Origin of the sequence: Mucilaginibacter lappiensis, assembly GCF_900155965.1 — a bacterium.
Classification (GTDB): Bacteria; Bacteroidota; Bacteroidia; order Sphingobacteriales; family Sphingobacteriaceae; genus Mucilaginibacter; species Mucilaginibacter lappiensis.
Genome location: NZ_FTMG01000004.1, coordinates 288,358 through 346,028, shown reverse-complemented (window position 1 = coordinate 346,028; position 57,671 = coordinate 288,358). Strand labels below are relative to the sequence as shown.

Genomic DNA, 57,671 nt, shown 5'->3' with positions numbered 1-57,671 from the left:
TTTCAATGCCAAACCTGCGTAAGCAATCTTGACATGAGCGCCTGAATTTTCGTTCCAATCAGATGTTTGGTGATTCATAAACTTGTAAAAGTTGGTTAATGGCTGTTTTTAACTCACTGGGCTTGAATGGTTTGTGAATGGAAGCATCAACCTTAAAAGGCATCTTACTTACTTGTTCATTAAGATCATGAGCAGCTGAAAGCAATATTACAGGTATATCACGATAAAATCCGCTGATCTTTACGTTTTTCACAAATGACTGCCCATCAAAGTAAGGCATTTGAAGATCGGAAATAATTAACTCAGGCATGTTGCCATCTTCAAGCCATCCAAAGGCGTCAATCCCATTATTTTTAACAACTATATCATAGTCCTTTGAAAGGATAAAGTTGAGTAACTTTAAAATACTTAAATCGTCATCAACAATAAGTAGGGTTTTTTTCATTCCTGAAGATTTATAAAACCTGAATTAATTAAATTGTAAACATGTTTTAATAGTGAATGATCAGTGAGCGAGCTTTATTAATTTCTGATGGAAAGATTACTGTTATGATCAATAGAAACAATCAGGTTTACGTTGAAACAGTATCCAGGGTTTGTTATTATTGACGAAATACAAAAATCAGGCACTAATATTCAATTTTGGATACATATTCAATTACTATACCGAAAGTACGGAAATAATGTCCGCCCTGCTTTCAAGAGGCGCTTTTATTTATTAACACACCCATATTAAGCTTATAGAGGGCCATGTATGTACCAAGCCTATTTTAGGATAGGGATACCCTATTTACCCGGAAGTGGATAAAGTGAGGAATTTATTCCCTGTTAGGGAATAAATTTACTATGAGTTGAAATTACATGTAAGCAATAATTACGCTTTTGTATTAAAAGGAAAATGGCGCAACTGCTCAAGGTTTCTCAATAAGCGACAAAATATTGCCGGCCGGATCATTAAACCAGGCTATAGTTGGGCCACGATGATCGCCTTTCAGGATACCTTTTTCGTTGGTTTTAAAATTTTCATCATTGTAAATGATAAATTTTACGCCTAGGTTTGTTAATTCATCAACCATTTTTTCAATATTTTTTACAGTAAAATTAAGTATGGTGAAGGTGGCTGGCTGGTGGTTCGGCTTGGGATAAATTATAATGATATTCTCTTCATTTAATTGAAGATTCAACAGGTTAGGCATTTCTTTGTCGTCATAAACATGAAGGCCAAGGATTTTGCCATAAAACTCTTTTGCCTGTGGTAAATCATTTACTGAAAAACCGCTAAATGCATTATTAAATTCTAACATGATCTTTTGTTTTATTAATTAATAATTAAGCTTATAGATTTTTGTTTGCCCGGTTAAAATATTAATGGGGTAGGATCTCTGCATGACAACCATAGTCATTTAAAAAAACGATAAGTTTTTTGGATCCAATAACACCTTTATTGCACTCAATACGCAATATTTTATCGCAATCGTCCAGATCAAAGTTAGCGTTATAATGTGAAAAGCTTTATGTATCTGATTGACCAGCTTATCAGCGTAGCGGCGGGTATTTACATTGGTTTTAAAAACTTCAACATTCATATTTACCTTCTTTAAGTGCGATGGCCTCATTAAATAGAACCTTGCTTATAAATATGGTTCTATAATATAGATCTGATTAAAAGTTGTCTATAATTAATTATTGCTGCTTGCCGGCAGAATCTGCCATCCATTGAACGCCGAATTGATCTGTCAACATACCAAAATAGCTACCATCCCAGGGCGCTATATCAAACGGATAAATAACTGATCCTCCACCGGCTGCAAGTGCATTAAATAATGCCCTTGTTTCTTCTACGCCACCTCCATTAATGGTAAGGTGACAATTATTGCCGCGTTCTAAGCCTTCACCCATTTTACCAATAGCGTCTGTAGCCATCAATACATTACCCTTTCCAACTTCACCAATAGGTAACGATATATGCATTAGTTTGTCAAGGTCTTCTTCAGGAGTACGGTCTGCCTCTGGACTATCCTTAAAACGGATCAGCATGAAAAAATCACCGCCAAAAACTGACCTGTAGAAATTAAATGCCTCTTCTGTATTACCCGCAAAGTTCAGGTAAGGGTTGATAGTTGACATGGAATCGGCCATCCATTGAATACCAAACTGATCTACCAATTGTCCAAAATAACCACCCCATGGAGCTTTATCAAACGGGTATACAACTTTACCTCCAACGGCAAGTGCATTAAATAGTTTCTCCGTTTGTTCTGGTGTTTCGCCATTCATGCAGATATAAAAACTGTTGCTTTGAACTAAATCCTCAGCCATTTGACCTAAAACATCGGTACCCATCAGCATATTGCCTTGACCAATAGGCAGTGCTACATGCATTAATTTATCCTTATCGGCATCAGCTGTGCGTTCAGCTTCAAAAGTGTCTTTGTAGCGCATTACGACTGCAAACTCGCCTCCAAAAACCGTCTGGTAAAAGTTGAAAGCTTCTTCAGTATTGCCCGCGAAATTCAAATAAGGGTTAATTGTTATCATCTTGTGCTTAATTTAAGTATTTGTTGATCTGTAGATTATTTACAGATCAAATTTACCTTCATCAAACAGGAAGCGAAGGGGGGGAATACGACAATTAAAGGGCTAATTATGACATAATGCTAATCTCTGGCAATAAACCGATAAAGGTAAGGGGCTTTATGTGCTCCCCCTGTCCATTTTTTAGCTATCCGTTCCAGTATACCTAAACCGAGCATTTTACGCTGAAAAGCGGCACGGATCAGTTTTTTATTTAAAACAGTTTCGTAAAGGCGTTGCAAATCGCCCATGGTAAAGTCATCAGACAACAGATTAAAGCCAATGAGCTTATGATCGAGGTTGGCTTGCAGGGTTTGTAATGCTTTGTCAATTATTTGCCGATGATCCTGCATTAATGGAGGTAGTTTATCCAAACTGAACCAATCACAACTGTCAGATATACTATCTGGGGTAGGAATAGCTTTGGTAAAATCAACAAGAGCATAATAGCCAACCGATACAAAGCGCTTTAATAACCAATGATCTTCTGGGGGCGTGAAACCGCGGGCTTTCATAATAGTTTTAAGTGATGAGGCATCGTAACGACTTTTATCGCCAAATACATAAAACTGGTCAAGAAATATATTGGTTAGCCCTGTACGGCTAAACAAAACGCGACGCGCAGCTTCATTAACATCTTCCTCAGTGTGCACAAAGCCACCCGGAAGTGCATATAAGCTCGTATCCTTATAACTAAGGATCAGTACTTTAAGTTTATCATCGTGGAAGCCAAAAATAACCGTATCAATAGCTAAACCGGGTAAGTAGCCTTCGCCGGTAACATTCGTTTCCTGCTTTATAAACTCGTTGTTCATTTAAATATAGTAAAAAATCAGGAAGCAATTAACAAAAAAATTGATGTTTAATTAAATTTAATTTATTATTGTAACAAAATGATACAATAATTTAAATCTATTCATTTTAAGCCAATTAGCAATTATAACCAATATGAAAAAAACACTAATAGCAGTATGGCTGCTTACACAAATTATTACCGTAAAAGTGTTTGCCCAAACAGGCAACCAGGTAAGCACACAGAATGGGGTAGTAGAGGGTACAAGGGAAGCTGGATCATCCATTCTGATATTTAAGGGGATTCCCTATGCACAACCCCCGGTGGGTGATCTGCGATGGAAAGAACCCCAATCGGCTCAAAACTGGCAGGGCGTATTAAAGGCCGACCATTTTGGAAACAATCCAATGCAAAAGCCAATATTTGGTGATATGGGTTTCCGTTCGGGTGGGATGAGTGAAGATTGTTTGTACCTGAATGTTTGGACACCGGCTAAAACCGGTAAAGAGAAACTTCCGGTATTGGTTTATTTTTATGGTGGTGGATTGGCCGCTGGTGATGGATCTGAGCCACGCTATGACGGGGAAAGCATGGCTAAGAAAGGTATTGTGGCGCTCACCGTAAATTATAGGCTGGGTATATTTGGCTTTTTTGCCCATCCGGAACTAACCAAAGAATCGCCCAACCATTCTTCCGGTAACTACGGGTATCTTGATCAACATGCCGCTTTGTTATGGGTAAAAAAAAATATCGCGGCATTTGGTGGCGATCCTAAACGGGTTACGATTGCTGGTGAATCAGCGGGCTCTATTTCTGTGTCTGTACAAATGGCTTCTCCCTTATCAAAAGACCTGATAGCGGGTGCTATTGGCGAAAGCGGAGCGGGTATAAACCCAACACTTTACCCTATTCCATTGGCTGAGGGTGAACAAAGAGGTACAACCTTTGCCGCACGTTTAAAAGCCAATTCATTGGCTGAACTAAGAGCTTTACCAGCAAAGCAATTACTTGATTCTGTTTTTTCTGCAGGTGCATCCGCAACCTCAGCTACTATTGATGGTTATTTACTGCCAAAATCATTACCCGAAATTTTTGAAGCTGGTGAGCAGGCACATGTGCCTCTTTTGGTAGGGTGGAACTCTGCAGAAGTGCCTTATCAATTTGTGTTCAGGGGCGATGCACCAACTCTTGAAAATTACACTAAAGTATTAAAACAACTTTATGGCGATCGGGCCGAAGAAGTTTTAAAGTTATATCCCGCATCAACAAACGATGAGGTAATCCGTTCTGCAACGGCTTTGTCCAGTGATCGTTTTATAGTTTACAGTACCTGGAAATGGGCCGATCTGCAGGTAAAAACAGGCGGTAAGCCAGTTTATCGCTATGAATTTGCCCGCGTACGACCGGCTATGACAGCTCAAATGGGTAATGCGACACCCGGTCTTGCCGGTGGTGTTGTAAAAGGTGATGGCTCCAAAGCAGCCGCTCCTAAACCCTTGGCGGTAGGGGCTCCTCATGCTTCAGAAATTGAATATGCAATGGGAAATTTAGCCAGTAATAAGGTTTATGCCTGGACGCCCGATGACTACAAGGTATCAGCCACCATGGAAAACTATTTTGCCAATTTTATAAAAACGGGTAACCCGAATGGTAACGGTCAGCCTAAATGGGAAGCCATTAAGGATAATGACCATGTGAAATTTATGACTATTGATGTTGTAAGTCAGCTTAAAACCGAAGTGAACCGTACACGTTACCTGTTCCTGGATAAAGAATATATGAAGTAATTATTGATTAACTGATGCTTATAAATCCCGGTTACCTATTGGAGCCGGGATTTTATTTTTTGTACCGTTCTTTTTAAATAAGTTAGCGGTTAATATGAGCACTTTTGCCGATAGGATAATAGCCTTTAACCAGCAGCTTGATTTTACCGGAGCATTGCCTCCCGGTATTAGCATTATGAACCCGTTTAAAGAAAGCGGATCTGCCATGCAGGTTTCTACCCAGTTTTACCGTAAGTATTATAGTGACGACCATCCCCGGCATTTAATACTAGGTATTAATCCGGGAAGATTTGGCTCCGGTATGACGGGAGTATCATTTACCGATCCCAAAAGAATGATTGCTCAATGCCAGATCCCTTTTGAAGGCCCACTGACACATGAACCATCATCAGAGTATGTTTACGACATGATAGGTGCGTTTGGCGGCATACAGGAGTTTTATAAGCAGTTTTATATCCACTCTGTTTGTCCGTTGGGTTTTACTATTACCGGCAGTAACGGAAAAGAAACGAATTACAACTATTATGATACCCCTGCATTACAAAAGGCGGCATATCCGTTCATTATAGAAAATATACAGAAGCAACTAGATATAGGTTTTGAAACGGATGTTTGTTTTTGTTTTGGAACTGGAAAAAATGAAGCCTTTTTACGAAAGCTAAATGATGAGAAACGCTTTTTTAAAGAGATCATTGCGTTAGAACATCCCCGGTATATTATGCAGTATAAGGCAAAATCAAAACAAAATTATATTGATAAGTATATCCGTGAGTTTAATAAAGTTCTTTTGTAAATAGGAACTAATCACTTGGTAGTGATGTCGCGGTTATGATCATCCAATTCTTTTCCAGTAGCGTGATAGCCGCGTATAAAATCGGCTAGTTGTTTCAGCTCAAAGTCGGTAAGCTCGGTACCGCCGGAGTAATGGTAGCTATTGTCTGCACCATCCAAAGATATTGCACCTAGATATCCTTTATCAAAAGTTTTAGCGCTATCGATATCCCTATATAATTTATAGGTACCGGTATTTGCTGTACCCGATTCTGTCTTATTGGTATTTACCGGGTCAATGGCAATATTCATTGAAGTGCCATCTTGTTTATTGATCCCAATTGTAATGCCGCTGGTAATCATAGTGAATGATTTTTTAATTTATAGACAAAAGGTGTATAGAATTGTTTTGGGAAATTTTACTAAGGGAACTTATATCAAATAATGAGTTTCCAATATTGAGAGCCTCATAAAGCATTAAGTTACTGATAATTAATTCTTTATGAGGCTTTATTTAAATAATATATTATGGTTTACATATAAACCCACTATATGAGGATAAATTTATATAATTTACTGACTATCAATTATATAAATAAAAGTTAAGCATGAATTGTGTAAACCATGTAAACCCACTTTTGAAAAAAAAATGTCCGCCTGTTTAGGGATTATATTTTTGCTGAACTTATTTTGAAAACTTTACCTGGTTGATAGCGTACGATTTAAAAAATCAATTCAACTTCATTTTTTATGATAGACTTTTTAATGTTCATGTATATTTGAATGCCACTATAATTCATTTGAATAATATGATAAGTACTTACGATATGCTTTTACGGCTTTTAGTAGCCGCACTGTTAGGCAGTATAATTGGATGGGAGCGCGAACGCCGACAGTGGACAGCCGGTTTACGAACCCATATGATGGTTAGTCTTGGCTCGGCGCTCATCATGTTGGTTTCAACCTATGGTTTTAATGATGTTGTGGGTAAACCAGGTATCGAGCTTGATCCTTCACGGGTAGCTGCTCAGGTAGTGAGTGGCATTGGTTTTCTGGGCGCCGGCACTATATTTTTTCTGCGTAACGAGATTGTAAAAGGTTTGACCACAGCAGCGGGTCTTTGGACGGTAGCAGCAATTGGTTTGGCTGTTGGTGGTGGTTTATACATAGAAGCAGTGAGTACCACGTTTATTGCTTTGATTATTCTTGCCGTATTTAAGCCTTTTGAAAATAGATTTTTCAAGAAAAACAGGTATCGTAATATTAGAATGACCTTAGAACAAAAGCAGGTAGATTTTGAAGCGATAGAAGGAGTTTTGAAAATAAACAATATTCCTTTCAGGGAAATCAGTTTGCTTTCCGGAGATGGGAATGATGAGATCAAGATCACCATACAGAAACAATTTAATCAGCAAGAAACCGTAATGACAGTGATTGCTGAACTGAAAAAGATAAAAGGCGTAAATGGAGTTGATTTTTTAAGCTGATAACAAAAAAATGGATATACTAAGCTGTACTGAACCTGGACTTTTAACCTATCAAAAGACCGATAAACCTGTTTTAACTAAAGACCATTCTATTATTAAAATAAAACGTATTGGCATTTGTGGGACAGATCTGCATGCCTTTGAAGGAACTCAGCCCTATTTTACCTATCCTCGCATATTAGGACACGAGCTTTCCGGTGAATTAGTTGAGGTTGACAATGCTCCAGGTTTTGAAATCGGCGAGGCGGTGACTTTTATACCGTATTTCAATTGTGGTGTTTGTATCGCTTGCGTTAATAATAAACCCAATTGCTGTACCAGTATTAAAGTTTGCGGCGTGCATATTGACGGGGGCATGAGCGAATACTTATCAGTTCCTTCGTCATCACTGGTTCATGGAAACGGGTTGAGCTTTGATGAATTGGCATTGATAGAGCCATTGGCTATAGGTGCTCATGGTATCAGAAGGGCTAGTGTACAGCCAGATGAATTTGTGCTGGTGATTGGTGCCGGACCTATTGGTTTAGGAACCATGGAATTTGCCAGGATTGCCGGTGCAAAGGTGATTGCCTTAGATATTAATGAACAGCGTTTACAATTTTGTAAAGATAAATTGAAAGTTGCATATACCGTAAATGCTAAAGACAATAACGTAACGGAGCAATTAATGGAAATAACTCAAGGTAATATGCCTACTGTTATAATTGATGCAACGGGTAATCTCAAAGCTATCAATAATTCCTTCCAATATATGGCTCATGGGGCAAGGTATATACTTATTGGTTTGCAAAAAGGAGAAATTAACTTTAGTCACCCAGAGTTTCATAAACGCGAAGGCACATTAATGAGCAGCAGAAATGCTACAAGGGCAGATTTTGAACATGTGGTAAATTCCATGAAAAACGGATTGGTAGATCCACTGACCTACATTACGCACCGGGTTGAATTTAATGAGGTAAAAGATGAGTTTGCCGATTGGCTAAATCCTGAAATGGGCGTAATAAAAGCTATGGTATCTGTAAATGAAGCTTAATATCCTGAACTGTTCTGGATATTAAGCTTCATTATATTTTATTTAGTTATAGTAAAATCAACGCTTGCTTTTTCATCAGCAGAATTACAGCCAAGCACTAATTTGTATTTGCCCGGATATATTTTCCATTGATGGGAGGCCATATCCCATTTTTGCAGATCCTGTACAGGTATTTTTAGAGTAACCGATCCTTCACTATCTTTTGTCAGACTGATACGCTTAAAACTTTTTAATTCCTTAATGGGCATCCTATCAAGCTTTGGGTATTCAATATATGCCTGAACAACCTCGTCACCATTCATTTTGCCTGTGTTTTGTACTTTAACTGTTACGGATAATGTGTCTGTCTTTTTATAGAGAGTTTTAGGCTTACTCTCCAAAATGTAGGCAAATGAGGTATAGCTTAGACCAAAGCCAAACGGATATTGAACCGGACCGTCGTAATATCTATAGGTACGACCTTTCATATTGTAATTCTGATAGTCTGGTAGGTTGCTTATGTCTTTGTAAAATGTAAGCGGTAAATGGCCCGAAGGAGAAACATCGCCAAATACAATATCGGCCAGGGCGTTACCACCTTGTTCACCAGGATACCAGGCAAATATAACCGCATCAACATAAGGCTCAATAGCCGAAACATCTACATCACTACCTGCTGTAATCACAGCAATAATGGGTTTGGTTTTAACACCTTTTCTCAAAGCTTTTATAAATGCGATCTCGCTGGCAGGCAAGCTCAGGTCTTTTTTGTCGCCACCACTGTTTGATAAAAACGCATCACCCGCTTCGCCTTCTAATACTGGCGATAATCCGATCACCGCTATGGTAACATCAGCATTACCAGCGGCCCAAGTACCGCCAAAATGAGTAGTATCCTTGTAATCGCAACCCAGATCATATTCAACCCTTGTTGATTTACTAACCGCAGCGGTGATACCTTCCACAAAGTTTATTACCTTACTGCTTGTACCGTGATAGTTAGCCACCATGGCATCAAGAGATGCAGCATTTGGGCCCACAACCATAATACTGGATACATTGGCCTTAGTCAATGGTAAAATATTTTTATCGTTTTTAAGTAACACCATACTTTGCTGGGCTACTTTACGGGCAAGGGCTATATGCTGCGTATTATGAATACTATCTACACCATAACTATGATAAGGGTTGAGGTTCGGATCGTCATAAAAACCAAGTTTAAACTCGGTGCGTAAAATTGGGGTCAATGCCATATCCACATCCTTCTCCGTTAACAGTTTTTGTTGAATGGCTTTCATTCCATCATTTTGTAAAATAGATGAACAATCTAAATTTACACCGGCTTTCAAGGCAGCCGCGGCAACTTCGACAGCCGTTGGTAAAGTTTTATGGGTCAAATAAACATCATCAAGGGCGCCGCAATCGGTAACCACATGTCCTTTAAATCCCCATTCCTTGCGTAATATATCAGTAAGCAATACTTTGTTGATGGAATTGGGTACGCCGTTTACGCGGTTATAAGCGCTCATTACTGATTCTACGCCAGCATCTACCAGTTCATGGAAGGCGTATAAATAGGTTTCGCGCAAGTCCTTTTCATCCACCTTCGCATCAAATCGATCACGTTCCGCTTCAGGGCCGCTATGAACCGCGAAGTGTTTGGCGGTAGCAGAGGCTTTTAGGTAACGCGGATCATCTCCCTGCAAACCTTTAACAAAAGCTGAACCCATACGGCCGGTTAAAAATGGATCTTCGCCATAAGTTTCCTGTCCGCGGCCCCAGCGCGGATCGCGGAAGATATTAATATTAGGTGTCCAGAAGGTAAGCCCCATGTATTGTAAATGCCTGTCCTGTGCTATAGCGAGGTTATATTTGGCACGGGCCTCTGTCGATATAGCCGTTGATACATCCTTCAAAAGTTCGTCATTAAATGTTGCCGACATACCTATAGCCTGAGGAAATATAGTAGCTTCTCCGGCGCGGGCAACACCGTGCAGCGCCTCGTTCCACCAATTATATGCCGGTATACCTAAGCGGGGCACTGCCTGGCTGCGATAACCTAAAAGGGATATTTTTTCTTCTAGTGTAAGCTTGGATAAAAGATCTTTTACCCTTATCTCAATCGATTGCGAAACATCTTTATAAAAAAGTTTTTGTTGTGCCTGAGTAGCAATACTAATGAACAATATTGCCATCGTAACGGCTGACAATCTGATGAGGTTTTTTATGGTTGGAGCCATTTTTTTCTGATTACTTTTTAAGTTTAATATTAAGGTTAATTCCATATGTATGAGTAGGAGGTAAGCTTGCGCCTTCAATACCTGCATATTTAATATCGGGCGAGAAGCCCGATTCAGGGTCGATATTGTCCGAGTGTTTCATAATTGTCCAAAGATTACGACCCACTAAAGATACGGTTATACCTTCAATTGGAGAATTTCTTAAAACACCTTTTGAAAAAGTATATCCAAGGGTAACTTGTCGTAGCTTAATAAAGCTGCCATCCAGAACATTGAGTGCTGATATGTTTTGCGCCAACGCCTGATAATAGTTTTCCGCAGGTACGGATATTGTATTCTTGGCCCCCGTTAGTGTCACCCCGTCACCAACAACGCCACCTTCACGACCAACAAGCGTTAATTTGTTCAACCCCCGGTAAATGCTGTTATAATTAGTGGCAGATAGAATTTTGTTCCCATACCGGTAATCAATCAGGAAGGAAAGATTCAAGTTTTTATAGGTGAAATTATTATTAAAGCCACCATAAATTTTAGGTACGGCACTACCCATTGGTACTCGTGGGCCTGCCAGAGGTAACCCATTAGCATCAAATATGATTTGCCCGCTTGCATTGCGCAGATAATCATTTGCCATGATTTGTGGCCCAGGTAGTCCTTTAACTAATGCTGTAGTAGCATTCAGTGGCCGGTAAGTTCCAAAACTGATATTTGCTGATTGAGGAGTGCCATCGGTTTGGAGTATCTTGTTTTGTACATAGGTGAAATTAAAAGAGGGGGCCCATACAAAATTGGCTGTTTTAAAAGGGGTTCCGTTTAATTCAATCTCGATACCGTTATTTTGGGTTGACCCTGTACCAATGAACCGTGTGGTAAAGCCTGATGATATATCAAGATCACCCTTAATTATTTCATTTCGTGTTTTTCGATGAAAAAAAGCAGCATCTAAACCTAAGCGGCCATTCAAAAATTTAAGATCGATACCGACTTCGGTTTCGGTTAGGGTATAAGGTTTTAAAAATAAATTAGGCAGAGTATTAGAAAAACCAGCCGCAGGAACACCATTAACAGAATTATTAATGGTATAATATTGGGAGGTTATATAAGTGTCGGAAGGTTCCCCGCTGGTTTGAGCGTATGAAATGCGAAGTTTACCAAAATCAAGCGCTGGTATATGTGTAAGCTCCGAAAATATAAAGCTGGCCGATACTGATGGCGTAAATATGCCACGATGACCCGCAGGAAGGGTAGAGTAAGCATCAAACCTCCCTGTATTGTTGATCGTTAGGTATTTTTTGATAGAAAAATCTGCAGTATAATAGGCTGAATGTGTTTCGCTGCTTTTATAACTGTAACTACTGTTTTTTACCGTTAAGTTCTCATAACTATAAAAATAGGGGATAATGAAAGGACCTCCAAAAAGCTTGGTATATTCATAACTGTTTTTACGTAAGCTTGCCCCTCCAGATATATCAAAATTAAGCAGATTTTTGACGATGTCATGTTTCGCACCAATTAGTATATCTGTATTTAGCTCTGATCGTTGCGTTTCTGATTGTTCATCAATATCACCCGCCCCCCCAGGGCTATAAGCAGTACCTGTAGGTATGATCGTTAATCTTTTATCGTATAAAACATCATTACCAAGCCTTGCCTGTGCATACACCCAATTATTAAAATTGTACTTTGTTGCTATGGCTGCAATAAGTCGCTGCCGACTGATGTTATTGACAAATTTATATACAGCAAAGTAAGGGTTAGTGATAAAAGAATTGTTATTCCAGCGTAGCTCCGAACCATCGGCATTTGTTCCAGGCGCTAGCGCAGCCTGATTTTCGTTAGCAGCAAGGTATTGTATATTATTGGCATTCATCGGTCCATCGCTTAAATTTGGCTTAAGGTTTGATGATTCCTGAATATAGTTAGCTACAACGTTTAAGCTGAGTTTTGAAGATACATTTTGATTTGCGGTAAGATTTACGGTTTTGCGGGATAAACCACTATTACGAACAATAGAGTTATTACTAAGATTTGAGAGTGAAAGTCTGAATCCTCCATTGTCGCCTCCACCGCTAAAAGCAATGGTATTTGTTGCGGATGCCCCTGTTCGGTAAAACTTAGTGATATTATCATTTACAGCAGAGTATGGATAATATTTACCATCAAATTGAATGGTTGGTTTGCCATCAAGTTTTTCGCCCCAACCTAAATTACCTGTAGATATGGCACCATTTATATTTTGTGGTCTAACACCGTTTTCACCCTGTCCATAAACAGTTTGATAATCAAAGGTATTAACTGCTTTATCTAATTGATAATTACTATTTACTTCAACTCCAAAGCCTGCATTTTTTTTATTGCTTTTTGTTGTGATCAAAATAACACCATTGGCCGCTCTGGCGCCGTATAATGCAGAAGCGGATTGTCCTTTTAAAACTGTCAAACTCTCCACATCATCAGGGTTGATATTGCTAATACCATCACCAAAATCAGCACCTCCCCATTCATTAGCGGTACCTCTTTGAGTATTATCAATAGGTATACCATTGATGATGAATAGAGGTGACGCAGCGCCGAAACTAGTTACTCCTCTTAATAATATACGCGCAGATGAACCAGGTCCACCGCTTACACCACTAATACTTAAACCCGCAACCCGGCCTTCGAGCGAATAGGCAATATTAGTTTCTTTTGCTTTATCAAGCAAATCACCACTAATAGTGCTTACAGAATATCCAACCTTTTTCTCGTCTTTTTTTATACCTAGCGCGGTTACAACCACCTCATTAAGCACATTGCTAGCAGATAATTGTATAACACATGGAGTAGTTCCTGATACTCTTACTTCTTTTGTCTGATAACCCACATAACTTACCCTTAGGATAGAATGCTCCGGCGCTTCAAATGAGAAAAAACCATCTGTTCCGGTTGGGGTACCCGCTGTTGAACCCTTTACCATCACTGTGGCGCCAGCTAGTGGTTCGCCTTTTTCACCGGTCACATGACCACTTATCTTAGTTATATTAATAATCTCAGTGGTTGGGGCTATAACCACCAGGTGATTGGCCAGTTCGGTGTACGCAAAGCCAGAATTGAGTAAAATTTCATCTAATACTTTTATAACCTCTTCATCCTTTGCATCAATGGTTACCTTTTTCATTACCGGTACCTTGCGCTCACTATAAACAAAATGATAGCTGCTTTGATGTTCAATTATTGATAATAGCTTACGAAAATCGGCCGATTGCAGATTGATGCTTACACGTGTTTGGGCATGAGAACTTAAGATCAGAAAATTAAAGAATATGATTAAAGTACAAGTTAATTTCATTTATCAATAAGGACATTATAGTCAATATTTGCCTTTACACTGTCGTTGTGTTTTAAATTTACATAAAATTTAATAAGGAATAGATGGGTCTGCAGGCCCCGTACAGGTGGAGGTAATTATATAAAAAAAATGTAACAATTGTCGGTTTCCCGGAAATTTGTTACATCAGGCCTCGTTCTTTAAATATTAAGTAAACTTTAATTTCATAGGCAATCTAATAAATATAAATAGTTGAGTTTTTAATCTTATAATTAAAACTTTCAGTCATGCGTAATGCGTTAAGGGCCTGGCTTATAGTTTCCTTTTCAAAAACACCGCTAAAACGGTATTGCTTTAAGGCATCATTTTTAAATTTGATATCTACTCCATACCATCTTTCCATCCGATCAGCCAGAATAGGGAAACTTTCATCCCGGAAAATGAATTTATTTTGTGTCCATGAGGTTTCAACTATGGTGCTATCATCTTGTTGCAGACGGGTAAAGGTAGTAAGTACATATTGCATACCTGAACTGCTCTCAGCATGTTTAAGTTTGGCTGTACTTCGGTGCCTGGTTGTAAACAAACCGTTTTTTACAATGAGTTTTTCACTTGGTTTTAATATGATACGGTCAGAAGGCCTGTCGTCAAGCGTAACTTCTATAGTACCCCTAATAAGCGTAGTTTCACTTTGAGGGTCATTTGGGTAAGATTTTACATTGAAAGCGGTGCCCAATACCTTAATATTCATTTTTTCAGTATGAATAATAAACGGATGTTCATGATCTTTATGTACATCAAAAAAAGCTTCGCCACTTAGATAAACTTCGCGGGTTTTACCAGTGAATACAGCAGGGTATTTAAGTGTGCTTTGCGAGTTTAAAGTAATTAGTGTGCCATCGGTAAGTACAATAGTTGATTTTTCACGTTTAACGGTATTTTTATTTTGCCATGCATTAGGGGTAGTAGTAAGCAGGTTAATCCTTTTACTAACAAAGCGGGAATAAAAAAACCAGGAACAACCGGCAAGTAAAACAACGGCTGCAGCGGCGCGCCAAACATATGAATAAGATTTTTTTGAACCTGAAGTTAAAGACGAATCAACTTCCTGACTTTTGATTTTTGTTTTTATTTTTTGAAATGCCAGGGCATTATCCGCAAATTCGGTGTCATTACTATTCCAGTAAATATTAAGGAACTCGAAATCACGGCGATTTATTTCGTCGGAATTTAAGCAATGTTGAAGCTCTTCGCTTTCTTCAGAGCTGATTTCATTGGTTAATTTTTTACTAACCAGCTCTATAAATCTATCATTGCCCATTTTTGATATTTCGTGCTTTTTATAGGTGGACAACTATTTTTAATAAAATACCTACAAGTTTATAAAAAATAGTTGCCAAATACCAATAATCACACTTAATGCCTTGAATATATTGCTTGTATGTACTTTTGGATTATTAAGTTTATCATAATTACTTAGAACTATACTTAATTTTTTAATAGCCCTAAAAAGCTGTGTTTGTACGGTACGTGGCGATATATTTAAAATTTCGGCAACTTCTTTATATTTCATTCCATCCTCTTTGATCAGTCTGAACACGATACGACATTGCTGAGGAAGAGCAGTAATGGCTTTATCCATTCTGAAGATCAATTCTTTATTCTCGATTTCTCTTTGCGGATTGTAAGTATTTACAAATTCAACAGAATTAGTTTCTTCGATCTGTACCAGGTGGATGCTGGAGTATTTTTTAATGTGATTTAAGGATTGGTTTTTTACAGCTACAAACAGATAGGTTTCAGGGTTTAATATTTCGGTTAAGGTTTTTCGATTTAACCAGCATTTAACAAATACATCAGAGACAATCTCTTCCGCTATCTCCCGCTGATTAACGTACAGGATACAAAATTTGGTAAGTGAATTATTTAGTAAATGAAATAAAAGCTCAAAAGCTTTTTCATCATTATTGTTGCAAATGAGTTTCCACAAGTTTAGTGTATCAACCTTTCTGTCTTTCAAAACCCGGGAATTTTTAATTAATCACTTAAATTTAAATCTTAATATCGGTCTAACAATAATAAAACATTAATTACTAAAAAAGAAATTTTATTGGCAAAGTATCAATATTTATTAAAAAAATTTAAAAAGTGTAAGCAATACACCTATTATTGTTGTCAGTTATATTAAACTCCATTTAACATGAAAAAAACCTTTACGTTTCTTGTTCTAAGTTTTTTTAGCGCATCCCTAATAGCGCAAAAACATAATGTTTCTAAGCAGTATGTCCCTCCCGGAGATTCTTTGGTCGAACAAAAGTTAACGGAATGGCAGGATCTTAAATTCGGACTTTTTATGCATTGGGGAACTTATAGCCAATGGGGTGTGGTTGAAAGCTGGAGCATTTGTCCCGAAGATGAGGGCTGGACTCAACGTCGTGGCCCATACGGGGCTACCTATAATGGCTATAAAGCTGCTTATGAAAACTTGCAGACCACATTTAACCCGGTAAAGTTTAATCCCGAAAAATGGGTACAGGCAGCAAAGGATGCCGGTATGAAATACGTGATATTTACAACAAAGCACCACGATGGTTTTTGCATGTTTGATACTAAAGAAACTGATTATAAGATTACTAGTTCAAAAACGCCGTTTTCAACTAACCCAAGAAGCAATGTTACTAAAGAGGTATTCAACGCCTTTCGTAAAGAAAACTTCATGATAGGTGCTTATTTTTCAAAACCCGATTGGCATACGGAAAATTATTGGTGGCCCTATTTTCCACCAAAAGATAGAAATGTGAACTATGACCCCAAAAAATATCCCGAGCGCTGGCAGAAATTTAAAGACTTTACTTATAACCAGATCAGCGAGCTGATGACCGGATACGGAAAAGTAGATATTCTGTGGCTTGATGGGGGATGGGTGCGTCCTAAGAAAAGTATCGATAGTACAGTGGAATGGCAAAGGGGGATTCAATATGATCAGGATATTGATATGCCTAAAATTGCTGCAATGGGCAGGCAAAAACAACCTGGTCTTATCGTGGTCGACCGTACGGTATCAGGTCAATATGAAAATTATACAACCCCCGAGCAGGAAGTACCCGAAGTACCACTTAATCATCCCTGGGAAAGCTGTATTACTATGGGTAACTCCTGGAGCTATGTGCCTGGCGATCATTATAAATCGGTGCAGCAAATTGTACAATTACTGGTTAAAATAGTATCGCGTGGGGGCAACCTATTGATGAATATCGGCCCAGGTCCTGACGGTGATTGGGATCCTGTGGCCTATGAACGCTTAAAAGGTATAAGCTCCTGGATAAATATAAATGGAGAAGGCATTTACAATTCCAAATCGGTTGCTCCATATTCAACGGGGAATATTTTTTACACCAAGGCAAAAAATGATAAAGCTATATATGCTTTTATGTTATCAGATAAGGAGAAGGTAACACTGCCTGCAACCGTTTCGATCAAAGCTGGTAAGTCACGAAAAGTAATTTTGTTAGGAAGCAAACAGAACCTGAAATGGAAACAACAAAATAATGAAATAGTGATCAGCATCCCTGTGGTTTTACAACAAAATAGCGGTTTAAATGATGCCGCCTGTTTTAAACTGGAATATTAAATAATAGGATAAAAAACCACATTAAATTACCAAACAAATATAATTCTGCGTTCATTGCAGTGCTTAATTTTGAAACAATCACCCCACCTAATAATGAAAAAAAATTATCCTGCAGTCAGATCTGTATCTTTTAAATCCTCAATAGTAACATTGTTCATGTTTTATGCTGTTTTTCAAAGCATTACGGCAAATGCGCAAAATAAATATGAACTAAATGAAGGATGGAAATGTGCCCCAATAAGTAATGTAAAAGAAGCAGGAACAGATATTTCGCATACAACCTACAATACCAGCAAGTGGATGCCGGCCATTGTGCCAGGCACAGTATTAACCAGCCTGGTAGCAGCTCATAAAATGCCAGATCCATTTTACGGCATGAATAACGAACAGCTCCCAGACATTTACAGAACAGGTCGCGGTTATTATACTTATTGGTTTGTAAAAGATTTTAAAGAAGCGCAGGCTATTGGAGGCAATCAGGTTTATCTGAATTTTAGAGGGGTAAATTACAGCTGTGATGTGTTTTTAAATGGTCATAAATTAAATGATAAGCCACATACAGGTATGTTTTTACGCCAGTCATACAACATTACCAAATGGATGGCTAAAGACGGCAATAACCGGATAGCTGTTATTGTTTATCCTCCTGATGTAGTAGGCAACCCTAACGGAGGCCAGGGGGGGGACGGTACTATTGCCCGTAATGTGGGTATTCAATATACTGCCGGCTGGGATTGGATACAACCGATTAAAGATCGCAATACCGGTATCTGGGATAAAGTAACTATAGAAAAAACAGGAGCAGTAAGAATTAAAGATCCGTACATTATAACTCTGGTACCGGGAGTAAGGCAGTCGGAAGGCCCGCAGCAACCCGCTATTGTCCAGGTATCGGCAGACTTGCAAAATGCAAGCAACGTGCCTGTTACTGGTGAGCTAAAGTACACTTTGGATGGCAACATAGTATCAAAAAAAATTACGTTGAAAGCCAATTCAACACAAACGGTACAACTCAATGATTATGCTTTAAAAAATCCGAAACTCTGGTGGCCTAATGGGTATGGTGCACAGCATCTGTATCCCATGAATCTGCAGTTTATAACCGGTGCCAACCAGGTATCTGACCAGGATAATATAAAAGTAGGAGTAAGACAGATTACCACAGAGTGGAATGCCCGAACAGAGAGCAGGCAGATCAATATCAATGGTCAAAAAATATTTATCAAAGGTGGCAACTGGATAGTATCTGATGAGATGTTACGCTTTTCAGATGCCCGTTATGATGCCGAAGTTCGTTTCCATCGTGACATGAACCTTAACCTCATCAGGGTTTGGGGTGGAGCATTGATTGAGCGCCCAGAGTTTTACGAAGCGTGTGACCGGTATGGTATGTTGGTTTTTCAGGATATGTGGGGATCGGGTGATTGTAACGGTCGCTGGACAGATCAGATGAAATTGGATGATCAATGGACGCGCCGAAAATATCCTGACGATCATGGCTTATATCTTAAATCAATTGAAGACCAGGTAAAATTGGTACGTAATTATCCTTCACTGGCTATTTGGTGCGGTGGTAATGAGATTACGCCACCCGAGGATATGCTGATATCTTTGCGCGATAGTATCATGCCTAAGTTGGATAATACCCGTTGGTTTATTCCTTATTCTAATTCCGAAGAAATGTCACGTAACGTTCTGGGCGGTAATGGCGACGGGCCTTACGGTATTCAGCCTTTATCAACTTTTTGGGCACATAAAACCTATCCTTTTAATTCCGAAGTTGGTTCGGTGGGTGTAAGTGATTATGAATCGCTCAAAAGATTTATCCCGGCTAAAAATATGGTATTACCGGAATATGACGAGGCTACCGGTAAAACTAAAACCGATTCTGTTTGGGATTATCATAAATATATTGGTTACGATGGTTTTATTGATAAATATGGCAAACCTAAAGATGTAGAAGACTTTGCAACCAAAGCGCAATTGGTTAATTATGATCAGTACCGCGGTTTGATGGAGGGTTTCAGCTCGCATATGTGGGAGTGGTACACCGGTACCATTATATGGAAAACTCAGAACCCCTGGACAGCTATGCGAGGGCAGATGTATGATTATTACCTGGATCCTAACGCTTGCCTGTATGGCTTACACAACGGCAGCGAGCCTCTGCACATTATGTATGACCCAACCGATGGTATGGTGATGGTAGCTAACAATACTTTTAAAAGCCACACCAATATGATGCTGGTAGCTAAAGCCTACGATATGGATGGCAAAGAAAAAATGCTTACCCAGGTTTTTTCTGATGTGACGCCAACCACTGTTAAACGCTATTTTTCACTAAAGGGAGAAATGGATAAATTAGCAAAAGATAAAGGCGCATTCCTTTGCCTGCAATTATTAGATAAAGACAAAAAGACTCTCAGCGAAAATATTTACTGGTTGCCTGACGGAAACGGAAATTATTCTGGCTTACAAAACATGCCTAAAGGAAACTTGAATGCTTCGGCTAAATCCTTAAGTTCAGATAAGGTAGAAGTAACCTTAACTAACACTAGTAATGGCCCGTTGGTATTTTTTAACAGGCTGTCTTTAACAGATGTGGATACCAAACAACGGGTATTACCTGCTTTTTACAGCGATAATTATGTTACCGTGTTACCCGGCGAAGAAAAGAAAATCATCATTGATTATAAAAACACTGCCAAAAAGAATCTCGCTGTAACTATTAGTGGCTGGAATGTGGGTGAAAGAACAATATTTATAAATAAATAATAAACAGAGAAATGAAAATTATTTCAAAATATTTGTTGGCAGGGGCATCAATATTTACTTGTTTTAGTGCTGCGCTCGCACAGGAAACAGCAAGCCGCTTTCCACTGATACCTTACCCAACGCAATTGGTAGCCGGTAAAGGGACTTTTATTATCGGTAACAAAACCAGTATTGTAGCTGCTAAACAATTTACCGACGAAGCCAATCAACTTGATCTGTTATTGCTAAAAGGTTTAGGCAGAAAATTGCCTATAACCAAAAGCAATAAACCCGGTACTATTAATTTGGTTTATGATGCTTCGTTAACAGCCTCTGAAGCCTATAAGTTAACCGTTAGTAAACAGCAGGTGATCATTGCTGCTAAGGACGCAGCTGGTATATTTCACGGGATTGAAACTATTCGCCAATTGTTACCAGTTTCTGTCGAAAAGAACAAAGTAAGTAAAACTTTATTATTACCGGCCGTAACTATCCAGGATCAGCCTGCTTATGCCTGGCGTGGAATGCACCTGGATGTATCACGGCATTTTTTTTCGGTAGCCTATCTGAAAAAGTTTATAGACAGGATGGCGCTTTACAAAATGAACAAACTTCACCTGCATTTGACTGATGATCAAGGTTGGCGCATCGAGATCAAAAAATATCCAAAACTAACCGAAGAGGGTGCCTGGCGTACTTTTAATAACCAGGATTCGGCTTGTATGAAAAAAGCAAAGGACAACCCTGATTTTGTTATTGACAAAGAACACATTGTTCAGCGTAATGGTAAAACCATGTACGGTGGTTTTTATACCCAACAGGAAATGAAAGGTGTGGTAGCTTATGCCACCGCCCGTCATATCGACATCATCCCTGAAATTGATATGCCAGGTCATATGATGGCTGCTATTAACTCCTATCCTTTTTTAACCTGTAATGGTGAAAATTCCTGGGGCACGTTGTTCACCAAACCTATTTGCCCGGGATTGGAATCTACTTACGAATTTGCACAAAATGTATACAGCGAAATCATGGATATTTTTCCATCGCAGTACATCCATATTGGCGGTGATGAAGTCGATCGTACAGATTGGGGTAAATCTGCAGATTGTAAGGCATTAATGGAGCGTGAAGGGATCAAAGACCTACCTGCTTTGCAAAGTTACTTTATTAACCGCATGGAGAAATTCTTTAACTCCAAAGGTCGCAAGTTGATTGGTTGGGACGAGATCATTGAAGGTGGTATTAGTCCAACAGCTATAATTATGTACTGGCGCACTTGGGTGCCAGATGCCCCGGTAAAAGCGGTTAAAAATGGCAACACGGTTATCATGACCCCAGGGGAGCCTTTATATTTTGATAATCAACCCGATCAGTATTCAGTTGATAAGGTATATCATTTTAACCCTATTCCTAAGGTTTTAAATGCCGAAGAAGCCAAATCTATCATCGGTGCACAAGCCAATATCTGGACGGAAATGATACCTTCTGAAAAAAGAGCGGATTATATGTATATGCCCCGCCTTACTGCCCTGGCAGAAATGCTATGGACAAACCAACCTGATAAATATGATTCTTATCTAAAACGCCTGGTGAAGCAGTATAGCCGTATGGATGCCATGAACATTAACTATCGCTTACCTGATCTTCCCAGACTTCTAAACAATTATGTATTTACCGATGAAGGAAGCTTAAGCATCAACAAGCCATTGCCCTCTCTGATAATTCGTTATACAACTGATGGTTCCTTGCCCGATACAAAATCACGTGAGTTACCTGCAGTATTAAGTATAACTAATAATGAATTGGTTAGGGTGGCCCCTTTCACTGCAAATGGTACACGGGGTGATGTTTATAATTTGAATTACACGAAGCAATACATGCTTGGCCCAGTAAAAGTCAGAGGCACAAAACCAGGATTAGATTGCAAATATTACAAGGCTTACTTCAAACAAACATCCCTGATGAAAAAAACCAGGGTTGATAGCACTTTTACAACTACTGCCATCGAGGTGCCTGCAACGGTAAAAGCCCCGTCATTTGGTATTGCTTATAAAGGATACATAGATGTACCCGCTGATGGTATTTATAGCTTTTATTTAACCGCAGATGATGGTGCTGTATTAAAAATCGGTCCTACATTGGTGGTTGATAACGATGGCAACCACTCCGCACAGGAAAGGAGCGGACAGATAGCCTTAAAAATGGGTTTACATCCATTCGCGCTTGATTTTATTGAAGGTGGTGGTGGTTTTACCCTTAAACTACAATACAGTGTAAATGGTTCGGCCCGGCAAGATATCCCTGCCGAATGGTTTAAAAATTAAATATCAACAATGAAGAAAATTATAGGTTTACTTTCCCTGTTTATTATTATTAGCGTAAATGGCTTTTGTCAGGCACCGCCCAAACCTTACGGACCTTTACCAACCCAGGGGCAACTCAACTGGCAGGAAATGGGAATGTATTGTATTATTCATTATGGTCTGGATACTTATACCAACAAGGAGTGGGGTTATGGTGACGAAGATCCTAAATTGCTTAATCCATCGCAGTTTAGCGCTTTGCAGATAGTTGCTGCCGCTAAAGCTGGCGGATTTAAAGGTGTTGTTGTGGTAGCAAAACACCATGATGGCTTTTGTCTTTGGCCAACTAAAACAACAGAGCACAATATTTCACAAAGTCCGTATAAAAATGGGAAGGGGGATATACTGCAAGAATACCGTGAGGCTTGTGATAAATTAGGAATGAAGCTGGGGGTTTATTGCTCGCCATGGGACAGGAATAACCCCAACTACGGCACGCCCGAATATTTAAAAATATATCAGGAACAATTAAGAGAATTATACACTCATTACGGCCCGCTGTTTATTTCATGGCATGATGGTGCTAATGGAGGCGATGGCTACTATGGTGGTAAACGAGAAGTGCGTAAAATTGACCGTTCAACTTATTACGATTGGAAAAACACCTGGGGCATTACCCGTAAACTACAACCCAATGTTGTGATATTTGGTGATGTAGGCCCGGATGTACGCTGGGTAGGTAATGAAGAGGGGCATGCAGGTGAAACCTGTTGGGCCACTTATACTCCACATGCCCCTGATGAAGGTAAAGAACCCGGTAATGGATATGTAAAGGACTATGAAGGTACTGAAGGCACCCGTGATGGTAAATACTGGATGCCTGCCGAGTGCGATGTATCATTAAGACCCGGATGGTTTTATCATAAAACACAGGATGGAGGAGTAAAATCACCTTACACTTTACTTGATCTCTATTACAAAAGCGTTGGTCGCGGTGCGGCGCTTGATCTGGGATTATCCCCAGATCAGCGGGGGATTGTTAATGAGATAGATGTAAAATCGCTTACAGAATTTGGTGAGTTGTTGAAACAAACCTTTGCAGTAAATTTGGCAAAAGGGGCAACGCTTACAGCCAGCAATGTTCGCGGTAATAATAAGGCTAAATACGGGCCACAGTTTTTATTAGATAATGACCGGTACACCTATTGGGCTACGGATGATAAAATAACTACACCTCAATTAATTATTGATTTGCACAGCTCTAAAACATTTAATGTGATCAGGTTACGTGAAAATATCAAATTAGGACAACGTATCGACTCACTTTCTGTTGATGCTTTTATCAATAACAAATGGCAGCAAATTGCTTCAGCAACCAGTATCGGAGGTAACCGCCTTATCCGCTTAACGCAAAACATTACAGCTGCAAAATTAAGGTTGCGAATCACCGGCTCACAAGCTGCTATAGCTTTGAGTGATTTTGGTATTTATAAAGAGCCTGTTCATTTAACTCCTCCAAAAATCGGCCGTAACAAAGTCGGTAAAATAAGCATCACTACCGAAGCTCCTGTAAGTTCTATTCACTATACCTTAAACGGGCAGGAACCAACGTTAAAGTCATCATTGTATAAAGGCTCTTTTACTGCAACTGATGATGCGGTAATAAAAGCACGCAGCTTTGAAGGAAAAGATCAGCAAAGTGAAACTGCTTTTGTTTCCTTAGGATATGCCAAAGCTGACTGGAAGGTTATTGATGCAAGTAATAACAACCAGGCTGAAAATGCTATTGACGAAAATAGCCATTCGCTTTATAGTACTTTAAAACAAGAAAGTACATCTTTTCCACAGCAAATCAGCATTGATCTGGGCAGTGTTAAAGAGATTAAGGCTTTTGGATATTTGCCACGTCAGGATAAACAGTTTGAGGGAATTGTGGATAGCTATGTATTCTATACCAGCAATGATGGTAAGGAATGGCAAAAGATGGCCTCTGGCGAATTCTCCAATATTAAAGCAAGTTTAATAGAACAACCTGTTGTTTTAAAACAGTCAATTAAAGCGAGATATTTTAAATTTGAGGCTGTTCATGTAATTGCGGGAAATGGTATTACAATTGCCGAATTAAGCGTTTATTAATAAACTATTAAGTATTGGGTTTATGTTTGCTTAGAATTATAAACCGCAATACTATTTCTATAAAATCATTCAATGAAAAAACAAATCTGTTTGGCCGGGTTACTGGCATTGTTTAGTTCAAATTCATTTAGTCAGGCGCATAAAACGGTCGATGCAAATAAACCAGGTAGTTTAACTCAATATGTCGATCCTTATATCGGTACGGGTTTTCATGGGCACGTTTTTGTGGGTGCCAGTGTGCCTTTTGGCGCCGTACAATTAGGGCCAACCAATATTTCCGAGGGCTGGGATTGGTGTTCTGGCTATCATATATCAGATTCAACTATCATTGGCTTTCAGCACACTCATTTGAGCGGTACCGGTATAGGTGATCTGGGCGATATTTCTTTTATGCCAACTACGGGCCCTATCAAAGTAACCAAAGGCAATATAAAAGACCTGCAGAGCGGATATACTTCACTGTTCAGTCATCATGATGAAGTAGTAAAGCCAGGTTATTATAAAGTTAAGCTAAAACGTTACAGTATAGGCGTAGAGCTTACTGCAAGCACAAGGGTTGGCATGCATAAATATATTTTTCCGGCTACAAAAGATGCGCATATTGTAATCGACCTAAAGGAAGGCATAGGCTGGGACAGACCAATGGAAACTTATATTAAACAGGTTGATAAAAATACCATTGTCGGCTATCGCTTTTCAAAAGGTTGGGCGGTTGATCAGCGTATTTATTTTACCGCGGTTTTCTCCAAGCCAATCAAAACCTTCGCGGTATATGACAGTATCTCCAATGCGGCTGGTACAGAGTTAAAAGGTACCAAGGTTAAAGGGGTAATTAGCTTCAGTACAACTCAAGGCGAGGTTGTTTATGCCAAAGTAGGTATATCGCCGGTAAGTTCCGAGAATGCTATGCTCAACATCAAAGCCGAGATACCAGGGTGGGATTTTAATAAGGTAGTTGTTGATGCTGATAAAGCCTGGAATAACCAACTTCAAAAAATTACTATTAAAACCGATTCGCTATCTCAGCTTAAAAAATTCTATACCGCTTTTTACCATACCATGATAGCCCCATCAATATTTAATGATGTGAATGGCGAGTATTGGGGAACGGATAAAAAGGTACATAAAAACCAGGGATTCAATAATGTAACCACATTCTCCTTATGGGATACTTACAGGGCTAATAACCCACTGTCGACCATTATCCATCCGGAACATACCAATGACATGATCAACTCTATGCTGGCTATTTATCAGCAACAGGGTAGTTTGCCCGTTTGGCATTTAATGGCCAACGAAACCAATTGTATGGTAGGTTACAGCGCAGTACCTGTTGTGGCCGATGCTTTGTTAAAAGGGTATAAAGGTTTTGATGCTAATCTGGCTTATGAGGCTATGAAAACCACCGCCATGCAGGATGCCCGTGGTATTAAGTTTGTAAAAAGCTTGGGTTATATTCCTGCTGATAGTACTGCAGAGTCTGTTTCCATGGGTATGGAATACGCTATTGACGACTGGTGTATTGCACAGGTTGCCAAAAAATTAGGTAAACAGGCCGATTACGATTACTTCAGCAAACGAGGTCAGTACTATAAAAACTATTATGATCCTAAGGCTGGCTTTATGCGCGGTCGTCTATCAGAAAACTCATGGCGTACACCATACAGTCCCTTTATTTCTATCCATGAGCATGGCGATTTTACAGAGGGCAACGGTTGGCAATATACTTTCCTGGTTCCACAGGATGTAGAAGGTTTGATTAATCTTTTAGGCGGCGAAGCAAAGTTCAACACCAAACTCGATTCGTTATTTATAGCTCAGGGCGATATGGGGAAATTCAAATCGCCCGATGTATCTGGTCTGATCGGTCAGTATGCGCATGGTAATGAGCCAAGCCACCCGATGAGTTATTTTTACGATTACTCGGGCCAGCCCTGGAAAACTGCCGAAAAAGTAAGGTATATCCTCGATGATTTTTATACGGATAAACCAGATGGTATTATTGGTAACGAAGATGTCGGTCAAATGTCGGCCTGGTATGTATTATCAGCACTTGGGTTTTACTCCGCCAATCCGGCAAACGGACTGTATGTTTTCGGCAGCCCAGTTATTAATGAAGCTACTTTGAAATTGCAAGGCAACAAGACCTTCCATATCGTGGTTAAAAACAATAGTCCGCAAAATAAGTACATCAATGCTATGTTGTTAAATGGCAAGGTTTACAACAAAACCTACTTTGCACACAAAGACATCATCAATGGCGGCGAATTGATAATTACTATGGGCAATAAACCGGGAACGGTTTGGGGTGTAGGTGATGCCAACAAAGCGGTGTCGGTGTTAAAATAGCAGCTCACTAATTTGTCATCCTGAGCACAGCGAAGAATCTATTGATCGCTTTATAGATTCTTCGCTGTGCTCAGAATGACAAGTTTTTATCTCTTGCTTTTATAAAGCTGATTAAAGAAAATACTCAAACCATATTTAGCCGATTTCCATTTCTGATCAAGGCCCGCAGGGGCAGGGCCAGGGCTTTGTGCAAAGTTACCAGTTATAATATCCAGGTCACCATCTCCATCAACGTCTGCGGCTTCAAGTGTTAAAGTTTTTATAGGGACTTCACTTTTTTGCGTGTATGATTTAAAAGTGAATTTATTCTGATCTATATTCTCCAGGTACACGAATGACTCATCAACCAGTTTTCCAAATTCGGGAAAGAAAGCTGTCGCAGCAAAATCAATATCTCCATCTTTGTCAAAATCTTCCGCTAATACCTTGGTAACGCCATATATCGGGTAAAAGAACTTTTCCTGAAATACACCATTTCCCTGATTGATGTTGAGGCGAATGCCGTGGTAAGCTTTCAGGATATTGGAATAATCGGCGTTGTCGCCATGAACAGTTACAATATCAGTAAGGCCATCGTGGTTGTAATCAACCAAAACCATATCGGTTGTACCATAGTTTGGCGGAAATCGTAAAACTCTTTTAGCCTTAAATTTTAGTTTGTCCTTTTGATAAAAAATCCACACACTTTCATCCCCCTGCGAAAACATAGCCACAATATCCTTTTTGCCGTCGCCATCCATGTCTTTGATATAACACTTAATGGCACCTGCTAATGGTAGTAATACATCTTCAGTATATTTTCCTGATTTGTCTTTTTTGAACAAAGAAAGTGAGCCGATTTTATTCCCAAAATTACAAACTACAACTTCAGGCACGCCATCGTTGTCCAGATCATCTATTTCGGCATGAACAGGGCGATGTAAGGCTGCAATTAAAGTTGAACTTATACTGTCCTTCAATTGCGAATAAGATCCGGTGCTGAGCTCCGTAGGGTATAATTTGCCTATTTCTGTAAAATACGTATCTCCTTTGTAAAAGTTAAAATCAACTACAGGACTATTGCTGTTCATAACCCGGGTTATGCCTTTGTTATATTGCCAGTTGTATACTTTTTTATAAAAATCACCGATCCAAAGAGTGTTGGTCGATGTGTTGTATTCTAAGCCGGTTATTAATGATGGTGTTTTTTCGGCTATTTGTATATCCTGACGTTCGAATTGTTTTAGCGGATTATTTCGTGTTAATCTTTTTTCATCCAGTGATACGCTATCGGGGGCATTACTGAGTATGTAATTTACGATCTTACCATACTCTTCATTGGTCAATATCGGCTCATCGGGGATGATGTGGTTCTTTTTTACGATCTCTCGTTCCTCATCACTTAACCCCCTTAAAGGATCATAATTGGGATAGATGATCCCCATTCGGCTTGCCATAATAGGAAGTACATGATTTTGCCAGATCTCCTTAGTTAAGCTGGCCGGATCGGGAGCCATATGACAATTGGTACAATACCTGGTAAAAAGTATTTTACCGTCATCATCACGTGATGGACTCTTTTTGGCAGTAAACGAATTAAGACAAATAAGAGCAGTTAAAACAAAAAGTCCAGTTAAAATAAATGCTCTTATATTCATATGGGATTAATTTTGCCGGGGGATTTTTGCAGCCTTTATTTTTTCAATAACCTTAGCTGCCACTAATCGCCCTTGCTTATTGCCAAAAACTATAGCATCTTTAAAATGAATGCCCCCGTAAAATCGGGATATGGAGGCTTCTTCGGCTGCCTCATAAAATGATTTAAAGCTGCGCGGGCCAACGCCATATGGAACCTCTGAGTCATCAGTGTAAGCAAATTTATCACCCAATAGATATGTTAAAACTCCCGCTGACGCATTTGAAAGCACGGCGTGACCGCTTGGATATTCCGGAAATGGCGGGGTTTGTAAATAGGGCGTCCAGGTAATGTCGATGTACTTGTTAATATAAGTTTCCGGACGGATACCATTACTGCGGTATTTCTCATCCCAACAGCTGATAAAAGCATCCATGAGCGTCACAGCTTCAAGCGTTAATACGGTTACAGAACGATCAAAGCTTAGCCCGGCTTTTTTTGTTACAATACCTGCAATGTTCATCCAATGACCTCCCGGGCTGATCTTCTTAAACCCGATCATCATGTGACCTGATGTAGTGACTGCGAAAGGGTTACAATCCCAAAAATTGGCGATAGTAACCTGTTCCATTGGCGGATTTTTGGAAACCTTGTAAACGTCATAAGCCTGTTTATAAAACTCGCTTGTACTATCGGTGCTGAATGGTGTTGGGCGTACCGGTACAAACTCATTAGACGAATCAATAAGCATAGGCCTGATGGTTTTCCAGTTAGGTTCAATCGCTTCCATATAGGTAGGAGGGGTTGGATACCAGTTTTTACCACCTTTTATAGGTGTATATCTTAGCTTACCACTTAATTTATTGTAATTGTCACCTTTGGAGTACTTGATCACCTTGGCGGTCATTTCCACGGCTGCTGCTATGGATTGTTTGATGATATCATCATCTATTTTATTATCCTTTAGTAATTTAATGTATTTATCCTCGGTATCTTGAAGCATGAAGCCCGAGGGGAGCATTTGTTTGCCGGTTTCGAGCATGCAATATATTGCCGCTATCTGATAATTGTACTTACCTTTTTCAATGTTGAGCTGATTATCATCTTTATAGGTTTTTACAAAATCAGCAAGCCGGACGATTTCTTTGTTATTTAAAGCCGTGAGGTTGTAAGCGCCCAACATTACATAATTATAATAGCGGGCTGCTGCGGGTGGGTTCACCACATCATGTATCATTACTGCCGATATTGCGTTGATAGTTTTATCTAACTGTAAATAGTCAGGTAATGATTTTTTATTTTTTTGTGCATAACCTAAGGTTGCACTGTACAGTATTAGGAAAAAAACAGATATAATCTTGATCATTAGTTTTCTTTATAAAATTGTAGTGGCTGACCGGATACACCTATCAATATGTATTTTGATTCATTTATTTTTGTTTCTACCGCTGATTTTACATCTCCAGTAACAGATAATCCTGATGATAACTGCGTTTGATATTTGAAACCACCTTTACCATCGCCGGTTAACAAGCAGCCATAATTAGCATCAAAACTACCCAGTTTCAAGCGGTTATCAGAGTGATTGCCTAACAAAAGGAGGTCGATTTTACCATCGTGATTAAAGTCGGCAGTAATTATTTGAGTTACCATAGAAAACTGCGCCTCTATTGGTAACGGCACTTTGACAAATTTGCCATTCCTGTTCAAAAAACAGCTGGTCTGTACCTCATTGGCGGTAAGTTTTGTAGCCTTTGCCAGATCATCCGGACTAAAAATATCCTTCATGGTAGCATCACAATAAGCTTTGTACGAGCTGAATTTTTTACGCATAGGGTATATCTGCTCGTTCAATTCATCGCGGCTTACAAACGGGTAACTTACGCCTTGAATATAAAAGTTAAAAAACGGGTCGATAGAGCCATTGCCATCGAAGTCGGCATAATACATTTCCGCGGGTTCCGTAGCTGTTGCATGTATTTGTGTATTGCTACCCAGGTTGCCGGCAATAATATCTGGTTTACCATCGCCATCTATATCTGCGATGGCCAAAGTATTCCAAAAGCCATTTTCCGGATGATCAAAGTATTTTGCAGTTTCATCCACAAAACCATTGGTGGTATTGATATAAACCATGATAGGCATAAATTCACCACAAATGATCAAGTCTTTACGACCATCACCGTTTAAATCGGCCCATTGTGCATCCTTGACCATGCCGCAGGCAGTAAAAGGTACGTCTGTGATGGTAAAGCGACCGTCACCAGCATTGGTTAAGAGATAACTTTTGGGTATTACCGGGTATTGCCCCGGGACAATATTGGCACCCACAAAGAGATCTATTTTGCCATCGTTATTATAATCACACGGACGTATGCATGATTTACTGTCGGCATTAAGCTGGGGTAGGGAAGTTGTTGACAGCGTGAAATTTCCTTTGCCATCATTGAAATATAATTTATCCTGTAAATCAGGTGTGTTTGGCTCTAATAAGGAGTAACCGCCTTTAGCTACATAAAGATCCGGAAAACCATCGCCATTGGCATCAAAAAATACGGCAGCAGAGGTGTTTTCATGATTCAGATCCGATATTTCGATAGCGGTAAATGTACCACCTGGTTTTTGGATATATATTTTACTCGGTGTATTCTGGTCACCACCAATAAACAGATCCTCCAACCCATCTTTATTGACATCAGCCTTAGCTATAACCGGGCCTGTTTTAGAACCCATGAAAAGCATCAGTAGTTGACGCTTAAAATCGTTTATGGTAGTTTCTGTATGCTTATAATCAATAATTGGTTTTGCAAGGCTTAAAAGCGCTTTATTACTTTTACCTATTGGTTTGTAGGTCGCCATCCCCGTTTTATAAATAATATTTAAACGTTGATTGGCCTGTATGTCAGTTAATAATTGTGTTGTTTGATCGGGCCATATGATCCGGATGGAATCAATTTTATTTTGATCTCCAAGACCAAAGTTGAGAATGGTTGATACGCATGATAGATAACCTCTATTAGGATTAACCTCCTGATATTGTATTTGTTTATCACTATAAACATAGACTTTGGCGCCTATGGCATTTACATTTGGACCGCCTTGTTTTAAATTAACGGCCACATAATTCTTTTTAGAAGTTTCCATAGTCATGTTCTGATAAATGGAAGCTTCGCTGTTGATATTGTTGGTAATGAGGTCGAGGTCGCCGTCATTATCCAGATCAGCATAAACTGCCCCGCTTGATATGCCGGGTTTATTGATACCCCAATCCTTTTTCTTTTCGGTAAAGGTAAGATCGTGGTTATTCTGAAAAATATAGTTTGATAGGGTAGTGGATGGCATGGCTTTCACCAGATCCATCAGTAAGTAAGGTTCACGATCCATAGCTTTTTTAAGCTTATAATCGCCCCAATACCGTAAAAAATCCTTGTTGGTATAATCCCTGAAATAACCGTTGGAGATAAAAATATCCTTGTAGCCGTCGTTGTCAAAGTCGGCCATGAGCGGGCACCAGCTCCAGTCGGTATTAGACACACCTGCTAATTGGCCAATCTCACTAAAGGTACCATCACCATTATTCAATTGCAGCATGTTGCGCATATATTGCTTGTACAGATCTTGCTGCAACATCAGCTCAAACGATTCATAATTTTCCTGTAGCTGTAAAAGCTTTTGCCTGCGGTTATCAGGTGGCAACATATCCAGGGTCATAATGTCTGGAAGACCATCATTATTTATATCAGCAATATCAACACCCATCGAAAATTGCGACAGATGCCGTAAACTCTGTTTGCTTTTATCGGTAAAAGTTCCGTCCCCGTTATTGATGTACATATAATCGGGTTCGTTATAATCATTGGTAACAAAAATATCCTGAAAACCATCCTTATTAATATCGGCAATAGTAACACCCAGGCCAAAAGTGAGTGGATTTTGTATGATACCAGCTTTTTTTGAAACATCTACAAAATGCCCTCCCTGGTTTTCAAAAAGCTTATTGCTGGCTAATACGTCGGTTTCCTTTTTACTTTGGGCAAATTCCAGGTTACTTATTTTTTTTACATTATGGTTAAGCAGGAACATATCCAGCTTGCCGTCATTATTGTAATCAAAAAATACAGCCTGGGTACTATAGCCAGGATCGTCTAAGCCATATTCTTTAGCCTGTTCAACAAACTTATTATTCCCTTTGTTGATGAATAATTGATTGCGGCGTTTACTGTTATCGCCTAGACCTGAATAACATACATAGATGTCCAGTAGGCCATCACCATTTACATCGGCCATGGTAACACCGGTTTTCCAATCACCTGGTCGCCCGGCCAATTCAGCACCGGCTTCTTTGGTAATATCTTTAAATTTGAAATTGCCCAGATTAAGATAAAGTTTATTGGGGCCAAGGTTGCTCGTGAAAAAAAGATCCAAGAGACCATCATTATTGATATCTCCTACAGCTACACCGCCGCCATTATACAAATACTCGTACGATAAAACATTTAGATGCTCATCTTCAACAAGATCATTTCTAAAAGTTATGTTGGTTTGCTCAGGGGGTAATAGTTTAAAAAGTGGTTGCTGAGCTTTTGTAGAAAGAGCATTAAAACACAGCGGGAGTATGATGCTCCATTTATGATTAAGTAGCCTTTTTACAAGGGAAACAAACGGTAAGGAACAATGCATTAATGAGCCGATTTTATATGATGTACGGTAATTATAAAAATAAGCATTTGATATGCAATTGCAGCCGATATCAATACCCCTTTTTTGTGTAAAAATTAAAAAACAAGACTATGAATCCATAGCCTTGTTTTTTTAACATGTTATAAGGATATTATTTATCCCAGTAAACCCTTGCGGTAAAAGTATCACCACCAGAAAGTTTAGCAACAGCAGCGGTGTAGTTGGCACCGTTGGTAGATGGTAAAGTAACTGGATATGGTACTCTTCTTGGTATACTTGTAGCAAACTGATTTGGATATACAACTGCTGTTAAAACCGGGTAACCAGATCTTCTCCAATTGCACCATGTTTCAATAAAGTTAAATACAGTCGCTGTCTCTACATAATATTCCATGTTAATCTGCTGCATAGCGGTAGCTGGATTAAGTGGGTGTGCAGCAACATAAGTGGCTATATCGGCAGCATTAACAGATGTTGTGCCAAATTGACCTACTGTTTGCATATCAGCAGTAAGCGCGTTTGAAAAATGGGTAGCGGCGGTACCGGTGTTCCAGTTTCTTGTAGATGCTTCGGCTAATAAAAGCTCGGTTTCACCATAAGTTAACAGGTAATTAAAACGGTTACGATCATCGTATACAGCAAATTTTGGACGGGAGTAGTTACCAACAGGAGCAGGAGCATCATTAGTAACCGTTGGATCCGCAGGGCTTGTACCCGGATAATTTGATGCCTTCGAAATATCAGTTGCACCACCACCTAAGTCATAACCATTTGGCATACCAACTTGTATACCCACAGGTAAAATGCCGGCAACTTCTGTTTCATTGGCTTTTTTACCAGTACCTGCAGAAATTTCGCCTATTGCATTAATACGTGGATCATTAGTACTGTTCATATAATCGAACAGGGTTTTACCCCAGCGTACTTCCCTGAAATCGTCAGTTACTAACAAAGAACCAGCATCAGCATTACCATTACCGTTAGTGTAATCAGCTTTTACTTTGGCATTATCAGCAATAGAACTCATGGTACCACCTGCATAAGCTTTCTCGGCATACTTTTGAGCGGTAGTGGCATCAACCTTTGTTAAACGCATAGCCGCTCTTAACATTAACGAATAACCTAACTTTTTCCATTGAGCAATATTACCCCCATAAAACAAATCACTGGTAGGCCCTGCCTGAGAAGCATCTAGAGCAGCAGTTGCTTTATCTAATTGATCAAGCATAGAAGCGTAAATGCTTTGCTGGCTATCAAATACAGGGGTAAATATACCCGCTTTTGCTTGTCCTTCCTGTGAAAATGGGACATCACCATGAGTGTCTGTTACTCGCTCCAATATCATCATACGCATAATAGTACCACAGTTATCAAGATTGTTATAGGTTGCATTACCTTTAATCAGGTTTTTCATCTCATCAATAAGGGTGGATGCGTTGTAGCCGTTATTCCATAAGTTAGCTTTATAACTATCAAAGCTTCCGCGATATACGTATTTGTCGCCATTACCATAATAATCATAAGTAGAGGCTAAAGCCTGGCTCCACATGCTTTGGTATAGTAATTGGCCATATCCCAGGTTTGAGAATTGTATCTGAGCCTGCGCCATTAAAAAATTCGGGTTAAACAAAGCTCCGGTCACTTTAGTAGGATCGGTATTGATCTTATCGAAGTTTTTAGTACAACCCGCCATTAAGGTAGCACCAGCAAGCAGGCAACTATATATTAGTCGTTTTTTCATCTGAGTTATTTTTTAAATTTGAAGTTAACATTAAACCCATAAGTTCTAACCGCTGGTACACTTGTACCTTCGATACCTGCATAATTAATTCCAGGTGCAAAGTTAGATTCAGGATCTATATTATCTGAACGTTTCATAATCGTCCACAGGTTTCTGGCAACCAATGATACCGTTATAGAGTTAAAGGGAGTGCTGCCCAACACATTTTTAGGAATGGTGTAGCCTAAAGTAACCTGGCGTAATTTAATAAAGCTACCATCCAGTGCGTTTAATGCTGATACATTTTTAGCTAAGTTCTGGTAGTAAGTTTCGGCAGGTACATTTACAGTATTTGGAGTGCCGGCTTCAGTTACACCTACTCCCACAACGCCACCTTCACGACCTGGCAAAGTCATTTTGTTTAAACCGCGGAAGATACTGTAATAGCTGGTAGCGGATAAAATCTTATTACCATAGCGATAATCAATCAGGAAACCCATGTTGAAATTCTTATAGTTAAAATCGTTATTTAAACCACCATAAAATTTAGGTGTTACACTACCCACAGGTATACGTCCGGTTATTTCGGCATTTCCGGTAGCATCAAATATGATATTACCTTTAGCGTCGCGTTTGTAGTCATTGGCCATAATCTGTGGACCTGACATACCTACAACGAAAGCAGTTGTTGCATTTAACGGACGATAAGTACCTAGACCAATATTAGCATTTTGCTCATTTGTGGATAAGGTCTTGTTTTTAACATAAGTAAAATTGAATGATGGTGTCCATGAAAAAGTACTGGTTTTAAACGGAGTACCATGTATTTCAACTTCTACACCTCTGTTTTGAGTACTTGCTGTTGCAACGTAATAAGAGGTATAACCAGCAGAGTTATCAAGTGTAGCCGGGATGATTTCATCTTTAGTTTTTCTTGCAAAATAAGCTACGTCTAACCCAAGGCGGTCATTAAAGAATTTTAATTCGGTACCAACTTCATATTCACTTAATGTAAATGGTTTTAAGAACAAGTTTGGTAAGGTTGAGCCAAAGCTACCCGCGTTTACTCCGTTTATAGAATTGCTTACACTATAAAACACCTGGTTGGCATAGTTGGGTGCACCATTACTTGTTTTGGCATATGATAAACGAAGTTTTCCAAAATCAAGCCCCTCAATGTGCGTAAGATCAGAAAAAATAAAACTGGCCGAAACAGAAGGGGTAAATATACCTCTGCCTATGTTATCAGCAATACTACTGTAAACATCATACCTGCCGGTTGTGCTTAATACCAGAAAGTTTTTGATAGAAAAATCGGCAGTATAATAGGCTGAATTTACTTGCAAATTTTGGGGCTGTAAATTACCACTTGATCTGCTTGGGAAGTTTGACAGATCATAGAAGTAAGGAATAATAAAGTTACTACCGTTAATATAAGTTCCAGCAAAGGTATTTTTACGAATGTTACCACCTACGGATAAATCCAGGTTTAACAAATCTTTAACGATATCATGCTTTGCTCCAATTAATACGTCCGTATTGAATTCGGTAATTTCTGAAGTTTGAGTATTCATGTTACCATTACCGCTTACATAGGCAGTTCCGGTTGGTTCAATATTCAAGCGAGAATCATGAATGTTGTCATAGCCAATTCTACCCTGAATATATGCCCATGGCAGGAAACTATATTTGGCTGACAATGATGATATTAAACGCTCCCTTTTTGTAGTGTTTACAAATTTATAAGCCGCAAAATAAGGATTAGTTACATAAATATCATTAGTAAATGATGTTTCTTTACCACTTGCATTATAACCAGGAGCTAACATACTTTGGGGCTCGTTTGGCGCTAAAAACTGTACGTTATTGGGGTTACCCGGACCGTCGCTCAAACCTGAACGATTTTTTTCATTGTCAAGTATGTAATTGGCAACAACGTTGATGTCCAGATTTTTAATAACGGTTTGCATACCATTAAAGTTGAAGGTTTTTCTGTCTAATCCGCTGTTAGGGGTAATAGCGTGATTATTCAGGTCAGATAACGACAAACGAAATGCTCCATTGTCGCCACCACCGGTTAAGGCAACAGTATTAGTGAACGTTTTACCTGTATTATAGAATTTGGTATAATTATCACTTGTTTTAGAGTAAGCATATTGTTTACCGTCAAGCTGTATAACAGATGAGCCGTCTAATTTGGCACCCCAGGCCAGGTTCCCAGAACTCAATGCGTTGGCAACTGATGTAGGTTTTAAGCCATTTTCACCTTGTCCATATTGATCCTGAAAATCTGTGTTATCATAAACCTTATCCATTTGATAGTTGGTGTTATATTCAACACCAAAGCCTGAATTCTTTTTACCAGATTTGGTGGTGATCAGAATAACGCCGTTTACGGCACGCGTACCGTAAAGAGCGGAAGCGGATTGCCCTTTCAGTACAGTCATGCTTTCGATATCGTCAGGATTAATGTTGGCAATACCATCACCATAGTCAGCGCCACCCCATTCACCAGATTGGCCTCTTTGAGTATTATCCATTGGCACACCATTAATAACAAACAATGGCGAACCTGCACTAGCGCTTGTAACACCGCGCAATAATATACGGGCAGATGATCCCGCACCGCCAGAAGTACCGCTTATACTTAAACCAGCTACCCGGCCTTCTAATGATAAGGCAACGTTTGATTCTTTGGCTTTATCCAAAGCATTACCATTAACTGTTGAAACCGAATAACCCAGCTTTTTTGATTCTTTCTTAATACCCAAAGCCGTAACCACCACCTCGTTTAAGTTATTGTTACTTAACAGGGTTATAGTTAATGATGTTTTTGAACCTACGATCACTTCTTTGGTACTAAAACCTATATAGCTTACAATTAAAACTGTTTTGCTATCGGCATCCAATGTAAAGTTACCATTGGCATCGGTTTGGGTACCTGTTGTAGTGCCTTTTATTCTGACACTTACACCAACAAGGGGTTCGCCTTTTTCGTCAACAACTTTACCACTGATCTTTGCGATGCTACTGTTGATATTAAAATTAAGCTTGTTGGTAAACTTAGGACTGGCATGGGCCACTGTTTGCGTATTTATGAGAACTATACCTGCAAGGGCTAATTTACATAAGGGCAAAGATTTGGATATCCATGGCCTATGTACACCCATTGGGTGTTTTAAAAATTTCATATTTTACTGAATTTAAAGGGAGTTAATAACAAGCGCTGTCGATTGCACTTGCATTTATAAACATTCAAAAATCATTCTGTGGAGCAGCAATTTCCCGCCGGGTAATTGTGCTTTGGTAGGGTTAGTAAGCATTTTTTACATAGGCCTATTTTTTTCGGGTTTTAATAATCAATGTTGGTGTTAAATTCACACTTAATTGCCCCGGACTAGGACCGGCACATGAAGTGATTTAAGAGGTGGACAATTAAATTCTAACTATTGCCTACAAACCCATGAAAAATATTTTGTTTTTTTAATTTGCCAGTATTATAAACCTTAAAATGGCTTAATAGCAAATTTTATTGTCAAAATGACAAATAAAAAGAATGCTTCATTCTATCTATGATCGGTTGTTATTTTTAATACCTGCCTTTTCCAGATATAATCATGGATGCCAGTTGCTCATCCCGGTTGTATATATCCTTACGGAAATTAAGTTTGTTATTACGATCTGTAAAAGCAGTAAAGTAGGCTATAAAAACGGGGGTTTTATGTTTAAGGGTTATTTGCTGTTCTTTACCCAGGTGCATAGCTTTACTGATCCTATCAGCCGTCCATGTCGTATCGTATTTTAATAAAAATGAAGCCAGTTTAGCGGGTTCACCAACACGGATGCAGCCATGACTGAATGCTCTTGACGATTCGCCAAATAGTGATTTGGATGGTGTATCATGTAAATAAATACTATAACTGTTAGGGAAAAGGAATTTAACCAGCCCCAGGGAGTTGGCTGGCCCGGGTTTTTGTTTGATCACAGGCAGTCCATTTTCTTTTCCGGTAATGATCATATTATGCTCGTTAACGTAGTTTGAGTTCTTTTTAATCTCGGGCAATACTTCATTTCGTATAATACTTTCGGGTAGGTTCCAGTATGGACTAAAAACGACATACTGCATCTCGCCATAGAATATTACCGTTTGATGAACTTTTTGACCCACAACTACATTACAACTCCATAATAAGCTATCAGCATGATAAACATGAAGTTTGAATTCAGGTATATTCACAGCCAGGTAATCGGTGTTTAAACTAACAGGAAGCCATCTGCAACGCTCCATATTGACGATGATCTGCCGCATCCGGGTTTTCAGAGGTATATTTAACTCGGCTATAGTACTTGCGCCGGCAACGCCATCGGCAGTAAGTCCATGTCGCATCTGAAATTGTTTAAAGGCATCTTTCAGATCATCATCATATACATTGTTTAAGGTATCACCTTTAAAATCCTCCAGTTTATAAAGTCGTTTTTTGATTAAGGATATTATTGCTGAGGAATCACCTGGTTTAAGTTTTTTACCAGGAATAATAGGCTGCCATTTATCTATCGTATCCAGATGGCGGTATTTGGCCAGAAAGCTTTTTAACAGATCGTATTGGCGATAAACGGGTTCGGATAAAACATTGCTTGATTTCCCCGTTTTTTTCAGTAAGCTATCCAAATAATCGTTATAGGATACCTTTTTACGTGGCAGATACCAGTTTACTGCCCGTGTAACTGAATCGCTCATACCTTGAAATGCCAGCTTCGAAAAAACAAAGTACTGCGCGGTAAGCATCAATTCGGTGGTAATATTTGTTTTGGCTTTGATCTTAGTTGCTTTGGGGTGGGCATCAAACACGAGTGAGTCTAATGATTTTGGGTAGGGGATGGCCTTATATATGCCTTCGTTTTGTAAATTGTTTAATCTGTCAACCAGGTTGCCAGCTTGTTCTATTAATATACTCTTGGCGTACCAGGCATAGGCAAATTTACGCTTGCTATAAAATAGGTTAATATCCTTTGCGTAGGCATCAAAAGCCGGATACTTTTTGAGGAAAATATTTATTTGTAAGCTGTCGAAAACTGCTTCAGTTTGATCGCTAAAACTTCCCGGGATAGTTTTATTCCATTCTTTAACAATCTTCTTTTTGATAGAATCGGCTTTTGATACCCGGTGTTTGGGATTTTGCTTACAACTAAACAGAATGGAAATACCAATGATTATCAGAAGAGTATATTGTTTTATCCGCCTGTTTAGCATAGTTTATTTTTTGCTTGAAAGATAAAAAACAAAAGACAAAAAAATAATTTATAAATATATACTAAATATATAGACATTGTAGTATATTTGAACTTCAGAACATTCAAAATCATGTCGGGCAGTAAATTTATATTAAATACATCTCTCTTTTTGCATCGTATCGATAGCAAAAAGGTCATGTGTTGCTGTTGTTGAATTATACCTTCTGTCGATCCCGTCTACTCTCCTATTTTACTGATCTCATTATTTAACATATATTTTATGAACGCTTATCTGGTAAATCAATTAAACAAGTCCGCAATCGTCCGGCTATTAACTGACTACCCTGTAATTTACGGATTGTGCAGTTGTTGATGCTGAGCTATCATCGTGACAATTAATTACAATTCGTTTAATCTTCATTCTATTTAAAATGTTAACTACAAATAATACCAAATATCCATTTTTTGATCTGTCAGAGATTGTTGCTGATGCTGATCTGCCGTTTAAGCCATACCAACCTTTAAAACCAGTTAAAGCCGGTAACTATGTGCCGGATCTTAAACTATATAGTAATTACAGTCGCTGGCAGCAGTTTTTTAACGGAGCCGAAGTACATGGCCCTGTTTCATTAAGACATCTTTTGAATAAGCCATTGGTAATTGCTTTTTACTCCCCACACTGGCGCGATCACGGTTTTACATTGCTTAAACAGCTTAACCATATCCATAATGAAATAAAAGCCAGCGGCGGAAACCTGCTGATCGTAAGCGATGAGCGTACTGAGGACCTGGAAAAGAAAGCTTGGGAGCACAGCTTCACCCTTAACTTTTATTATGACGAGGAAAAAGAACTAGCACAGGCATTCAGGATTTTTTCTGATGAAGACCCGGTTTGGAACAGATTTTCGGGCATTGATGTGAACGCGCCGCTTTTGGCTACTTACATTGTTGAACCTTCCAAACAGGTTGTTTATAGTCACATTGATTTTGACTTATTAGGAACATTTTCGGCCGATGATATTATTGCTTCGGTTTATGAATCAGCATTAATTAACCACAGCAGAAAATCTGCCTGATCATTTTAAAACAGCTAAAGCTATGTCAAACGTAATTGATCCATTGCAAAAAATCAGATCGAAAGTTCACCAACAAGTGCTTTCGGCTAATCAGGAATATGTCAAGCACTTTGGCGATAAAGGTGAGTTGACGATACCGCCCGCCCGACAGTTTGCCATTTTAACCTGTATGGATGCCCGGCTTGATCCGGCCCAGTATGCAGGTTTAGCTGAGGGTGATGCGCATGTGATCCGTAACGCCGGTGGCCGCGCTAGTGATGATGCCATTCGCTCGCTGGTGATATCGCACAAGCTGTTGGGAACTAAAGAGTGGTTCGTCATTCATCATACTGATTGCGGAATGGCTTTGTTTACTGATGATATTATTCGTGACCTGCTGGCCAAAAGTTTAAAAACGGCTACAGTTGATGAACATGGCTGGCGCAATACCGAAGAAAGTGGCGGATCAAACGAGGCTCGCCACATCTCTTTCCTGACCTTTAAAAACCTGGAAGCAAGCGTTACCGAAGATGTTCAACGTATCAGGCAGCATCCACTGGTAGCCAAAAACATTCCGATTTACGGTTACATTTATGATGTTCACTCCGGCAAGCTGATCGAGGTACCGGAAGCTACTCATGCCGGTGAGGTTTTGAATTGATCCGGAAAATACGGTTGGGTTTTTAAATTCATTAAGATAATAAAAGCTTTATTTAAATATCTTAGTGAGTTCTTAAACACCTACCGTATACATGAAGCCTGAAAAACGCGACTATGACGCCGTAATTGTTGGCTCTGGGCCTAATGGTCTGGCGGCAGCTATATTATTGCAGCAAAATGGTTTATCGGTATTATTGCTCGAGGGTAAAAAAGAGATAGGAGGAGGCCTGCGTTCGGCAGAACTCACATTACCTGGTTACATGCATGATATTTGTTCGGCTATACATCCTCTGGCAGCAGCTTCCCCATTTTTTGAGACACTGCCGCTTGACCAGCACGGACTTGAATATATTTATCCCGAAATAGCGGCCGCGCATCCATTTGATGATGGCACGGCCGTTATATTAACCAAATCAATCGAACAAACTGCCAATTTATTAGGCGAAGACGAACAAGCCTATCTTAAACTCATCAAACCTTTAGTAAAAAACTGGCCACTCATAGCTCCTGATGCATTAGGTCCACTGCATTTTCCAAAACATCCTTTGGCTATGGCCAAATTTGGCCTCGATGGTTTAACTTCAGCAACATTTTTAGAGAAACGTTTTAAAACACAGGCCGCAAAGGGCTTATTTGCCGGGATGGCAGCTCATTCTATTCAACCTTTAAGTAATATAGCAACTTCTGCCATTGGGTTAGTACTGATGGCACAGGGGCATTTAAAAGGCTGGCCAGTACCAAAAGGAGGATCAAAACAAATAGCCTCGGCTTTGGCTTCCTATTTTATTTCGATAGGGGGTAAAATAGAAACTGACCGTTACATTGAATCACTAAGTCAACTCCCATCCACCCACGCTGTACTGTTCGATATCACACCGAAACAACTCTTAAAAATAGCCGGGCACCGGTTTTCACCCCTGTATAAGTGGCAATTGGAACGCTATCGCTACGGGATGGGCGTATTTAAAATAGACTGGGCCCTAGATGCACCAATCCCATTTAAAGCAGACCAGGTTAAAAAGGCCGGAACCGTGCATATAGGTAATACCTTTGAAGAAATAGCAGAGAGCGAACAACGGATATGGAAAGGTGAACATCCAGAAAAACCATTTGTATTGCTAGCCCAGCAAAGTCAGTTTGATGCTTCACGTGCACCCAAGGGTAAACATACTGCCTGGGCCTACTGCCATGTGCCCAATGGATCCGAAAAAGATATGACAGCCATTATTGAACAACAGGTGGAACGCTTTGCACCTGGTTTTAGAGATACCATATTGGCCAAACATACTTTCAATACTACCCAGATGGAGCAATACAACCCCAATTATATTGGTGGTGATATCAACGGCGGAGTTATTGACATCAGGCAGTTGTTTACACGGCCAGCCCTGCGTTGGTCGCCTTATAAAACATCAGCTAAAGGGCTTTACATTTGTTCGTCCTCCACCCCACCTGGAGGTGGGGTACATGGTATGTGTGGTTATCATGCGGCAAAAAAAGCGCTAAGTGATATTTGGGGGATTAAAGTAAGATGATATCATAGCTACAAAAAAGTGCCATCCTGAGCGCAGCGAAGGATCTATTTACACACATGCATATCGAAGAATAGATCCTTCGCTGCGCTCAGGATGACAAGATTAATTCAACTCCAAAGTCACTATTGATTTGGCAGGTAACGTAACCACCAGTTTATCGCCATCTTTTTTAGCACCGGTAAAATTGCTCAGATGTATTTTGTTGGGATCGGCAAAAGTGTTGATATTGGTTACATTGGCCGAAGTTAAGACCTGGCCGCTTACTGCCGACCATTTGATATCCTGTAAAGCCGTTGTAATGGTTATTGGATGATGAATATCCAGGTTAACCAACGAAATATGTATCTTACCAGCAGCATCCTGCGAAGCAGAAGCATTCACAGCCGCTATTTTTTTTCCATCAACTTCGTAATCGGGCACGTCTAATTTGATAGGCAGATATTTCGCATCCTGGTGCACTTTATACATGTCAAATACATGATAGGTAGGGGTAAGCACTATTTTTTCTTTATCGGTTAAAATGAGCGATTGTAAAACGTTAATGGTTTGTGCTAATGCAGCCATTTTAACACGGTCGCTGTGATTATTAAAAATATTTAGGGTAGTGCCCGCAATCAGCGCATCGCGAAGACTGTTTTGCTGAAACAGGAAGCCTGGATTGGTACCGGGTTCAGGATCAGTCCAAACACCCCATTCGTCAACTATTAAAGCCACTTTTTTCTCAGGGTCGTATTTATCCATGATAGCCGAATGTTTGGTCACCAACTCCTCCATTTTCAAGCAATTTACCATCGTGTTAAAATATTCACTTTCGCTAAACGAAGTTGCAGATCCTTTTTTACCCCATTGACCAGTTGGGATGGTATAGTAATGCAGTGATAAGCCGTACATCATATACTGCGGTATATTTTTCATACATACTTCCGTCCAATTATAATCATCGGAATTTGGGCCGCTGGCAATCTTTTTAAGCCTTGCACCGGGATAATCCTTGGCAAAAGAAGCATAACGCTTAAATTGATCGGCATAAAACTCTGGCGTCATGTTGCCACCGCAACCCCAGCTTTCGTTGCCAACACCCCAGAAAGTAACTTTATACGGTTCTGGGTGACCATTTTTTGCCCTTTCCTGTACCACGGTACTGGTACTGTTGGAGTTCAGGTATTCGATCCATTTCGACATTTCTTCCACCGTCCCGCTACCCACATTACCCGCTACGTAAGGTTCGCATTTCAATAAACTGCAAAGTTCCAAAAATTCATGTGTGCCAAAGCTGTTATCCTCGGTTACGCCGCCCCAGTTGGTATTTACCATACGTGGGCGTTGTGCCTTTGGACCTATACCATCGCGCCAGTGATACTCATCGGCAAAGCAACCACCAGGCCAGCGCAGGTTTGGGATCTTTATCTTTTTCAAGGCTTCAACAACATCAAGCCTGATACGATCTTGCTTTTTTACCGGGAGACTCTTATCTACCCAAAAACCACCGTATATTCCATGACCAAGATGCTCAGCAAATTGTCCGTAAATATTTTTGTTAATAGTAGTGTTTGAATTGTTGCTAATGGTAATGGTTCCGGTTTGGCTAAAAGCAGTAGCTGAACCGAGACAAAATAACCAGGTAAATAAATGAGTAAGTGTTTTCTTTTTCATTGAATGAGGTTTTGATATTGGAATTGTAAAGAAAAGAAAAAAAATTAATAAGTGTTAAAATAACAACAATTAATTTAAAAAAAATCTATTTGAAAGAGTGATTTTATTTTGTGTAATTTAAACAATTAATGGAATTGTTTAAATTACTCCTTAGTCAGCTTATTGAAGTAATCTCTAAACCCGGTACTGTTATAATTCGCCGTGTTGGTATGCCTAAATACCAGTTCACCTTTTTTGTTAAATACTAGCGTAGTTGGGATGGTTCCGTCCATAATATCTTCCGGTATGTTACTAGCCAGTGTGTAAACCGGTAAAACATATTGATGCTTTTTCATGAATGCATTGGCTTTTTCATAGTTGTTATCTACATCAGCCATTATGACAACCGCGTTAGGATCATTTTTATACTGCTTATAGAAATCGTCAAGGGTAGGCATTTCCGCGATACAAGGTGGGCACCAAGTGGCCCAAAAGTTTACAAATATCACTTTGCCCCTTAAATCATCGGTATTTAAAGTTCTGCCGCTACTATCTCTGAAGGCTATATTAAACGGATCGGCTAATGCTTTTTTTGACACCTGGATAGGAATTTCGGGTTTAAAAAAGCCGATACCTATCAAACCTCTTATTAATAAACTTTTTGCTGTGGGATTAACCAGCATAATAACGATAACAGCCGCCGATAGTAGATAGATGATATTACCAACGGTTAGTTTTTTCTTCTCTACCATATCTGATCAACAGTAAATCAGTGCGGAAGTTTGTCCCGAAACAATCCATAAACCCAGGTGCCTGCTATAGCGCTGAATAAGGTGATTATAATTACCCAAAAACCACTGCCTATCTGGGCAAATAGCGGACCCGGACATGCACCGGTTATAGCCCAGCCCAAGCCAAATATCAATCCACCATAAACATTCCCCCAATGGAATTTCTTAACCTGGATAATGATCGCTTCTCCGGATATGGTTTTTAGCCGGAAACGCCTGATGAGCAAAACAGAGATAAGGCCCACTACAATGGCGCTGCCTATGATGCCGTACATATGGAACGATTGCAACCGGAACATTTCCTGTATCCTGAACCAGGATACTACTTCCGATTTAATCAGCACAATGCCAAAAAGCATCCCTATGATGGGGTATTTTATATTACGCATAGTTTAAAGGCTGATAAGATAAGGTAAAATAAACCAAGTCATGACAAAACCACCGGCCATGAAACAGCAGGTAGCCACTACAGAGGGCCATTGTAAGGTGGATATACCCATAATAGCATGTCCTGATGTACAACCGCCTGCATACCGAGTACCAAAGCCTACCATAAAACCTCCGATAACTATAAAAATAAACCCTCTTAAGCTTAGCAATTGACTAAAGCTGAATATATCATGCGGAAGCAGGCCGCTAAAATCTGTAATGCCTTGCTGTTTGAGCAGGGTAGTGGTATATGAATTGATTTTGACAGGGTGATTGCCCGATAAATATTGGGTGGCTATAAAACCACCCAGCACAATACCGGCAACAAAAAACAGGTTCCAGCTTTCCTTTTTCCAGTCGTACTTAAAAAAGGAAATATTTGCAGGTAAACAAGCTGCGCAGATATGCCTCAATGATGATGATATACCGAACGCTTTATTACCCACTAACAAAAAAGCAGGTACTACAAGGCCAATTAAAGGGCCGGCCACATACCAGGGCCATGGTTGTTTTAAAATATCCAACATGATACGTGATAGCTATATTATGGTAAAGATATTTATTGTGTGAGCAATACACTACTGGTTAAGGAATTATTGATTTTTTATTTGTTTTTATGAAGCGTATCAATATATTTACAATAGATTATACCCTATTAATTGTCTCTTTCTGGTGAAAAAGTTTATAGCCATACTCTTACTGAATGTGCATCTGTTCAATTTGGGCGGGTACAATTTGGTTTTTAAGTATTTAATTCACCGTTCAGAAGTTCAGATAGTTAAACAGATCTACGAAAATAAAGTAGATGCCACACAACTTGTCGAAATAAAGCTTCCTGTTCACTTACCAGGCATTCGTGACTGGAATGATTATGTGGTTGACCATGGCCAGTTGCAACTCAAAGGAGTTTATTATAATTATTTACGATATAAGGTAACCCGCGACACCATGTCGTTCATTTGCATAGCAAACAGTGTAAAAACCCGGCTGGTTACCGCCAATTTAATTATCGCTAAAGAATTTTGCGATGTACCTCTGAGTAAAAAGGGACACGAAGCGCCTGTTAAAAAAGTAACCTTCGGTAGCGAATATAGTTGTGAAATGATGCATTACCATTTTTTGGCGTTTTCAACTACGCTTAAAGCTAACATGAACCCTATATCTTACCATTTGAGTTCACCCTTCATCGAATCTCCGGGCAAGCCCCCAAACTTTTCTTGCTAATCACCAATCCTAAATGATGTTATTAAATGTCTTTGCATGCTTTATTTTAAAGCTGCAAGTGTATTTGATTATAGCCTAAACTGCTGTTTGGGTTGTATTTGGAATATATATGGGTCACTTGTAAGCACAATTTATGGATTGATTGTCTTTTGTATTGCTGATTGGTTATAAAAACCGGTTATCAATACCCGTTCGCCGGGTTATAGCCCGGTTACAGATTGATTTATTAGCCTCACCCTAATTAATTATATATGATAGAAAATTTATCAAAACTTTTCTGCAGATGCTGTTTAGTTATAGCTTTTTGCCTTGTTTTATTGCCTTTTGCCAGGGCACAAACAGATGCTGATGCATTGATGATTCCCAAGAATTATTTTTGTGCTGCGGGTATATATACCCACAGTAGCTGGGATCATTACTGGGAAGGCACTTTTAAACGCGACAATCTTAACCTGGGCACGGTAAGCTCCAATGTATACAGCCTGGGCGGTAACTATGGCTTGTCCAACCGTATTAACCTATTATTCATGGTACCCTATGTAACCACCAATGCTACCGCCGGTACGTTAAGGGGCGAACATAATTTTCAGGACCTAAGCGCTTCTATCAAATGGATGGCTTTAAAAGAAGAAATTGGAAGAGGTCTGTTCAGCTTACATGCTATCTTATCCGGATCGATACCATTAAGTAATTACGAAGCCGATTATTTACCACTATCTATTGGTCTTCATAGTAAAAATGTAGCCCTGCGTGCTTTGTTGAATTACCAGACCGGTAGATTCTTTGTTGCCGGGGCCGGTCAGTACATCCGCCGGAGCAATATTACTATCGACAGAAATTCTTATTACACTACCGAACTGCATTATACCAATGAGGTGGAAATGCCGAATATGACCAACTTTTTTGTGAGCTCGGGTTACAGAAGCTTAAAATTTAATGCTGAAGCTGTATTAACCAAAGTAACTACACTCGGCGGTTTTGACATTCGTAAAAACGATATGCCTTTCCCCAGCAATAAAATGAATTCGACACTGGCCGGAGTAATATTAAAATATAGCCTCCAATCTATTAGCGGTCTGGAATTTACCGCCGGCGGTAATTATGTTTTAAGTGGCCGTAATGTGGGGCAAACCCGGACCTTTTATGGTGGAGTTTATTACGTTTTTAGTACTAAGAAGGAGAAATAAGCAGGTTAATACTTAACGATGATCAATATGAAAAAAATATTACGCTATATAGCCCCAATTCTATTTTCAGGTGCTGTTGTTTTAAGCTCCTGCAAAAAGGATATTACAGATCGTACAACATTGTACCCTGCGCTGGCGCCAACCAATATCGACTTGAATGCCGATACCTGGAAACCGTTACTGGTAACTGATTTTAGCACTCTGAGCGTAGCTGCTCCCGACGCGATAACTTCGCCAGCCTATGTTGCTGATATTAACGAGATCAAAGCATTGCAGCGCAGTTTAACTGATGATCAGAAAGCGACTATCAAATACTGGAGCGCAGGCTCGGTTTTGCGATGGAACGAGATATTACGTGATCTGGTAGCTAAGCACAATGTAGCTCCGTATCAAAACCCGGATGGTACTTATCCTGCGCCAAACTCAGCTAATCCGTTCAATTATCCGGAGTTTCCGTTCTCTAACCCGCCGTATGCAGCAAGGGCTTATGCTTATGTTAGTGCAAGTCAGTACGATGCCTTGATTGCGGCCTGGCATTTTAAGAACTTGTATAAGCGCACAGCTCCCTATAAAAATGATACCGGAGTAAAACCATTGGTACCCACTTCGGATCTGCCATCGTACCCGAGCGAGGATGCAGTTGTAGCCGGAACCACCGTGGAGATCATGAAATTATTATTCCCTACAGAAATAGCATATATACAGCAAAAATCTGATGAAGAAAAACAATACCGCATCATGGCTGGTGCTAATACCCGTGGTGAGCTTAATGCCGGCGAAGCATTAGGCAAACAGGTGGCCGCCATATTTGCTAACCGTGCCCGTAACGACCGTGCTGGTAAAGCGATCGGCACACCGGCTATCTGGAAAGGATTTGAAACAGCAACAACTGCCAAAGGCGAACAATTTTGGATAAGCCTGGAAACACCAAAACGGCCACCGATGTTACCCTTGTTTTCAAAGGTTTTACCGTTTTTGTTTGATACACTTACGGTGGTTGCTTTAAGACCAGGCCCTCCTTACTTAACCAACTCACCTGAGTTTAAGAAAGAAACCGAAGAAGTATTGGCCTTTAGTAATGATCATTCCCGCGATCATGAAACACAGGTTGCTTTTTGGGCCGATGGAATTGGTACTTATACACCTCCAGGTCACTGGAACGCTATAGCTGCCGATGAATTTGTAAAACAGAATTTTAGTGAGGTACGCTGGGCCCGAAACTTAGCATTACTGAATATGGCCGAAATGGATGCCGCCATCGTATGCTGGGACACCAAATATTTCTATTTTAACCAACGACCGTCGCAGGCTAACCCTAATATTAAAACGCTGACAGGGGTGCCGAATTTCCCGGCGTATACTTCGGGGCACTCCAATTTTAGCGCAGCGGCAGCGGCGGTATTAACCTATTTGCTGCCTGATAGGGGTACCAAGTTTACCGATCTGGCTCATGACGCAGCCATGTCCCGGTTATATGGCGCCATACATTACCGCAGCGATTGCGAGGTTGGTTTGCAAACAGGAGCTAAAGTGGGTCAATATGCTGTACTAAGAGGAAAAGCAGATGGAGCAGATAAATAGAACCTTAGGACCTTTAGACTATGAGATTTTTGGATAAAGGATTAAACAAAATGATCTATACAATTTCTTTTGTCCCAAAATCTTATAGTCCCAAAATCTTTAATCAAAATAAATGTTACGTTTTACAACTGATCAGAAAATTTATTTCACGTTAAGGCTGGCCTGCGCTATGTGTTTTATTGGGCATGGTGCGTTTGGCATTATCACCAAACAAATATGGTGTAACTATTTCGCGGTGATGGGTATAGGACATGATGACGCCTATCGTTTAATGCCGGTTGTAGGTTCCATAGACATTTTGCTGGGTATATCCGTATTGGTTTACCCTACACGTGCTGTAGCTGGCTGGCTGGTCATATGGGGTATCATTACCGCATCGTTCCGCCCATTATCTGGCGAACCTTTTGCCGAGTTTATTGAACGTGCCGGTAATTTTGGCGCCCCGCTGATGCTTTTGATCGTGCAGGGTGGAATCAGGATACCCGTAAAGCAATGGTTTGCCCGCATGAATGACCAGGTAGTAATTGAACCATCATTATTAAAAACGGTGATAAACAGCTTAAGGGTAATCTCATTTTTACTGTTATTGGGTCACGGCTGGCTAAACCTGATACAAAAAGCCGGACTATTGAAACAGTATCAATCCCTTGGTTTTCATGACCCGGCTAAAACCGCGCTTATTGTTGGCGTTTTTGAAGTATTGGCTGCCTTGTCCATATTGATTCGTCCGTTTAAAAATTTATTGCTCGTATTTATCATCTGGAAAATAGCAAGCGAACTATTTTATCCTCATTACGAAATATTTGAATGGATAGAACGTGGTGGCAGTTATGGCGTGTTGCTGGCTTTATGGTTCGCACTAAAAAAGGCGCCGTCGGGGTTTATCGTGTTCCCCTGGAAAAACACCAAAGATTTGAGATTTAGTTGATTAATAAAAATCCTGTAGGAGAGCAGGTGAAAGCCAGGCCTGAGAAACCTGGCTTTATTTAAACAGATTGCCATAAAATAATTTAGCCCAATAAATATGAAACTAACTTTACGCTTACTTTTTTCTATCACTTTTTACATCTTTTTCACCAATACCCAAGCAAACGCGCAGGGCTGTGTAGCTATTCGCAGTACCGGCGGTTTATGTACCATGGACGAACATCCCGATAGTACCAATACCAACAGCAGCTGGTTACTGAATAGTAATAACCGCTATTTTCGTTCATACAAACACTTTATTGGTACCCAGGAACAAAAACAACGTATCGCCCAGGGTACCAATGTAATTAATCACTCTTATACCCAGGATCTTACGCTTACCCGCATCTTTAACAATCGCTGGTCGTTTGCGGTTGATGTGCCTATATTGGATAACAGCCGGTCATCATTGTATGAGCACGGTGGCAAAGAGCGTTTAAGTACCCATTCGTTTGGTTTAGGGGATATCCGCTTAACAGCTTATGCCTGGTTGCTTAATCCGGCCAAAGCCGGTAAAGGAAATATTCAGGTAGGTTTAGGCCTTAAACTGCCTACCGGTAACTATAATTACCAGGATTATTTTTACCATACCGGAGCAAATGATACCCGTACGCTGGGCCCTGTTGATCAATCGATACAATTGGGCGATGGCGGAACAGGTATTACTACCGAGATCAACGCTTATTATAATTTCACCCATCAGTTTGGCTTGTATGGCGGCTTTTATTACCTCATCAGTCCGCGTGAGCAAAACGGCATATCCACATCTCGCGGCAGTGCACCAAGTCCCAAAGCAGTAGCTAATGGTAGTGACGTGATGAGCGTACCAGATCAAATCATGATAAGGGGAGGTGCCAGCTATGGTGTGGGTAAGTTCGACTTTTCGGCAGGTGTGCGTTACGAATGCTTGCCCGTAAAAGATCTGATCGGCGGCAGTAACGGTTTCAGAAGACCGGGTTATATCATCTCGGCCGAGCCGGGTGTTACGTATCGCCTTAAATCGCTGTCTATATATGCCTTTGTTCCGGTAGCCCTGAAACGCGACCGTACACAAAGCGTACCGGATAAACTTACTACACAGCAAACAGGTGTATATACCCAGGGCGATGCCGCTTTTGCTGACTATGCCGTTAACGTTGGCGTTACCTTTAAATTTAAGTAGAGTACCATATAGTTGATTAATCGAGGCCGGGAGTGAGATCCCCGGCTTTTTTATTGTTAATTATGGCGCAAACTTTATAATTTTACCGCTATGAACACTCCCGAAGAAAACTTCGCGGCGCTGGGTTTAAACCTGCCGCCTGCACCAAAGCCTCTTGGCGTTTATAAACCATGTTTAGTTGATGGCAAATATCTTTACCTGTCGGGTCACGGTACTGTACAGGATGATGGTACATTGATCATCGGTCGCATCGGCGATACCATTTCGCAGGAAGACGGTAAACTGGCTGCCCGCCAGGTTGGTTTAGCCATGCTGGCCACTATTAAAGCCAATATCGGCAGCCTGGATAAGGTAAAACGAGTGATTAAAGTATTGGGTATGGTGAATTGCACCTCCGATTTTGAGAAACATCCTTTTATCATTAACGGCGCCAGCGAACTTTTTGCCAAAATATGGGGCGAAGAGAACGGCATCGGTGTACGCAGCGCCGTAGGTATGGGCTCGTTACCTGATAATATCCCAGTTGAAATTGAAGCATTGTTTGAATTAGCTTAATAGTTTGAATAGCTTAATAGTTTGAATAGCAATAACGTCCGGGTATAGGACTAATTAATCAATAATCATGTTAATCCTATAATCTGATGAATCAAGGTTCAGACAACCACAACTGGTACACCATTGATAATATTGAAAAGCTGGATACCCCAGCTTTGGTGGTTTATCCGGATAGGGTAAAAGCCAACATCGAATTGCTTAAAACCATGATTGATGATGTGGCCCGATTGCGCCCGCATGTAAAAACGTACAAGAATAAAGAGGTTACCCTATTACTTCTGGAAGCCGGTATCCAAAAATTCAAATGCGCCACCATTGCCGAGGCAGAACTGCTGGCTATATGCAAAGCACCCGATGTGCTGCTGGCCTATCAGCCGGTTGGCCCAAAGCTTTACCGCTTTATAAAGCTGATGCACGCGTACCCGACAACCAAATTCTCTTGCCTGGTTGATAACGCCGCAGCCGCGAATGAAATATCAGAGGTTGCCGAAAAATACAAGCTGCGTGTTGATGTTTACCTTGATATTAATGTAGGCATGAACCGCACGGGTATAAAAGCCGGTTTTGAGGCACTGCAGCTGTACATGGATTGCACCGTATTGCCGGGGTTAAATCCTGTTGGCCTGCACGCTTATGACGGGCATATTCACGATACTGATCTGGCTGTCCGTACCGAACGCTGCAATACCAGTTTTGAACCGGTTTTAAGACTACAGGAGGATATTAAAAAGCGTGGTTATGCCGAGCCCCTGATTGTAGCCGGTGGGTCGCCCACGTTCCCTATTCATGCCAAAAGAGGGGTGGTGGAATGTAGTCCCGGTACTTTTGTTTACTGGGACAAAGGTTACCAATTGGGTATGGCCGAACAAGGCTTTTTACCAGCGGTCTTGGTAATATCAAGGGTAATATCCTTGCCCGGCACTACCAAGCTTTGTTTGGATGTGGGGCATAAATCCGTATCGGCAGAGAATGAACTGAGCAAACGTATCTATTTTTTAAATGCCCCGGAATTGGTGCCAGTTGGTCAAAGCGAAGAGCATTTAGTGGTGGAAGCAGGCGAAGATCATGGCTACCAGATTGGCGATGTGTTGTATGGTATACCTCACCATATATGCCCAACTGTAGCTTTATATGAACGTGCTTATACTATTGAAAATAATGTACTTAAAGGCGAATGGCTCAATGCTGCCCGCGACAGAAAAATAACGATTTGATATGTTTATAATTGATGCCCATTTGGACCTGAGCATGAATGCGCTCGAGTGGAACCGCGACCTTACCCGTCCGCTGGCTGAAGTTAACCAGCGCGAAGAAGGTCTCACCGATAAGCCCGACCGCGCCAAAGCTGTGGTTACTTTACCCGAGCTGCGCAAAGGAAATATCGGTTTGGTTGTAGGTACGCAAATAGGACGTTACGTAGCGCCAGGCAATCCATTGCCTGGCTGGCATTCACCCGAACAGGCCTGGGCGCAAACGCAAGGACAGGTAGCCTGGTACAAAGCCATGGAAGATGCCAGCGAAATGGTACAGATAAATGACCTGCCATCGTTGGAGAAACACCTGCAGCTTTGGAGCGAAGGACAATCCACAGAACATAAACCCATTGGCTACATCCTCAGTCTGGAAGGTGCCGATTCCATCGTTACCGTACAACACCTGGAACGTGCTTATAACTATGGTTTACGCGCTGTAGGACCCGCACATTACGGCCCTGGGCGTTACGCACAGGGTACCGATGCTACGGGCTACATGGGGCCAAAAGGGCAGGAGCTGCTCAAAGAAATGGAACGCCTCAATATCATCCTGGATGCCACCCATTTATGCGATAACAGCTTTTGGGAGGCCCTCGATCATTTTAACGGTCATGTTTGGGCCAGTCATAATAACTGCCGTGCATTGGTAAACCATAACCGTCAGTACAGCGACGAGATGATCAAAGCTCTGATTGATCGTGGCGCTGTGATAGGGGCCGCACTGGATGCCTGGATGATGGTACCCAACTGGGTGAGAGGACAATCGACCCCGAAAGGCATGAACTGCAACCTGGAAGTGATGGTTGATCATATCGATCACATCTGCCAAATAGCTGGCAACGCCCTGCACATCGGTATGGGTTCCGATCTTGATGGAGCCTTCGGTCGCGAGCAATGTCCTTACGATCTGGAAACTATTGCCGATCTGCAAAAAGTACCCGCTCTGCTCAAAAAACGCGGTTATACCGATCATGACATCGACAATATGATGCATGGCAACTGGCTGAGGTTTTTAAGAAAGGCTTGGGCTAAGTAAAATAATAGAGTTTGTCATCCTGAGCGTAGCGAAGGATCTGTTTGCCAATTTGCATATTGAATAATAGATGCTTCACTTCGTTCAGCATGACAAGAATGTCCTTTGTCTTTGCTCCTTTATCAATTCTAAATCCTTTTCTTCATCCCCATGTAAAACAAACCATCCAATAGTATTATCTTTCCTTAAATAAGCCTAATTTGCAAACACTTGCTTCAAAAAAGCATTATCATCTATCATGAATGCAGAACAATCAAGGTTAAAAGATACCAGTTGGAAAAAATGGGGCCCTTATGTAAGTGACCGTCAATGGGGCACTGTACGGGAGGATTATAGTGCAAATGGCGATGCCTGGAACTATATAACACATGATATGGCCCGCAGCAAAACCTATCGATGGGGCGAAGAGGGCATAGCTGGTATTTGCGACCGGCAGCAGAACCTTTGTTTTGCCATAACCCTGTGGAACAAGAAAGACCCCATCATCAAGGAACGCTATTTTGGCCTCAGTAACCCCGAAGGTAACCATGGTGAGGATGTAAAGGAGATTTACTATTACCTGGATAGCACACCAACACACTCGTACATGAAAGCCCTGTACAAATATCCGCAGCAGGTTTTTCCGTATGAATGGCTGGTAGCCGAAAACAAACGCCGCACCCGTAAAGATCCCGAATTTGAACTCATCGATACTGGGATATTCGACAACGATGCTTATTTTGATGTATTTACCGAATATGCCAAAAGCGCTCAGGACGATATACTCATTAAAATAACCATACACAACCGGGGCGATCAGGACGCTGCTCTGAATGTAATGCCCACCCTGTGGTTTCGCAATACCTGGAGCTGGGGCTATGATGATTATAAACCCTATTTAACGGCCAACAGCGAGGGCAGGATAGAGGTATCACATAAAGACCTCGATCAGCTCTGGCTCCACACCGAGGGCTCGCCTGAGCTGTTATTTTGCGATAACGAAACCAATTCCAACCGGCTTTATAATTATGATAACGGCATCAAATACCATAAGGATGGTATCAATGACCATATTGTGCATGGTGCCGATACCCTCAATCCCCGCAATACAGGTACCAAGGCAGCTGTTAATTATGATATTACCATAGCCGCTAAACAAAGCGTTACCCTACGATTACGTTTATCGCCAGATGCCAATTACAGCTTTGAAGATTTCGACCACATATTTGATACCCGTATTACCGAGGCTGATCAGTTTTATAAGGATATCTACAGCAGTAAACCCGATACTGATCGCAGTCTGATACAACGACAGGCCTTTGCCGGTATGATGTGGAACAAGCAATTTTACTATTGCGACATACGGCATTGGCTCCGCGGCGATCCGGCACAACCGGCTCCCCCAGAACAACGAAAAACGGCCCGTAACAGCAAATGGATGCACCTGAATACCCGGGATGTGATATCTATGCCCGATAAATGGGAATACCCCTGGTTTGCCGCCTGGGATCTGGCCTTTCACTGCCTGGCACTGGCACGCATTGATATGGTCTTTGCTAAAAATCAGTTGATATTACTTACCCGAGACTGGTATATGCACCCTAACGGGCAGCTACCGGCTTATGAATGGGATTTTGGCGATGGTAACCCACCGGTGCATGCTATGGTGGCCTGGAGCATTTATAAAACAGATAAGGAAGCTAATAACGGCAAAGGCGATACTTACTTCCTGGAGCGGATATTTCATAAGCTGATGCTCAATTTTACCTGGTGGGTAAACCGTAAAGATGCTTCGGGCAATAACGTATTTGAAGGGGGCTTTCTGGGCTTGGACAATATAGGTGTTTTTGACCGCAACATGCACCTGCCCGGTGGTCAGCATCTGGAACAGGCCGATGGTACCAGCTGGATGGCCATGTATTCTCTTAACTTATTGCGTATAGCTACCGAGCTGGCCGCAGGGGATGATGCTTATTCAGATATAGCCTCCAAGTTTTTTGAGCACTTTATTTATATCGTCGGGGCGATGTCAAACCTGGGCGAAAACAATGAAGGGCTTTGGGATAATGAAGACGGCTTCTTCTATGATCAGATTAGCTTTCCGGATGATGGATCCATCAAAATGAAGGTACGCAGCATAGTAGGACTTATCCCATTATTTGCAACCGAAGTACTTAATGAGAGTGATATTACCGACAGTCCTATATTTCGCGACCGCATGAAATGGTTTGCAGA

41 protein-coding genes (2 of these 41 only partly in view) are annotated in these 57,671 nt (G+C 40.3%); 21 read left to right on the top strand and 20 right to left on the bottom strand.

Annotated features, from left to right (window positions below):
• The 5 genes from BW976_RS10960 to BW976_RS10930 form a co-directional block, all read right to left on the bottom strand.
• Positions 1 to 78 carry the 5' portion of a sugar transferase gene (locus BW976_RS10960; protein WP_076373319.1) on the bottom strand. Its footprint begins 1,011 nt before the window's first position, so the window shows 78 of its 1,089 coding nt (coding positions 1-78); it begins with the start codon at positions 76 to 78; its stop codon lies off the left edge, out of view.
• On the bottom strand, positions 59 to 445 hold the full coding sequence (locus BW976_RS10955) for a response regulator (RefSeq protein ID WP_076373318.1): 387 nt from the start codon (positions 443 to 445) through the stop codon (positions 59 to 61). Before BW976_RS10955 ends, BW976_RS10960 begins: the two co-directional genes overlap by 20 nt.
• Positions 446 to 911: 466 nt before the next feature.
• Positions 912 to 1,304, bottom strand: coding sequence for a VOC family protein (locus tag BW976_RS10950; protein ID WP_076373317.1), 393 nt, complete (start codon positions 1,302 to 1,304; stop codon positions 912 to 914).
• Positions 1,305 to 1,683: 379 nt separating this feature from the next.
• Entirely contained in the window at positions 1,684 to 2,538 is an 855-nt protein-coding gene (locus BW976_RS29785; RefSeq protein WP_084192155.1) for a VOC family protein, read from the bottom strand.
• Between the two features lie 119 nt (positions 2,539 to 2,657).
• A complete protein-coding gene (locus tag BW976_RS10930; RefSeq protein ID WP_076373316.1) occupies positions 2,658 to 3,389 on the bottom strand; it encodes an NUDIX hydrolase in 732 nt (243 codons plus the stop codon).
• 133 nt (positions 3,390 to 3,522) lie between these two features.
• Between BW976_RS10930 and BW976_RS10925 the strand changes: the two genes are divergently transcribed.
• The gene (locus BW976_RS10925) at positions 3,523 to 5,154 is read left to right on the top strand and encodes a carboxylesterase/lipase family protein (RefSeq protein WP_076373315.1); all 1,632 of its coding nucleotides are present in this window, start codon (positions 3,523 to 3,525) and stop codon (positions 5,152 to 5,154) included.
• Positions 5,155 to 5,248: 94 nt separating this feature from the next.
• The gene (locus BW976_RS10920; RefSeq protein ID WP_076373314.1) at positions 5,249 to 5,947 is read left to right on the top strand and encodes a uracil-DNA glycosylase family protein; all 699 of its coding nucleotides are present in this window, start codon (positions 5,249 to 5,251) and stop codon (positions 5,945 to 5,947) included.
• An 11-nt stretch (positions 5,948 to 5,958) separates the two neighbouring features.
• On the opposite strand, the gene BW976_RS10915 is transcribed toward BW976_RS10920, so the two are convergent.
• Positions 5,959 to 6,288, bottom strand: coding sequence for a hypothetical protein (locus BW976_RS10915; RefSeq protein ID WP_076373313.1), 330 nt, complete (start codon positions 6,286 to 6,288; stop codon positions 5,959 to 5,961).
• Between the two features lie 446 nt (positions 6,289 to 6,734).
• Between BW976_RS10915 and BW976_RS10910 the strand changes: the two genes are divergently transcribed.
• Together BW976_RS10910 and BW976_RS10905 are read left to right on the top strand one after the other, a co-directional pair.
• Entirely contained in the window at positions 6,735 to 7,412 is a 678-nt protein-coding gene (locus BW976_RS10910) for an MgtC/SapB family protein (protein WP_076373379.1), read from the top strand.
• 10 nt (positions 7,413 to 7,422) lie between these two features.
• Positions 7,423 to 8,445 (top strand): zinc-binding alcohol dehydrogenase family protein, encoded by a 1,023-nt coding sequence (locus BW976_RS10905; protein WP_076373312.1) that lies wholly within the window; start codon positions 7,423 to 7,425, stop codon positions 8,443 to 8,445.
• Positions 8,446 to 8,483: 38 nt separating this feature from the next.
• Here BW976_RS10905 and BW976_RS10900 read toward each other — a convergent pair whose 3' ends face one another.
• From BW976_RS10900 to BW976_RS10885, 4 genes are all read right to left on the bottom strand, one after another.
• Positions 8,484 to 10,664 (bottom strand): glycoside hydrolase family 3 protein, encoded by a 2,181-nt coding sequence (locus tag BW976_RS10900; RefSeq protein WP_245834679.1) that lies wholly within the window; start codon positions 10,662 to 10,664, stop codon positions 8,484 to 8,486.
• A 10-nt stretch (positions 10,665 to 10,674) separates the two neighbouring features.
• The gene (locus tag BW976_RS29710; protein WP_139332273.1) at positions 10,675 to 13,992 is read right to left on the bottom strand and encodes a SusC/RagA family TonB-linked outer membrane protein; all 3,318 of its coding nucleotides are present in this window, start codon (positions 13,990 to 13,992) and stop codon (positions 10,675 to 10,677) included.
• A gap of 214 nt (positions 13,993 to 14,206) precedes the next feature.
• Positions 14,207 to 15,292 carry a FecR family protein gene (locus BW976_RS10890; RefSeq protein WP_139332272.1) on the bottom strand — a complete coding sequence of 362 codons (1,086 nt, stop codon included), beginning with the start codon at positions 15,290 to 15,292 and terminating at the stop codon, positions 14,207 to 14,209.
• Positions 15,293 to 15,343: 51 nt separating this feature from the next.
• Entirely contained in the window at positions 15,344 to 15,991 is a 648-nt protein-coding gene (locus BW976_RS10885; protein WP_175614090.1) for an RNA polymerase sigma-70 factor, read from the bottom strand.
• A 180-nt stretch (positions 15,992 to 16,171) separates the two neighbouring features.
• On the opposite strand from BW976_RS10885, the gene BW976_RS10880 reads away from it, so the two are divergent.
• From BW976_RS10880 to BW976_RS10860, 5 genes are all read left to right on the top strand, one after another.
• The gene (locus BW976_RS10880; RefSeq protein ID WP_076373309.1) at positions 16,172 to 17,602 is read left to right on the top strand and encodes an alpha-L-fucosidase; all 1,431 of its coding nucleotides are present in this window, start codon (positions 16,172 to 16,174) and stop codon (positions 17,600 to 17,602) included.
• 93 nt (positions 17,603 to 17,695) lie between these two features.
• Positions 17,696 to 20,377: a glycoside hydrolase family 2 protein gene (locus BW976_RS10875; protein ID WP_076373308.1), complete on the top strand. Its 2,682-nt coding sequence runs from the start codon at positions 17,696 to 17,698 to the stop codon at positions 20,375 to 20,377.
• A gap of 11 nt (positions 20,378 to 20,388) precedes the next feature.
• A complete protein-coding gene (locus tag BW976_RS10870; RefSeq protein ID WP_076373307.1) occupies positions 20,389 to 22,683 on the top strand; it encodes a family 20 glycosylhydrolase in 2,295 nt (764 codons plus the stop codon).
• Positions 22,684 to 22,692: 9 nt separating this feature from the next.
• Positions 22,693 to 24,798 (top strand): alpha-L-fucosidase, encoded by a 2,106-nt coding sequence (locus BW976_RS10865; RefSeq protein WP_076373306.1) that lies wholly within the window; start codon positions 22,693 to 22,695, stop codon positions 24,796 to 24,798.
• A 72-nt stretch (positions 24,799 to 24,870) separates the two neighbouring features.
• Positions 24,871 to 27,147 (top strand): GH92 family glycosyl hydrolase, encoded by a 2,277-nt coding sequence (locus BW976_RS10860; protein ID WP_076373305.1) that lies wholly within the window; start codon positions 24,871 to 24,873, stop codon positions 27,145 to 27,147.
• Positions 27,148 to 27,233: 86 nt separating this feature from the next.
• On the opposite strand, the gene BW976_RS10855 is transcribed toward BW976_RS10860, so the two are convergent.
• The 6 genes from BW976_RS10855 to BW976_RS10830 form a co-directional block, all read right to left on the bottom strand.
• Positions 27,234 to 28,784 (bottom strand): FG-GAP repeat domain-containing protein, encoded by a 1,551-nt coding sequence (locus tag BW976_RS10855; protein ID WP_076373304.1) that lies wholly within the window; start codon positions 28,782 to 28,784, stop codon positions 27,234 to 27,236.
• Positions 28,785 to 28,790: 6 nt separating this feature from the next.
• The gene (locus tag BW976_RS10850) at positions 28,791 to 30,128 is read right to left on the bottom strand and encodes a vanadium-dependent haloperoxidase (protein WP_076373303.1); all 1,338 of its coding nucleotides are present in this window, start codon (positions 30,126 to 30,128) and stop codon (positions 28,791 to 28,793) included.
• Positions 30,128 to 33,442 carry a VCBS repeat-containing protein gene (locus BW976_RS10845; RefSeq protein WP_084192153.1) on the bottom strand — a complete coding sequence of 1,105 codons (3,315 nt, stop codon included), beginning with the start codon at positions 33,440 to 33,442 and terminating at the stop codon, positions 30,128 to 30,130. Before BW976_RS10845 ends, BW976_RS10850 begins: the two co-directional genes overlap by 1 nt.
• A 151-nt stretch (positions 33,443 to 33,593) precedes the next feature.
• The gene (locus BW976_RS10840) at positions 33,594 to 35,183 is read right to left on the bottom strand and encodes a SusD/RagB family nutrient-binding outer membrane lipoprotein (protein WP_076373302.1); all 1,590 of its coding nucleotides are present in this window, start codon (positions 35,181 to 35,183) and stop codon (positions 33,594 to 33,596) included.
• A 5-nt stretch (positions 35,184 to 35,188) separates the two neighbouring features.
• On the bottom strand, positions 35,189 to 38,353 hold the full coding sequence (locus BW976_RS10835; RefSeq protein ID WP_217696235.1) for a SusC/RagA family TonB-linked outer membrane protein: 3,165 nt from the start codon (positions 38,351 to 38,353) through the stop codon (positions 35,189 to 35,191).
• Between the two features lie 398 nt (positions 38,354 to 38,751).
• The gene (locus BW976_RS10830; RefSeq protein WP_076373301.1) at positions 38,752 to 40,413 is read right to left on the bottom strand and encodes a L,D-transpeptidase family protein; all 1,662 of its coding nucleotides are present in this window, start codon (positions 40,411 to 40,413) and stop codon (positions 38,752 to 38,754) included.
• Positions 40,414 to 40,825: 412 nt separating this feature from the next.
• On the opposite strand from BW976_RS10830, the gene BW976_RS10825 reads away from it, so the two are divergent.
• The 3 genes from BW976_RS10825 to BW976_RS10815 all read left to right on the top strand — a co-directional run bounded on the left by BW976_RS10825 (position 40,826) and on the right by BW976_RS10815 (position 43,644).
• A complete protein-coding gene (locus BW976_RS10825) occupies positions 40,826 to 41,470 on the top strand; it encodes a redoxin domain-containing protein (protein WP_076373300.1) in 645 nt (214 codons plus the stop codon).
• Positions 41,471 to 41,492: 22 nt separating this feature from the next.
• Positions 41,493 to 42,110, top strand: coding sequence for a beta-class carbonic anhydrase (locus tag BW976_RS10820; protein WP_076373298.1), 618 nt, complete (start codon positions 41,493 to 41,495; stop codon positions 42,108 to 42,110).
• A gap of 91 nt (positions 42,111 to 42,201) precedes the next feature.
• Complete coding sequence (locus tag BW976_RS10815) at positions 42,202 to 43,644, top strand: phytoene desaturase family protein (RefSeq protein ID WP_076373296.1); 1,443 nt, start codon at positions 42,202 to 42,204, stop codon at positions 43,642 to 43,644.
• A gap of 102 nt (positions 43,645 to 43,746) precedes the next feature.
• On the opposite strand, the gene BW976_RS10810 is transcribed toward BW976_RS10815, so the two are convergent.
• The 4 genes from BW976_RS10810 to BW976_RS10795 all read right to left on the bottom strand — a co-directional run bounded on the left by BW976_RS10810 (position 43,747) and on the right by BW976_RS10795 (position 47,023).
• Positions 43,747 to 45,297: an alpha-N-arabinofuranosidase gene (locus BW976_RS10810; protein WP_076373294.1), complete on the bottom strand. Its 1,551-nt coding sequence runs from the start codon at positions 45,295 to 45,297 to the stop codon at positions 43,747 to 43,749.
• 143 nt (positions 45,298 to 45,440) lie between these two features.
• Positions 45,441 to 46,028 carry a TlpA family protein disulfide reductase gene (locus BW976_RS10805; RefSeq protein ID WP_076373292.1) on the bottom strand — a complete coding sequence of 196 codons (588 nt, stop codon included), beginning with the start codon at positions 46,026 to 46,028 and terminating at the stop codon, positions 45,441 to 45,443.
• A gap of 17 nt (positions 46,029 to 46,045) precedes the next feature.
• A complete protein-coding gene (locus tag BW976_RS10800) occupies positions 46,046 to 46,456 on the bottom strand; it encodes a DUF6691 family protein (protein ID WP_084192152.1) in 411 nt (136 codons plus the stop codon).
• A 3-nt stretch (positions 46,457 to 46,459) separates the two neighbouring features.
• On the bottom strand, positions 46,460 to 47,023 hold the full coding sequence (locus BW976_RS10795) for a YeeE/YedE family protein (RefSeq protein ID WP_076373290.1): 564 nt from the start codon (positions 47,021 to 47,023) through the stop codon (positions 46,460 to 46,462).
• Between the two features lie 145 nt (positions 47,024 to 47,168).
• On the opposite strand from BW976_RS10795, the gene BW976_RS10790 reads away from it, so the two are divergent.
• From BW976_RS10790 to BW976_RS10750, 9 genes are all read left to right on the top strand, one after another.
• A complete protein-coding gene (locus BW976_RS10790) occupies positions 47,169 to 47,720 on the top strand; it encodes a hypothetical protein (RefSeq protein WP_076373288.1) in 552 nt (183 codons plus the stop codon).
• 251 nt (positions 47,721 to 47,971) lie between these two features.
• The gene (locus tag BW976_RS10785; protein ID WP_076373286.1) at positions 47,972 to 48,907 is read left to right on the top strand and encodes a hypothetical protein; all 936 of its coding nucleotides are present in this window, start codon (positions 47,972 to 47,974) and stop codon (positions 48,905 to 48,907) included.
• Positions 48,908 to 48,934: 27 nt separating this feature from the next.
• Complete coding sequence (locus tag BW976_RS10780) at positions 48,935 to 50,488, top strand: vanadium-dependent haloperoxidase (RefSeq protein WP_076373374.1); 1,554 nt, start codon at positions 48,935 to 48,937, stop codon at positions 50,486 to 50,488.
• 112 nt (positions 50,489 to 50,600) lie between these two features.
• Positions 50,601 to 51,416, top strand: a complete 816-nt coding sequence (locus BW976_RS10775) for a hypothetical protein (protein ID WP_076373284.1) — start codon at positions 50,601 to 50,603, stop codon at positions 51,414 to 51,416.
• A gap of 96 nt (positions 51,417 to 51,512) precedes the next feature.
• Positions 51,513 to 52,616: a hypothetical protein gene (locus BW976_RS10770; RefSeq protein ID WP_076373282.1), complete on the top strand. Its 1,104-nt coding sequence runs from the start codon at positions 51,513 to 51,515 to the stop codon at positions 52,614 to 52,616.
• A 90-nt stretch (positions 52,617 to 52,706) separates the two neighbouring features.
• Positions 52,707 to 53,171 carry a RidA family protein gene (locus BW976_RS10765; protein WP_076373280.1) on the top strand — a complete coding sequence of 155 codons (465 nt, stop codon included), beginning with the start codon at positions 52,707 to 52,709 and terminating at the stop codon, positions 53,169 to 53,171.
• An 86-nt stretch (positions 53,172 to 53,257) separates the two neighbouring features.
• The gene (locus BW976_RS10760; RefSeq protein WP_076373278.1) at positions 53,258 to 54,385 is read left to right on the top strand and encodes a D-TA family PLP-dependent enzyme; all 1,128 of its coding nucleotides are present in this window, start codon (positions 53,258 to 53,260) and stop codon (positions 54,383 to 54,385) included.
• Position 54,386: 1 nt separating this feature from the next.
• Positions 54,387 to 55,460 carry a dipeptidase gene (locus BW976_RS10755; RefSeq protein ID WP_076373276.1) on the top strand — a complete coding sequence of 358 codons (1,074 nt, stop codon included), beginning with the start codon at positions 54,387 to 54,389 and terminating at the stop codon, positions 55,458 to 55,460.
• Positions 55,461 to 55,695: 235 nt separating this feature from the next.
• Positions 55,696 to 57,671, top strand: the 5' portion of a protein-coding gene (locus tag BW976_RS10750; protein ID WP_076373274.1) for an MGH1-like glycoside hydrolase domain-containing protein. Its footprint extends 622 nt past the window's final position; the window shows 1,976 of its 2,598 coding nt (coding positions 1-1,976); the start codon lies at positions 55,696 to 55,698; its stop codon lies off the right edge, out of view.

Coding starts and splice junctions, on each gene's coding strand:
- BW976_RS10865 (WP_076373306.1), top strand. CDS start 22,693: ATGAAGAAAATTATAGGTTTACTTTCCCTGTTTATTATTATTAGCGTA.
- BW976_RS10800 (WP_084192152.1), bottom strand. CDS start 46,456: ATGCGTAATATAAAATACCCCATCATAGGGATGCTTTTTGGCATTGTG.
- BW976_RS10905 (WP_076373312.1), top strand. CDS start 7,423: ATGGATATACTAAGCTGTACTGAACCTGGACTTTTAACCTATCAAAAG.
- BW976_RS10875 (WP_076373308.1), top strand. CDS start 17,696: ATGAAAAAAAATTATCCTGCAGTCAGATCTGTATCTTTTAAATCCTCA.
- BW976_RS10815 (WP_076373296.1), top strand. CDS start 42,202: ATGAAGCCTGAAAAACGCGACTATGACGCCGTAATTGTTGGCTCTGGG.
- BW976_RS10770 (WP_076373282.1), top strand. CDS start 51,513: ATGAAACTAACTTTACGCTTACTTTTTTCTATCACTTTTTACATCTTT.
- BW976_RS10810 (WP_076373294.1), bottom strand. CDS start 45,297: ATGAAAAAGAAAACACTTACTCATTTATTTACCTGGTTATTTTGTCTC.
- BW976_RS10850 (WP_076373303.1), bottom strand. CDS start 30,128: ATGATCAAGATTATATCTGTTTTTTTCCTAATACTGTACAGTGCAACC.
- BW976_RS10795 (WP_076373290.1), bottom strand. CDS start 47,023: ATGTTGGATATTTTAAAACAACCATGGCCCTGGTATGTGGCCGGCCCT.
- BW976_RS10780 (WP_076373374.1), top strand. CDS start 48,935: ATGAAAAAAATATTACGCTATATAGCCCCAATTCTATTTTCAGGTGCT.
- BW976_RS10840 (WP_076373302.1), bottom strand. CDS start 35,183: ATGAAAAAACGACTAATATATAGTTGCCTGCTTGCTGGTGCTACCTTA.
- BW976_RS10880 (WP_076373309.1), top strand. CDS start 16,172: ATGAAAAAAACCTTTACGTTTCTTGTTCTAAGTTTTTTTAGCGCATCC.
- BW976_RS10915 (WP_076373313.1), bottom strand. CDS start 6,288: ATGATTACCAGCGGCATTACAATTGGGATCAATAAACAAGATGGCACT.
- BW976_RS29785 (WP_084192155.1), bottom strand. CDS start 2,538: ATGATAACAATTAACCCTTATTTGAATTTCGCGGGCAATACTGAAGAA.
- BW976_RS10765 (WP_076373280.1), top strand. CDS start 52,707: ATGAACACTCCCGAAGAAAACTTCGCGGCGCTGGGTTTAAACCTGCCG.
- BW976_RS10805 (WP_076373292.1), bottom strand. CDS start 46,028: ATGGTAGAGAAGAAAAAACTAACCGTTGGTAATATCATCTATCTACTA.
- BW976_RS10955 (WP_076373318.1), bottom strand. CDS start 445: ATGAAAAAAACCCTACTTATTGTTGATGACGATTTAAGTATTTTAAAG.
- BW976_RS10860 (WP_076373305.1), top strand. CDS start 24,871: ATGAAAAAACAAATCTGTTTGGCCGGGTTACTGGCATTGTTTAGTTCA.
- BW976_RS10900 (WP_245834679.1), bottom strand. CDS start 10,664: ATGGCTCCAACCATAAAAAACCTCATCAGATTGTCAGCCGTTACGATG.
- BW976_RS10835 (WP_217696235.1), bottom strand. CDS start 38,353: ATGAAATTTTTAAAACACCCAATGGGTGTACATAGGCCATGGATATCC.
- BW976_RS10930 (WP_076373316.1), bottom strand. CDS start 3,389: ATGAACAACGAGTTTATAAAGCAGGAAACGAATGTTACCGGCGAAGGC.
- BW976_RS10760 (WP_076373278.1), top strand. CDS start 53,258: ATGAATCAAGGTTCAGACAACCACAACTGGTACACCATTGATAATATT.
- BW976_RS10855 (WP_076373304.1), bottom strand. CDS start 28,784: ATGAATATAAGAGCATTTATTTTAACTGGACTTTTTGTTTTAACTGCT.
- BW976_RS10755 (WP_076373276.1), top strand. CDS start 54,387: ATGTTTATAATTGATGCCCATTTGGACCTGAGCATGAATGCGCTCGAG.
- BW976_RS10950 (WP_076373317.1), bottom strand. CDS start 1,304: ATGTTAGAATTTAATAATGCATTTAGCGGTTTTTCAGTAAATGATTTA.
- BW976_RS10845 (WP_084192153.1), bottom strand. CDS start 33,442: ATGCATTGTTCCTTACCGTTTGTTTCCCTTGTAAAAAGGCTACTTAAT.
- BW976_RS10890 (WP_139332272.1), bottom strand. CDS start 15,292: ATGGGCAATGATAGATTTATAGAGCTGGTTAGTAAAAAATTAACCAAT.
- BW976_RS10825 (WP_076373300.1), top strand. CDS start 40,826: ATGTTAACTACAAATAATACCAAATATCCATTTTTTGATCTGTCAGAG.
- BW976_RS10920 (WP_076373314.1), top strand. CDS start 5,249: ATGAGCACTTTTGCCGATAGGATAATAGCCTTTAACCAGCAGCTTGAT.
- BW976_RS29710 (WP_139332273.1), bottom strand. CDS start 13,992: ATGAAATTAACTTGTACTTTAATCATATTCTTTAATTTTCTGATCTTA.
- BW976_RS10775 (WP_076373284.1), top strand. CDS start 50,601: ATGTTACGTTTTACAACTGATCAGAAAATTTATTTCACGTTAAGGCTG.
- BW976_RS10820 (WP_076373298.1), top strand. CDS start 41,493: ATGTCAAACGTAATTGATCCATTGCAAAAAATCAGATCGAAAGTTCAC.
- BW976_RS10910 (WP_076373379.1), top strand. CDS start 6,735: ATGATAAGTACTTACGATATGCTTTTACGGCTTTTAGTAGCCGCACTG.
- BW976_RS10870 (WP_076373307.1), top strand. CDS start 20,389: ATGAAAATTATTTCAAAATATTTGTTGGCAGGGGCATCAATATTTACT.
- BW976_RS10925 (WP_076373315.1), top strand. CDS start 3,523: ATGAAAAAAACACTAATAGCAGTATGGCTGCTTACACAAATTATTACC.
- BW976_RS10785 (WP_076373286.1), top strand. CDS start 47,972: ATGATAGAAAATTTATCAAAACTTTTCTGCAGATGCTGTTTAGTTATA.
- BW976_RS10830 (WP_076373301.1), bottom strand. CDS start 40,413: ATGCTAAACAGGCGGATAAAACAATATACTCTTCTGATAATCATTGGT.